Annotated in this window: 49 protein-coding genes and 1 pseudogene (1 of these 50 running past the window's edge); 12 read left to right on the top strand and 38 right to left on the bottom strand. The window is 44.5% G+C overall.

The window, feature by feature from the left end; genetic code table 11:
* Together AC1DE7_RS28280 and AC1DE7_RS28285 are read right to left on the bottom strand one after the other, a co-directional pair.
* Positions 1–1961: DUF8202 domain-containing protein (locus AC1DE7_RS28280; RefSeq protein ID WP_477535657.1), on the bottom strand; the 1961-nt coding region annotated here is incomplete at its 3' end.
* A 154-nt stretch (positions 1962–2115) separates the two neighbouring features.
* Positions 2116–3252, bottom strand: a complete 1137-nt coding sequence (locus tag AC1DE7_RS28285; RefSeq protein ID WP_076320146.1) for a response regulator — start codon at positions 3250–3252, stop codon at positions 2116–2118.
* 177 nt (positions 3253–3429) lie between these two features.
* Here AC1DE7_RS28285 and AC1DE7_RS28290 point away from each other — a divergent pair, with 177 nt between their 5' ends.
* Entirely contained in the window at positions 3430–6510 is a 3081-nt protein-coding gene (locus tag AC1DE7_RS28290; protein WP_340983861.1) for a hybrid sensor histidine kinase/response regulator, read from the top strand.
* 241 nt (positions 6511–6751) lie between these two features.
* Here AC1DE7_RS28290 and AC1DE7_RS28295 read toward each other — a convergent pair whose 3' ends face one another.
* From AC1DE7_RS28295 to AC1DE7_RS28335, 9 genes are all read right to left on the bottom strand, one after another.
* Positions 6752–8257 (bottom strand): malate:quinone oxidoreductase, encoded by a 1506-nt coding sequence (locus AC1DE7_RS28295; protein ID WP_076252082.1) that lies wholly within the window; start codon positions 8255–8257, stop codon positions 6752–6754.
* Between the two features lie 379 nt (positions 8258–8636).
* Positions 8637–9608, bottom strand: a complete 972-nt coding sequence (locus AC1DE7_RS28300) for an ABC transporter ATP-binding protein (RefSeq protein WP_477535658.1) — start codon at positions 9606–9608, stop codon at positions 8637–8639.
* Positions 9605–10405: an ABC transporter ATP-binding protein gene (locus tag AC1DE7_RS28305; RefSeq protein ID WP_477535659.1), complete on the bottom strand. Its 801-nt coding sequence runs from the start codon at positions 10403–10405 to the stop codon at positions 9605–9607. The genes AC1DE7_RS28300 and AC1DE7_RS28305 overlap by 4 nt, the downstream gene beginning before the upstream one ends.
* Entirely contained in the window at positions 10402–11256 is an 855-nt protein-coding gene (gene nikC, locus AC1DE7_RS28310; RefSeq protein ID WP_477535660.1) for a nickel transporter permease, read from the bottom strand. Before nikC ends, AC1DE7_RS28305 begins: the two co-directional genes overlap by 4 nt.
* Complete coding sequence (nikB, locus tag AC1DE7_RS28315) at positions 11253–12200, bottom strand: nickel ABC transporter permease (protein WP_282319823.1); 948 nt, start codon at positions 12198–12200, stop codon at positions 11253–11255. The genes nikC and nikB overlap by 4 nt, the downstream gene beginning before the upstream one ends.
* Positions 12200–13750 (bottom strand): nickel ABC transporter substrate-binding protein, encoded by a 1551-nt coding sequence (gene nikA / locus AC1DE7_RS28320; RefSeq protein ID WP_405158205.1) that lies wholly within the window; start codon positions 13748–13750, stop codon positions 12200–12202. The genes nikB and nikA overlap by 1 nt, the downstream gene beginning before the upstream one ends.
* A gap of 235 nt (positions 13751–13985) precedes the next feature.
* The gene (locus AC1DE7_RS28325; protein ID WP_405158206.1) at positions 13986–14507 is read right to left on the bottom strand and encodes an SUKH-4 family immunity protein; all 522 of its coding nucleotides are present in this window, start codon (positions 14505–14507) and stop codon (positions 13986–13988) included.
* A 60-nt stretch (positions 14508–14567) separates the two neighbouring features.
* Positions 14568–15065 carry a hypothetical protein gene (locus AC1DE7_RS28330; RefSeq protein WP_405158207.1) on the bottom strand — a complete coding sequence of 166 codons (498 nt, stop codon included), beginning with the start codon at positions 15063–15065 and terminating at the stop codon, positions 14568–14570.
* Between the two features lie 37 nt (positions 15066–15102).
* Entirely contained in the window at positions 15103–15921 is an 819-nt protein-coding gene (locus AC1DE7_RS28335) for a hypothetical protein (RefSeq protein WP_477535661.1), read from the bottom strand.
* A 304-nt stretch (positions 15922–16225) separates the two neighbouring features.
* Between AC1DE7_RS28335 and AC1DE7_RS28340 the strand changes: the two genes are divergently transcribed.
* The 3 genes from AC1DE7_RS28340 (at position 16226) to AC1DE7_RS28350 (ending at position 18618) form a co-directional block, all read left to right on the top strand.
* Positions 16226–17329 (top strand): colicin E5-related ribonuclease, encoded by a 1104-nt coding sequence (locus AC1DE7_RS28340; RefSeq protein WP_477535662.1) that lies wholly within the window; start codon positions 16226–16228, stop codon positions 17327–17329.
* 40 nt (positions 17330–17369) lie between these two features.
* Positions 17370–17801, top strand: a complete 432-nt coding sequence (locus AC1DE7_RS28345; RefSeq protein WP_133386374.1) for an SMI1/KNR4 family protein — start codon at positions 17370–17372, stop codon at positions 17799–17801.
* Positions 17802–17961: 160 nt separating this feature from the next.
* A complete protein-coding gene (locus AC1DE7_RS28350) occupies positions 17962–18618 on the top strand; it encodes a DUF1871 family protein (RefSeq protein WP_405158210.1) in 657 nt (218 codons plus the stop codon).
* Positions 18619–18717: 99 nt separating this feature from the next.
* Here the strand turns inward: AC1DE7_RS28350 and AC1DE7_RS28355 are convergent, their stop codons facing one another.
* Positions 18718–19533, bottom strand: a complete 816-nt coding sequence (locus AC1DE7_RS28355) for a DNA-binding protein (RefSeq protein WP_477535663.1) — start codon at positions 19531–19533, stop codon at positions 18718–18720.
* A gap of 164 nt (positions 19534–19697) precedes the next feature.
* Between AC1DE7_RS28355 and AC1DE7_RS28360 the strand changes: the two genes are divergently transcribed.
* Complete coding sequence (locus tag AC1DE7_RS28360) at positions 19698–20045, top strand: helix-turn-helix domain-containing protein (protein ID WP_339284885.1); 348 nt, start codon at positions 19698–19700, stop codon at positions 20043–20045.
* A 77-nt stretch (positions 20046–20122) separates the two neighbouring features.
* Here AC1DE7_RS28360 and AC1DE7_RS28365 read toward each other — a convergent pair whose 3' ends face one another.
* From AC1DE7_RS28365 to AC1DE7_RS28385, 5 genes are all read right to left on the bottom strand, one after another.
* Complete coding sequence (locus tag AC1DE7_RS28365; RefSeq protein WP_477535664.1) at positions 20123–21817, bottom strand: histidine kinase N-terminal 7TM domain-containing diguanylate cyclase; 1695 nt, start codon at positions 21815–21817, stop codon at positions 20123–20125.
* A gap of 335 nt (positions 21818–22152) precedes the next feature.
* Positions 22153–22923 (bottom strand): AAC(3) family N-acetyltransferase, encoded by a 771-nt coding sequence (locus tag AC1DE7_RS28370; protein WP_477535665.1) that lies wholly within the window; start codon positions 22921–22923, stop codon positions 22153–22155.
* A 159-nt stretch (positions 22924–23082) separates the two neighbouring features.
* Positions 23083–24501 carry an L-arabinose isomerase gene (araA, locus tag AC1DE7_RS28375; RefSeq protein WP_477535666.1) on the bottom strand — a complete coding sequence of 473 codons (1419 nt, stop codon included), beginning with the start codon at positions 24499–24501 and terminating at the stop codon, positions 23083–23085.
* A 273-nt stretch (positions 24502–24774) separates the two neighbouring features.
* Complete coding sequence (locus AC1DE7_RS28380) at positions 24775–25470, bottom strand: L-ribulose-5-phosphate 4-epimerase (protein ID WP_036611813.1); 696 nt, start codon at positions 25468–25470, stop codon at positions 24775–24777.
* 175 nt (positions 25471–25645) lie between these two features.
* Positions 25646–27271, bottom strand: coding sequence for a xylulokinase (locus AC1DE7_RS28385; RefSeq protein ID WP_477535667.1), 1626 nt, complete (start codon positions 27269–27271; stop codon positions 25646–25648).
* Positions 27272–27705: 434 nt separating this feature from the next.
* On the opposite strand from AC1DE7_RS28385, the gene AC1DE7_RS28390 reads away from it, so the two are divergent.
* Positions 27706–28797: a GntR family transcriptional regulator gene (locus AC1DE7_RS28390; protein ID WP_282322252.1), complete on the top strand. Its 1092-nt coding sequence runs from the start codon at positions 27706–27708 to the stop codon at positions 28795–28797.
* A 151-nt stretch (positions 28798–28948) separates the two neighbouring features.
* Here AC1DE7_RS28390 and AC1DE7_RS28395 read toward each other — a convergent pair whose 3' ends face one another.
* From AC1DE7_RS28395 to AC1DE7_RS28420, 6 genes are all read right to left on the bottom strand, one after another.
* Positions 28949–29713: a leucine-rich repeat domain-containing protein gene (locus tag AC1DE7_RS28395; protein ID WP_477535668.1), complete on the bottom strand. Its 765-nt coding sequence runs from the start codon at positions 29711–29713 to the stop codon at positions 28949–28951.
* Between the two features lie 568 nt (positions 29714–30281).
* Entirely contained in the window at positions 30282–31421 is a 1140-nt protein-coding gene (locus AC1DE7_RS28400; protein WP_477535669.1) for a 5-methyltetrahydropteroyltriglutamate--homocysteine S-methyltransferase, read from the bottom strand.
* A gap of 192 nt (positions 31422–31613) precedes the next feature.
* Positions 31614–33467, bottom strand: a complete 1854-nt coding sequence (locus AC1DE7_RS28405; RefSeq protein ID WP_477535670.1) for a hypothetical protein — start codon at positions 33465–33467, stop codon at positions 31614–31616.
* An 11-nt stretch (positions 33468–33478) separates the two neighbouring features.
* On the bottom strand, positions 33479–35770 hold the full coding sequence (locus AC1DE7_RS28410; RefSeq protein ID WP_339284893.1) for a glycosyltransferase family 2 protein: 2292 nt from the start codon (positions 35768–35770) through the stop codon (positions 33479–33481).
* Positions 35770–36864 carry a GtrA family protein gene (locus AC1DE7_RS28415; RefSeq protein ID WP_477535671.1) on the bottom strand — a complete coding sequence of 365 codons (1095 nt, stop codon included), beginning with the start codon at positions 36862–36864 and terminating at the stop codon, positions 35770–35772. The genes AC1DE7_RS28410 and AC1DE7_RS28415 overlap by 1 nt, the downstream gene beginning before the upstream one ends.
* A gap of 232 nt (positions 36865–37096) precedes the next feature.
* Positions 37097–37225, bottom strand: coding sequence for a hypothetical protein (locus tag AC1DE7_RS28420; RefSeq protein ID WP_477535672.1), 129 nt, complete (start codon positions 37223–37225; stop codon positions 37097–37099).
* Between the two features lie 94 nt (positions 37226–37319).
* Between AC1DE7_RS28420 and AC1DE7_RS28425 the strand changes: the two genes are divergently transcribed.
* A complete protein-coding gene (locus AC1DE7_RS28425; protein WP_477535673.1) occupies positions 37320–38042 on the top strand; it encodes a YheC/YheD family protein in 723 nt (240 codons plus the stop codon).
* Between the two features lie 83 nt (positions 38043–38125).
* Here the strand turns inward: AC1DE7_RS28425 and AC1DE7_RS28430 are convergent, their stop codons facing one another.
* From AC1DE7_RS28430 to AC1DE7_RS28455, 6 genes are all read right to left on the bottom strand, one after another.
* On the bottom strand, positions 38126–38467 hold the full coding sequence (locus tag AC1DE7_RS28430; protein WP_047841001.1) for a hypothetical protein: 342 nt from the start codon (positions 38465–38467) through the stop codon (positions 38126–38128).
* 274 nt (positions 38468–38741) lie between these two features.
* Positions 38742–39302: a DUF4303 domain-containing protein gene (locus AC1DE7_RS28435; protein WP_340983831.1), complete on the bottom strand. Its 561-nt coding sequence runs from the start codon at positions 39300–39302 to the stop codon at positions 38742–38744.
* Positions 39303–39330: 28 nt separating this feature from the next.
* Complete coding sequence (locus tag AC1DE7_RS28440) at positions 39331–39609, bottom strand: hypothetical protein (protein WP_315370665.1); 279 nt, start codon at positions 39607–39609, stop codon at positions 39331–39333.
* Between the two features lie 12 nt (positions 39610–39621).
* A complete protein-coding gene (locus AC1DE7_RS28445) occupies positions 39622–40239 on the bottom strand; it encodes a hypothetical protein (protein ID WP_282319790.1) in 618 nt (205 codons plus the stop codon).
* A 336-nt stretch (positions 40240–40575) separates the two neighbouring features.
* Entirely contained in the window at positions 40576–41121 is a 546-nt protein-coding gene (locus AC1DE7_RS28450; RefSeq protein WP_477535674.1) for a 50S ribosomal protein L25, read from the bottom strand.
* A gap of 351 nt (positions 41122–41472) precedes the next feature.
* A complete protein-coding gene (locus AC1DE7_RS28455; protein ID WP_477535675.1) occupies positions 41473–43578 on the bottom strand; it encodes a 5'-nucleotidase C-terminal domain-containing protein in 2106 nt (701 codons plus the stop codon).
* A gap of 609 nt (positions 43579–44187) precedes the next feature.
* Here AC1DE7_RS28455 and AC1DE7_RS28460 point away from each other — a divergent pair.
* Positions 44188–44814 (top strand): hypothetical protein, encoded by a 627-nt coding sequence (locus AC1DE7_RS28460; RefSeq protein WP_477535676.1) that lies wholly within the window; start codon positions 44188–44190, stop codon positions 44812–44814.
* A gap of 156 nt (positions 44815–44970) precedes the next feature.
* Positions 44971–45516, top strand: a complete 546-nt coding sequence (locus tag AC1DE7_RS28465) for a DUF6199 family natural product biosynthesis protein (protein ID WP_477535677.1) — start codon at positions 44971–44973, stop codon at positions 45514–45516.
* An 86-nt stretch (positions 45517–45602) separates the two neighbouring features.
* Here AC1DE7_RS28465 and AC1DE7_RS28470 read toward each other — a convergent pair whose 3' ends face one another.
* A complete protein-coding gene (locus tag AC1DE7_RS28470) occupies positions 45603–46271 on the bottom strand; it encodes a DNA alkylation repair protein (protein ID WP_477535678.1) in 669 nt (222 codons plus the stop codon).
* 214 nt (positions 46272–46485) lie between these two features.
* On the opposite strand from AC1DE7_RS28470, the gene AC1DE7_RS28475 reads away from it, so the two are divergent.
* Both AC1DE7_RS28475 and AC1DE7_RS28480 read left to right on the top strand, forming a co-directional pair.
* Positions 46486–47457 (top strand): YndJ family transporter, encoded by a 972-nt coding sequence (locus AC1DE7_RS28475; protein ID WP_477535679.1) that lies wholly within the window; start codon positions 46486–46488, stop codon positions 47455–47457.
* Between the two features lie 91 nt (positions 47458–47548).
* On the top strand, positions 47549–48001 hold the full coding sequence (locus AC1DE7_RS28480; protein ID WP_253504582.1) for a HEAT repeat domain-containing protein: 453 nt from the start codon (positions 47549–47551) through the stop codon (positions 47999–48001).
* 221 nt (positions 48002–48222) lie between these two features.
* Here AC1DE7_RS28480 and AC1DE7_RS28485 read toward each other — a convergent pair whose 3' ends face one another.
* A complete protein-coding gene (locus tag AC1DE7_RS28485) occupies positions 48223–49713 on the bottom strand; it encodes an aldehyde dehydrogenase family protein (RefSeq protein WP_477535680.1) in 1491 nt (496 codons plus the stop codon).
* Between the two features lie 27 nt (positions 49714–49740).
* Complete coding sequence (locus tag AC1DE7_RS28490; protein ID WP_477535681.1) at positions 49741–50826, bottom strand: 5-methyltetrahydropteroyltriglutamate--homocysteine S-methyltransferase; 1086 nt, start codon at positions 50824–50826, stop codon at positions 49741–49743.
* 275 nt (positions 50827–51101) lie between these two features.
* Here AC1DE7_RS28490 and AC1DE7_RS28495 point away from each other — a divergent pair, with 275 nt between their 5' ends.
* Entirely contained in the window at positions 51102–53126 is a 2025-nt protein-coding gene (locus AC1DE7_RS28495) for a right-handed parallel beta-helix repeat-containing protein (RefSeq protein ID WP_477535682.1), read from the top strand.
* Between the two features lie 580 nt (positions 53127–53706).
* On the opposite strand, the gene AC1DE7_RS28500 is transcribed toward AC1DE7_RS28495, so the two are convergent.
* The 6 genes and pseudogenes from AC1DE7_RS28500 to AC1DE7_RS28525 form a co-directional block, all read right to left on the bottom strand.
* Positions 53707–54072: a cupin domain-containing protein gene (locus tag AC1DE7_RS28500; RefSeq protein ID WP_026010820.1), complete on the bottom strand. Its 366-nt coding sequence runs from the start codon at positions 54070–54072 to the stop codon at positions 53707–53709.
* A gap of 66 nt (positions 54073–54138) precedes the next feature.
* Positions 54139–55119, bottom strand: a complete 981-nt coding sequence (locus tag AC1DE7_RS28505) for an ABC transporter substrate-binding protein (RefSeq protein ID WP_340983816.1) — start codon at positions 55117–55119, stop codon at positions 54139–54141.
* A gap of 86 nt (positions 55120–55205) precedes the next feature.
* Positions 55206–55617: pseudogene (locus AC1DE7_RS28510) on the bottom strand (helix-turn-helix transcriptional regulator); the annotation flags it as partial.
* A 387-nt stretch (positions 55618–56004) separates the two neighbouring features.
* Positions 56005–56484, bottom strand: a complete 480-nt coding sequence (gene rlmH, locus AC1DE7_RS28515) for a 23S rRNA (pseudouridine(1915)-N(3))-methyltransferase RlmH (RefSeq protein ID WP_339298685.1) — start codon at positions 56482–56484, stop codon at positions 56005–56007.
* 679 nt (positions 56485–57163) lie between these two features.
* Positions 57164–57331 carry a CxxH/CxxC protein gene (locus AC1DE7_RS28520; protein WP_017691462.1) on the bottom strand — a complete coding sequence of 56 codons (168 nt, stop codon included), beginning with the start codon at positions 57329–57331 and terminating at the stop codon, positions 57164–57166.
* A 206-nt stretch (positions 57332–57537) separates the two neighbouring features.
* Positions 57538–57671, bottom strand: the 3' portion of a protein-coding gene (locus tag AC1DE7_RS28525) for an MBL fold metallo-hydrolase (protein WP_339284914.1). 838 nt of this gene lie beyond the right edge of the window; 134 of the gene's 972 nt are visible here — the last part of the coding sequence; its start codon lies beyond the right edge, outside the window — the gene reads right to left on this strand; the stop codon is at positions 57538–57540.

Raw genomic sequence — 57671 nt, forward strand, 5'->3', positions numbered from 1 at the left:
AGTGCTTCCCAGCTCGCTGGTGTGTACGCTGACTCTTCCAGGCTTTCACCTGTAATTTCAGTTACTTTCGCTTGCAAAGCTGATTTATCTACAACAGGTACAGATGTTGTAGGGATTAAGCCCGTTCTTGCATCAGTCAGATCCAAAAGTGCCTTGTCTACCTGCGCTTGGGTCGCTGTCGGTTCATTCAACACTCGCTCTGCTTCATTCATCGCATTATCGAGAGTTTCCCAGCTTGCTGGCGTATACTCAGATTCCTCTAGATCCTCGCCTGTAACTTCAGTTACTTTGGCTTGTAGCAAGGACTTGTCTACCTTTGTCACAGCATTTTCGCTAAAACTTTGAGCTGGGGCGCCGTTAGTCCCTTTTAGATTACCATCTTCAATATCGTAAGAAACGATCACTGATGCATTGGATGGGATAATCTGACTCGTTTTTAACTTCAATGTCTTGCTGTTCGCCCCTTTTTCGAAACTGTCAATCGTGATTGGTTGCCCATTGATCTCCAGCTTGAAGCCAGTTAAATTTGCTACATTCGAAAAATCCAGTTCCTCATCGAACGTTACAATAACCTCATCTTCTGTCACAGACACATTACTTACATTGGCGCTTGTGTATTTTGGTGCCCACGCACTGAACGTGAAATACTCGCCATCTTTTAATGCCGCCTTGGCTGTATAATGTGGAATTCCATTTACATTCTTGAGGCTCAATTCATATCCAGATGCATCTGTAAAATCTTCACTGTCACTTACCAGTAATTGATAACCTGCTGGAACTGACACTGCCGGGATACCAATCTCCACTTCACCCACGTTATTCGTATTCTGCACTTTCCAAACTCTTTGTGCATGATATTGTCCCGGTTTATTTATAGGCTGATCATAGGTTAATGGCAGACCGTTATCCGCCCATACCAGATATTGTTGATCCGTCAAAACGCTGGGATTGTCCGCATTTGTACTTGCCAACGTGTTAACACCTACGGCGACTTGTGGCACTCCAGCATTGATGCTTAGGCTTTGTTTTTGATTCAAGCCCTGTGCTTCATCTTTGCCGATTCCTGCAATATTGTGCTTATACTTGGAATCGACAGTCCACACTTCACTTTCGTTAGTTGAAAGATAAGGACTTGCTCCGTTGTTGAGCGTAATGCCATATTTAATGGCCAGATAAGACTCAATTTTTGAAGCGTCGTTAGCTGTCTGAGCATCGTACAAAATGATCTCGGCAACATCGGCTACGAGACCACTCCAGTTATAGTTTCTTCCGCTAGTCGCACCAATTACAGGAGTAAAGGTAAACTTATCAAAGTTCATCCTATTTGTGAATTTAGCTCCAGCACCATCTATTCGAGCCGTATGATCGGTATTGCTAACGATATCGAAGTTCACAATCTGAGCTCGACTTCTATCCACTGGATTGTAGTAGTCAAAGATACTATGCACGCCATTACCTGTAGTAAAATTGTCTCCATATCCGCCCATAATAATGACACCATTAGTTCCTGTAGGCTCAGTCGCTCCCACAAGTGCTCCGCCGCTCTTAAACACATAAACGGCATAGCCTGATTGGAACGTAATCGGTTTGTCACCTACAAACTTTACTGAGCTATTATAGTGGCCTCCACCTGCCGGATTATTGAAAGCTACACTAGGATTGAAATTAATTCCTCCTGGATTATAACTTGGTGCTTTCTTCCGATCAGGAATGTCTAGTTGGAACCCCACTGGGCTAGCTGATTGATCTTTCCATTCTGTCAATAAACCGTCTTCCGTGGTAGCATCCGAGTCTGCTTTCAGCCATAACACAGGTTCAAGACCCGTTCCCCCTGGAACAGGGCTGCTAGCCGCGCTTACTCTCTCTGAACCAATTGAAGAGATGAATGTGCTTAATAACAACATGCTTACTACGGATACTTTAAATCCTTTTTTCCACTTCTTACTGTACAAAAACGACATACTTATCCTCCCTCTTTTACATTTCGCGTAATATCGACCCTCATCGTGCTTATTCTACACATAGCCTCTTACCAAACTCTTACCAAACCTTTCACTAACAAATACAACAAAAAAACAGCCTTGCAAATGAAGCTGCAAGGCTGTATATTTCCAATTAACTATTCGAATTTTTCCATTGTTGGTACCATAACTCAACTTCTAGGCCAGGACGTATACCTGCCTCTTGTTCTAAAGCGATAACCAACTGATTATATTGAGCGACCACAGGATCTTTATTGCCTAATCGATCGTAGGTCTTCATTAAGGCCAGTCCGACTTCCTCCAATGATGGTTCGAATTGCTGTACCCGGTAATATAGCGTTAGTGCTTCCGTATTCTGCCCTAGATCAATGTAATATTGTGCGAGTTGCATGGCATGGTTACGCCAGAGTGCATGCAATCGCTGGCGCTCCAACTCAGCCCATACATAATCGTCCTCGCCATAATATTTGCCTTCATATTGATCTGAGGTCTGCCGATGTTCAGTTATTGTAGACGAAGATAATAGAGGCAATCGGTTAAGACGGCTCTCCCATTCTTCCGCATCAATCCTGAATTCACCCGTTTCCAATAGATAACCAAACTGTTGATAACGAATGACCATCTTGTCCTCACCCATGAATTCGTTCATCATGCTGCGTAAGCGATGGATCCCACTGTGCAGATTGGATATACCTCTCCGCTCATCCAACTCTGGCCACAACAGTTCAAGTAGCGTATCCCGTTTAATCGGTTTGTTCCGATGGTGGAGCAAATAGGCGAATAACTCTCTAATCTTGGTTGTTCTGAACTTCATATGTTTTGGTGGCTCATTTGGGTGCACTTGGACTTGGAGCATCCCCAGACAACGGATCAACATGGATGGCCCTTCTGTTATATTCAGACTTGCTGACACCGTTCGGCGTTGATACATCTTCATCGTTTTTTCCAAACGGTCACGCGTTACAGGCTTCATAATATAGTCCAGCACTTCAAGCCCATAGGCTGTCAGTGCATGTTCGTTATATGCGGTTGTGAAAATAACTTCTGTTCCAGGAGAAACCTCATGGATACGTTCGGTCGCCTCGATCCCGTTCATCCCCGGCATTTGAACGTCCATGAAGACGATTTCCGGCAGATGAATTTCGATCTGATCTATGGCTTCCTGTGCCGTCAGAAAAGAGCCGATAACTTCGCAATCCTCTCTCTCTTGCAACAGTTTGTTCAACCTGCTCAGAGCGAGATATTCATCATCTACCAAAATCACTCTCATATGCACAACTCCTCTGGCTCACTGATCACCCTTTAATCTATAATTTTACCATAAATCCTGACGTGGGACCGCTATCATTTAAATATAGAATCTATGTTCCGGTATTCAAAAAAATGTTCATCTTTGGCAGAGGGCATGCAGGAATTTGAAGTAAACTGTCGAAAACTAAAGTCTGCCATGAAACCAATAACCTATAAAAAGATACCCCGATATGTAGTGCTGTCGATTCTATTCCTGACTATTTTGCTTGGCTTTCGCTGGATATGGTCCGAGACTTTCACTATACCCGCACATCCTGAACCCATTGAAGGCTTGTTAGACCTTCGAGGCTGGGACCTCGCCAACACTTCACCCATATCCCTGGATGGAGAATGGGAGTTTTATCCCCAGACGTTAATCTCTAATCGTGACGCGAAAATAGCGGATAACCCCTCCACACCGATTCAAGTTCCCGGTGACTGGCGTGATGCATTACCACAATCCTCATCGTCGTTTGGATATGGGACATACCATCTTCGCATACTTTTAGATCCATCTGTGGAGGAAGTCTCTCTCTGGGCTCAGAAAATCCAGACATCATCGATTATCGAGATGAACGGGACCATTGTTGCCGAATTCGGCCAACCTGCCACTCATGCCGAAGCCTATCGACCAGAAAGGACTGCATTTACAACTTCCTATGTGCTTGACGGTTCTACCGAACTCAATCTTTCGGTGCAGACAGCCAATTTTGACGATCCTTATAGCGGAGGGATCACACGCTCTCTCTATTTTGGTTCTCCAGAAGCCATTGGAAGTGAACGAGGACTATCCATTGACTTGCAAAAGATTACATTCGCTATACTGCTTTTGCACAGCCTATACGCTTTTGTCATGTTTCTATTTATCCGAAAGGAACGAGCTCTTCTGACGTTCTCGATGCTAACACTGGTAGCTGCCCTAACGGTCGCTTCCGACCATGACAATCTGTTATTAAGTTGGATTCCACTCAACTTCACTTGGATCGTTAAGGCCAAAGCGTTGTCCTATCCGTTGTTCGCATTCTTTCTTTTACAAATGGCTAAAAGCTTCTCCCATAGTCTACAATGGCGTAAACTGTTCCGCATCTATGCCAGCGTGCTTGGCGTTTACTGTTTATTTTTGCTCGTCGCACCAGTGACCCTGATCTATCATGTACTTGAGATTGGGCTCTCTGATTTCCTTTATCTGTTTGCCATCGGCTGGTCTGTGTACCTATTCTTCCGAATGGCAGCCGAGAAACGAAGGGACGCAAGCTTTTTGCTCTTTGCGGCTACTAGCAGCCTATCAAGCGTGTTATGGGGAATTGTGAACTCACATAGCGAAATTACCAACGTGTATTATCCGATCGATGTGATTGCGGCCATGTTTGGCTTCTCCGCCTATTGGTTCAGAAAATACTTCCGCAATTCAAGTGAGATCGAGAAGTTGTACGAACAGCTCAAAGAAGAGGATCGCCAGAAGGATCAGTTTCTTGTGAATACGGCTCATGAATTGCGTACACCACTGCACGGGATCATCAATATCGCCGAGAGCATCGCGGTTCGTGAACGTCGTAAATCAGGTGGGCAGCAGGCAGAAGACATGAAGCTGTTAGTTACCATCGGCCGACGCATGTCCCAACTGGTGGATGACCTCCTTGATGTCATTCGTTTGAAGGAAAAACGTATTACGCTTCAGAAGAAACCTTTATCTCTTGCATCTGTCATTCCAGGCGTGATCGGTATGTTCCGATTCATGGCAGAGGGGAAGCCCATCCATATGCAGGTGGATATTCCAGAATCACTGCCGTTGATTCAAGCCGATGAGAGAAGACTTGTTCAGGTGCTCTACAACCTGTTGCATAATGCGCTCAAATTTACCGATGAGGGTACCATTACCGTGTCCGTTCGGGAACATGGAGAGTACGTCTTGATTCAAGTTTCAGATACAGGTGTTGGTATGAGTGAGGAGATACAACAGCGAATATTCGAGGCGTATGAACAAGGGACCCCAGAGGCCCGTTTAAGCGGAGGAATCGGCCTCGGTCTCAATATCAGCAGGCAGCTCACCGAACTCCATGGCGGCCAACTCACCGTGCAATCCGTACCTGGGCAAGGATCGACCTTCCAGATCTCGCTTCCACGGGAAGACACCGCATCGTTATCGGACCAGACTGAGCAGCAATGGGACGCTCACAGCTTCGATGAAATTGCGATTGCAGAGCCGCAGCAGCAGACCGTCTCTCAAGATAAGACTGCCGCAAGAATTCTTGCCGTCGATGATGATCCTGTAAACCTGCGAGTACTGATCTCCATGCTTGCGAATGAACCGTATCATATTCAACCCGCGGCCTCGGCGCTTGAGGCACTTGAATTATTGGATAAGGAGCCTTGGGACTTACTGATTGCTGATGTCATGATGCCTCATATGTCCGGTTATGAACTGACCGAGAACGTACGCAAGCGTTATTCGGTATCCGAGCTTCCCATCCTGTTGCTGACGGCCCGTAACGAGCCAGCGGATGTATACGCCGGATTCATGGCCGGTGCTACGGACTATGTCACCAAGCCCGTGGATGCCGTTGAATTAAGGCATCGCATCGGGTCTCTGATCGTACTGAAACAATCCATTGATGAGCGACTGCGCATGGAGGCTGCTTACTTACAAGCACAGATTCAGCCCCATTTTCTTTTTAATACGCTCAATTCAATCATGGTTCTTAGTGAGATGGACACGGAGCGAATGCAGAAACTGGGCGATGCTTTTATCGAGTACCTTCAGACCAGTTTTCATTTTGTTAATTCGGAGAAAATGGTTGAGGTCACTCATGAGTTGGATCTCTCCCGCGCCTATCTCTACATTGAGAAAGAACGATTCATGCATCGGTTGAACGTCATCTGGGATATTCCCGATGATCTTGATCTATCCCTGCCGCCACTCACCATTCAACCGCTCATTGAGAATGCTGTTCGACATGGTATTCTCAGCAAAGTGGAGGGTGGAACCGTGCATATCCGAATCATCAACCAAACAGCGTCCACCTTGATTGAGATCGAGGATGACGGTGTGGGGATGCAGCCCGAGCAGATCGAACGGGCACTAGCGTGGCCCAAGAAAGGTCCCGGTGGAACTGGAGGAATTGGATTAACCAATACACATCGCCGGTTGACCCAGATGTACGGACAAGGTTTGACCATCGTCAGCTCGCCGGGCCAAGGTACGAAAGTTTCCTTTGTCATCCCTTTGGACCGCAGTTGAGAGCCTGAGCATTAAGATCGTACTATAACTCTACAGCGGCATATTATTCGATCCATATCCGTTTGCTCTGTGTAAGGTCTACGGGGAGCGCTGTGATAGCGGATATGTTCAAGTTCAATTTCAAGCTCAAGTTCAGGTTCTGACATACCAAATAAACCAAAAGAGAGCTAAGCACGGGTTTCGACCCGGCTTAGCTCTCTTTTCTATGACTTCATTATGATCTAACACAATAAGCTAAACGTTATACGTGCAGGACATGTTTTTCATCCGATAATCCCAGTGCCTTGGCTGTTGAGGAATGAACCTCTTTGAGAAGATCCAAGTTCTCCACAAGGGATATGCCGTAGGAAGGAATCATTTCCTTGATCTTTGGCTCCCATGCCTCCATATGCTGCGGGAAGCACCGCTGAAGAATCTCAAGCATGACCTGAACGGCAGTGGATGCACCCGGTGATGCACCTAACAGAGCCGCAATCGTTCCATCTGCAGACGTGACCACTTCCGTACCAAATTGGAGCGTACCCTTGCCACCCTGAACGGTATCCTTGATCACCTGCACACGCTGCCCCGCCAGAACCATATCCCAATCCTCGCTCTTCGCACCCGGAACAAAGTCACGCAATTCTGCCATACGTTGTTCTTTGGATAACATCAGTTGTTGGATCAGGTACTTGGTCAAAGAGATTTCTTTGACACCTGCTGCGAGCATCGTAAGCAGATTATGCATCTTAACAGACGTGATTAAGTCGGCATTGGAACCCGTCTTCAGGAACTTCGGCGAGAACCCGGCAAACGGTCCGAATAACAGCGACTTTTTATTGTCGATAAATCGAGTATCCAGATGCGGAACCGACATCGGCGGAGCTCCTACCGAAGCTTTGCCATATACTTTGGCGTGATGCTGTTCCACGACTTTTTGATTTTTGCACACCATAAAGATCCCACTGACCGGGAATCCGCCGATATGTTTACCTTCCGGAATGCCCGTCTTCTGGAGCAAATGCAGACTTCCGCCGCCCGCGCCGATGAAGACAAATTTCGCCTTATGGCGTTCGACTGCACCACTCTTCAGATTTTTCACGGATAATTCCCATTGTCCATCGCTGGTGCGTTTCATATTCTTCACGCTATGTTGGTAGTGGACGCCCACTTGTTGTTCCTTCAAATGTTTGATCAGCATACGCGTTAAAGCACCAAAGTTAACGTCCGTACCGGAGTCAATTTTGGTCGCTGCAACAGGTTCATTACTGGTACGATCTTTCATCATCAGCGGCATCCATTTCGCCAGCTCTTTCTTGTCATCCGAGAATTCCATGCCTGCGAACAACGGGTGATTCGACAAGGAGTCATAACGTCTTTTCAAAAACTGGACATTGCTCTCTCCGTGTACATAACTCAAATGAGGAATCGGCATAATGAAGTCCCGCGGATTACGAATCAGACGGCTATTGACGAGATAGGACCAAAATTGCTTTGAGATCTGAAATTGTTCATTCACTTTAATCGCTTTGCTAATATCTACGGTTCCGTCTGGTCGTTCAACGGTATAGTTAAGTTCGCACAATGCAGCATGCCCGGTTCCGGCATTATTCCATTCGTTGGAGCTTTCCTCTCCTGCAGTGGCTAGCTTTTCGAAAACCTTAATATTCCAGTCTGGTGCTAATTCTTTTAGCAAAGTTCCCAAAGTTGCACTCATAATTCCGGCACCAATCAAGATAACATCTGTACTCGTTTGTCCCTGGCTCATGTCTACCGTCCTTATATCCTATATTTGCCAAAAGGATGTAAGCGTTATCGATTTGGCATTTGCAGCAAGCCCATTCTTGAACGGGATCGCACCTTCTCTGAATGATTATAACCTTGATCTAGTGTATCAATAATATAGAGCAATTTAAATATGCAATTTCAAGATATTTGCTATTCCATCAGTATACGCTAGTTTACATCGGAACGTTAGCCCGGTTATAGGCCTGAAAGATATATTTGTTCAAAACAAAGAAAGGAACCCGGTTTTAGGGGGACTTTGGATGATCAAATGGATGCACTAAAAGCCGCTCTCGAATCTCTTCGTAAGGCGGCTTCATATATAAATTAACGATTACCACCCCCGGCGTCTCCGGGAGTACTCAGAAGATTGAAATCAATTCCTTTGTATAGGGATGGCGTTCTTCAGCGAACAACGCATCTGCACCAAAGCGGTCAACGATCTGACCTTCCCGCATAACGATGATACGCTGGCTCATGCGATGTACAGCAGCCAGATCATGGGAGATGAACACGTATGAAAGACCAAGCGATGTCCGCAGATCGGTGAGCAACTGCAAAACTGCTCCTTGCGAGATCACGTCCAGGCTGGCCGTCGGTTCATCCAGAACGACAACGTCCGGTTCAATGCCAATAGCACGTGCAATCGTGACGCGCTGACGCTGTCCACCACTTAGCTCATGGGGGTAACGTCCAGCCAAATCGCTTGGAAGCTCGACCGCTTCAAGCAACTTTTGGACGTAAGCCTCCTTCGACGTGTAGGTAAAGTGGGACAGCTCGACGTTCCGTCCAAGTTGTTCGTACGGATCAATCAACGAATCAGCAATCTTGAGCTTCGGGTTTAGTGCAGCCATTGGATTCTGGAAAACAATCTGAATCTTCCGGCGATGAGGTCGCAACCGTCGGCCGCTCAGCCGTGCAATATCCTGTCCACCCAGTGTAATCGAGCCTGTATCTGCATCTTCAATCCGTAGCAGACAGCGGGCGAGTGTACTCTTGCCGCACCCGCTCTCGCCAACCAGGCCAAGGCATTCGCCGTGGTTCAGGGTGAAGGAAATATCGTTCACAGCCGGTCGGTCTGCACCTGCATACGTTCGGCTGAGATGTTCCACGTGAAGCACAGGATTGCCAGGGATGCTGAGCGATGAAGATTTGTCTGAACCGGCAATATCTATATCCGCATCTATATCTGTATGATCTGAATTTGTAGTATTTATGACTGCATTGTCTGTGTCTGCATGGTTTACGTCTTTTGCAAAATCGTGGCTTCGCACACCAGATTCTTCTTCGGACTGCACAAGTCCACGGCGTTCAGCATCTGTGGTTTTCTTCATTCGGTTCCTGCCTCCTTCAATCCCGACTTCAGCGAACGACTCAGAACGGGAGCCGCATCAATCAGCTGGCGCGTATATTCATGTTGGGGATGATCGAGAATGCTATGTTTCCCGCCAGATTCGACGATCTGCCCTTCCTTCATCACAGCCAAGCGGTTGGCATAGCGACGTACATGGCGCCAATCATGCGTGATAAACAGAATGGCACATCCCGTCTCCGCTTGTTTGCGTGCCAGCAGTTCCAACACGCGATGTCCGGATACACTATCGAGTGCCGTCGTTGCCTCGTCTGCAACTAGCAGACGAGGAGACAGCATCAGCGAGGTGGCAATCGAGGCCCGCTGAAGCTGTCCACCGCTCAACTGGAACGGATAGCGGCGCAGCAATTCAGCGCCAAGGCCAACCGATTCCAGCGCTTCCTCCGCTCGTTTCTTGCGGATGGCAGAAGACTTTTCTCCATGTACCTTCTGGTATTCATCAAAGTGCCCACCAATGCTTCGAAAGGGCGTAAATGCTCCCTGATAGTCTTGAAAAATATATGAGATGCGGCTTCCCCGTAGGGCTCGCATCTCCTTTGGCTTCCGTTCGAGCAGGTTGCTGCCTTCGAACATGACTCGCCCCGACGCATGCAGGTTGGGCGGCAGCAGACGACCAATTGCTTGCGAGAGTAAGCTTTTGCCACTACCACTCTGACCAACCAATGCCATGAACTCGCCTTCGCGAACAGCCAGAGAGACTTGATCTACAATCGTACGATCCCGACTGGAGATACTCAGTTCCTCAATGGAGAGAATCATGGCTGCACCTCTTTCTTCACGTCAAACCGGTCTCTTAGATAGTCACCCAGCATGTTGGCGAGCAGCACTACCGAGACAATGGCAAGACCCGGATAGATCATCAGCTCCGGCCGAGACTGGAAGTACGGCCGTGAGTCGTTCAGCATCGCACCCCATTCAGGTGTTGGCGGCTGTGCGCCAAGGCCAATGTAAGACAATGATGAGATGAGTAGAATGATTTTACCCAGATCAAGACTGGCCAGCACAAGCACATGGCCTGCGATATGCGGAAGCAGATGTTTTCTCATGATACGACCGTCCGATAGTCCGTTGGTCCGGGCGATACGAATGTAATCCTTTTGTGACTCCGATAAAACCGTACTTCGAACGAGACGCGCATAGCTGACCCACTTTACGATTACAATCGCCAATACCAAATTGCCGATTCCCGCGCCAAGCAAGCCACTTAGCACAATCGCCACGATCGTATCAGGGAAAGCGAGAAAAGCATCAGCGATGCGCATGAACAGCTTATCGACCCAGCCACGTTTGTATCCCGCAATCAATCCAAACGGAATACCAATCAGCAGGGCAGCACCGAGTGCCAGCAGGCTATAACCCAGTGTTTGGCCGCCGCCAAGTAGCAGACGTGTCAGTACATCGCGGCCCAGGTGGTCGGTGCCGAACGGATGGAGAGCACTTGCGCCCTGCAATCGTCCGCGCAGATCGGTTAAGGTATGATCATGCTTCAGAAATAAAAAGGCATACAAGGAGGCCGCGATGACCAGCAGTGCAAACAGCAGACCAATGATTGCCTGCCAGCTATGTTTTTTAGATTTTGTAGGTGGAATGGGCAGGGGTATGGTTTTCATCGGTGGGCCTCCTTTTCCTTGAGTTTCATTTCGGGATTCAAATAACGGTACGACAGATCAACCGCCGTATTCACGAGGAATACCACGATAGCCATGATCAGAATGTAACCCTGAATCAGTGGATAATCACGCTGGCGGATGGCGTCGACGACAAGCTTGCCAATACCCGGATAAGCGAACAACACCTCAATCACAACAACTCCGCCAATCAGGCTACCGAGACTGACGCCGAATACTGTAATGACAGGCGGCAGACTGTGCCGGAAGGCGTGAAGCATGAAGATCCGGCCTTCGGATAACCCTCTTGCCCTGGCGGACCGAACGAACTCCTGGCTAAGAGAATCCAATAGGCTGGAACGCAAAAGACGCACATAAACGCTGGAGATGGCAAGTCCCAGCGTCAGAGATGGCAGAATAAGTGATGTGAATCCATCCCGGCCCATGGTCGGCAGATTGCCGAAGCGTACGCCGAACATGTCGATCAGGATTAGACCCAGCCAGAAGCTTGGCACCGCCGCACCCACAATGGAGAGCATCCGGCTGCCGCGGTCAATCCAACTGCCACGATGGAGTGCTGATAGCGAGCCGAGCGGGATAGCTATAACGAGCATGACCAGCAGTGCGCCAATCGTCAGTTCAGCCGTAGCAGGCAGCGCACGCATCAAGGTCTGCATGACGGGCTGGCCTGTTGAATACGATACGCCGAAGTCGAGACGAACAAAATCGAGCAACCAGTTGCCGAACTGGACAGGAAGCGAATCATTGAATCCCATCTCCTCGCGTACAGCTTCGACCTGCTCCTGACTAACAGACAGTTTGTCCACATTCAGGATCGTCAGCACGGGATCACCCGGAGCCAGACGAATGAACAGGAAACTCACAAACATAATGAACAACAGAAAGATAAATACCTCAAGGAACTTCCGAAGCAAAATGCGAAACATTACATCACATCCAGCTTATTGGTAATCATGTAATATTCACTGCGAGTGGTAACCCAATTCTTGATCTTCTTGCCATTATAGGCAACGATCGTACCTGGATGCAGCACGAATGAATTCAGCACGTTGTCATGCACATAGTTGGCTGCCTTCTCGGCAAGCTCTGCGCGCTTCTCCGGTGCAACTGTGAGATTCAGTTCATCGATGATCTTGGTCAGTTCCGGATCTTCCGATCCACTGAAGTTAAGAGCACCCTTAGGGTGATACGTCGCATTAAGGTAATAGCCTGCATCCCCACGAGGAGCCGTCAAATTACTGTACGTTGCAATATCCCAGTCACGGTTAGATGCCATATAATCTTCTGGCGTGTCAATCTGGCGAATCTGCACGTCGATACCGATCTTCTTCGCATCAGATTGGAATACTTGAGCAATCAGTGGCAGATCGGCACGAGCCGAATACGTCAGTAGGGTCAATTGCAATGGTTTTCCGTCCTTGGTCATCACGCCGTTTTGCTGCGTGTACCCTGCTTCGTTGAGATATTTTACAGCGACATCAGCTCCGGATTCCGTTGCTGTATCCGTATAGGTTGGTGCAAATGGCAGCGATGGCAGGAACGGTCCGATGGCCGCTTCGCCATAGCCGAGCAGGATCGTGTCGACGATACCCTGACGGTCAATCAGCGCGTCCAGCGCACGACGAACATTAAGGTCCTTCATACTCTCCCGCTGCATGTTCATCGTTAGTTGATGCACGCGGAACGTCGATGTAGATTCAACGGTCATGCCGTCCATCGCTTTGAGCGATTCGAGGCTTTCGACTTCCGGACGGTATACAATATCTACCTGCCCAGATTTGAGCGCTAGTGTGCGGGCATTGGCATCTTCATTGAATGAGAACGTGATGGAATCCAGAGGCGATGCTCCGTCCCAATATTCATCATAGCGATCCAGTTGCAGCTTGCTGCCTGGGGTAAAAGAGGTCAGTTTGAACGGGCCCGTACCAATGGGCTTGTTCACAATGTCCGGCTCACTCACGTCGATAATCGCCGTGTTGGGGTTCACCAGTTCCGAAGCGAACTCCGGGAACGGCTGAGTTGTAGTGATTTCCAATTTGTCGCCCTTGGCTTCAATCGTATCAATCTTCAGCGCGTTCTGGATGGCTACATTCTCTTCCAGTGCCCGCTCAAGGGATGCCTTAACGGATTCACCCGTCATCGGCTTGCCGTTCTGGAAGGTCACATCATCTCGCAGGTCGATCGTCCAACGCTGCCCGTCTTCGCTCTCCCAGCTCTCGGCGAGCCATGGAGCCACCGTCAGGTTCTCTTCATCGAGACGAACCAGCGTTTCCGTAATGCCCGCGCGCAGCGGCACATAGCTAGAATCCACATGTGGATCTAGCGAACTGGTGGAGAAGTTATATAGGAAATGAACATTTTTATTATCGGTGGATGGTTGCGCAGCGGGACTGGACTCAGATGATCCGCAGGCGCTCAACAGTCCAGCGCTCAAGGCCAAGGAGACCAGCGCTAGCAGTGGCGTCTTTTTATTCAAGGTAATGCCCCTTTCTCTTAATCGTAATCATTATGATCTACACAATGAGTATTATCATATCGTAATGATTACGTTTTGACAAGAGTTATGTTGGTGTTAGAACGAGAAAAAATCCGACTCTCGGATGAGAGCGGATTCTTCATGTTTTTTGTTACATATGAGTGCTCTATTAGCGGGCATTCCTTTAAGATCCGGGATTATTTAGATGTAGAACCATGCAAGATTTCTCGAAGAGTTACAATCCAGTTTCGTAGTCTTCTAGCAAATGTGACCAGTAACCTTCAACATTCTTCATTGCTATCGGATCAATCTTCTCAAAATAACCACGAAGTGCTCTAGCATACTCATCTGAGGTATATGTACCTTCCAGTCTCATTTTAGCTGCCCGTTCACTTCTAATTAGATGAAACAAAAAGAAGGTTCCCAAATTCTTATTGAGCATATATACGTTGGACTTATCCAATGATGATGTTGTGAAAAACATATCGCTCCCTTGTTTTAGATAGAGGCCGTACGAGTCACGCATACCATAACTTGCGAAGTGACCAATCTGAATATATTTCTCTCCTTCAATAACTTTCACTTGGAAAGCTTCAGATTCATAAAAGGAAAAATCATCATATTGTTCTGGAACTCCTATGTCGATTAAAAAATGAGCATTCTCTTCAGTTACTCCCCAAGCTTTTAGTTTAGTATAGTCATAATTGATTATTTCCGTGTCATAGTAGTCCTTTATCTCTACGATATCAAAATCCATGCTCTCACTCCTCTAACTTTTAAAATGCTTGAGCTAGAGCCATACGACTGATCTAAAAAATCACTGGTGCGTCCAGGCGTCCAGTCCCTCATCGCTTATATCAATTGGTGCCTGATTAGACATGTATTCGGCATGGGCTAGAGGAAAAGCATAGCCACCTGTAATAATCTCACCATGTTTTCTTCTAATGCGTCCTCCTCTTTCGATTAAAAGAACCAAAGGTTCATACAAATCATGAAACTCCGACGCAATTTCATTTCCGGAATCAAATAATAACAACCATTCCAAATATGCTTCACACGTTCCTTTTAGGAAACCGTTTTTCAATTCCTTTAATTGAGGACATTTTTCAGTAATATCCAGATCAACGTCATATCCGAACGCACGAGAAGCGTTGAAAAAGGGATACGATGTTTTCAAACTGTATGTAGTGGTCAATATTGCTGCTCTTCTAATATACTCCTGTAATAATGCCATGTTTGAGGGCTCATTTGTTCTACCGAAAGTACTCCAATTGATGCTGTTTATTCTTTCTATACCTTTACATAATTGATTCATTAATACCTCCTCCTCTAGAGTCAACTACCCGGCGATACTAAGGGTTTTTCAAAGATTTTTTTCTAAAATATCCAATGTAAAAAGTAAACAATAAAAATATTACTAAACCCACATACCAATCTCTATTAAAGAGGAATACTATCGGAATGAATAAAAATATAATTAAAAATGTCCAATTATATATCTTGTGAATAAATCTCTTTTTTATAAATCCTTCACTGATAATTGCAAATAAGATAATAACATAACTGTAGAGATCAAATGATAGTAAAAATATAGAAATACCTTCTATAGCTGTTGATGCTGAAATAAGAGATAAAATAAAGTACAAAACTAAAATTAATAATATAAAATTTAGATATGCATGAAATAAAGGAATAGCAAACGGTGCGATCTTAGACTTAAAAAAGCTCTCAATAGTTACCATAAGATCACCACTGCTATCACTTGTAATTAACGGGTTAACTTGTTCACTTTTCAAAAAAGAAATTTCTTTTTGAAGTTCTTTTCTAAAACTTATCATTCCGGCCCTTTGATCTATCTGATTATCTTCTTCTCTAAGCCTATTAAACGTTTCAACCAATCGGTTGGGGAACAATACTGTGGCTTTTGAAATTTTCTCCACGGCATCATAAAAATCTGTTTTCCTTTGTACATATTTGTATACTTCTATTTCAGCTTCTGTATAAATCTCTAATGCTTTCTCAAAGCGTTGTTGGTCTAATTTAATACTTTCTAGATAATTCGCTCTCAATTCTTTGTACATCCAAAATAAAAGAACTATAATAACGGTTATCACTAGATATGTTCCATTATTCGGAACCACACCCTTAATAAAGTCTAAAAAATAATTCATATATACCTCCTATAGTATATGGTAAATAGTATTTACCTAATATATGTCGGAAGTATTCTATTTACTTTTTAGTAGCCACCTTGGTCCCCTCTCATAAAACGATAGAACCACATCCAACATACCGCAACAACTCCTCACAACGTCTTGCCCCTCCTGACATTTAACTTATTTTTGGTACAAACAATACACCTTCATTTGAGAATTTCAGGAGAATGGGTACAAACAAATAGAACTATAGGTCCTCACAAACGGCATCTAACATGGATTAAAATATAGTATAGATCAAGAACTGAGGATTGAGACGATGACAAAGATACAGATCCCTGTGGATCAAATGACACACACGATTGGCGTGTTTAAGATAGGACACGGGCACTTGCAACAAACACTGACTAGATTAAACGGCCAACTCACTCCCCTACTCGGCGGTTTTGAAGGCGAGACAGCCGAACGCTTTGCCCACTTATACCGTTATGCAGAGAAAAACCTGAATACCACCTTGGATTTGCTGCATACAATATCTCTTCGTTTGGAACAGATTCGGGAACGTTTTGTCGATACCGATTCCAATATGGTTAACATCTCTGCGTTACTACAGTATCAGGCCCATCCGGGCACACCTCGTACTAATGATCTTGTTTGCGGCCCAAATGATCCCCCTCCTAAACGAAGCGTTGAGGAACATGTGGATGCCTTTTTCAATCAGGCCGGAGAAAATATATTAGCGATTGGTGACTCTGCCCTGCAATTAGGTAAAGACCTTATCGAACATCCATTAGATACTGCGGGTAACTTCTTGTATGATAATACCATTGGTACAGTTACCGACATAGGGAGCGGAATCGCCTTTAGTTGGAACTATGCTTGGGATAACGGAGATACCCGAGAACAGGCAGAAAAGCATATTGCAGCTGAGTTCGATAAAATGAAGCAAGAAGGCGGAGCAGAGTACGCCGCAAATATCACAACTTCTATGCTCCTCGGAATCTTCGGTAGAAAAGTCGGGATCAAGTCCATTGATGGCAAACAGCATCACTCTCCCCATACCGATTCTGGAGGGGGAAAGGGAAAAGAAGCAGATACGAATTTAAATAGTTATTCTGGAGCTCCCTTTCACTACAGCCAAGAGCCTACAAAAAGAGGTGGCAAAAGTATTGCAGATCAAATTGCTGAACGTGGTTGGAATGATCAACGATTGGGTGAAGCTATGCATGAGCCGGCAGGCACAGTGGATTGGATTGACCAAAGAAAAGGACAGAATAATGCGCCCGTCACTGTATACTATCATGAAGATGGCGGTTACGCCGTTAGAAGAAACGACACGGGAGAAATCATCCAAGTTAGTCAGGTAGATGATCCTAATTGGAGCACATACTGGTCAGATGATGATATAAATTGGATTAAATAGCTCCAGGTTTAAATTCAATTATTAATAGGGAGTAGATCAAATGGTCGATAATAATAATGCATGGAGCACGGAGTATCCTCCTGTTGATATTCATACCGTAAAGACAGTGGAAAAGACTTGGGGTATACAATTTCCCTCTGAGTACATTCATTTCATAGAAAAATATCACGGTGCAGAACCTGCCCAACGGACGTTGAACATTAGTGGAAAAAAAGTGATGTTTTCTTCCTTCTTAACCTTCATCGCATTTGATGAGCTTGATATATTGGATGTATATAATGAGCAAAAGAACAACCTTCCTCCTAATCATTTTCCTTTTGCTATAGATGTAGAGGGTAACCTGTTTTGTTTTAATTACAGCCACAATTCTCAGCCTAATATTATCTATATTGAAACGATAAATTCTTACAACACCTTGGGTGGTCATCTGGCCGCCACAGACTTTACAGCATTTATCCAACAATTTAATTAAACAATCTGACTTCATCCAGTAAGGATGGAGTCTATACTAGAATCAGAATCTTGAAAGGATGCTCTCATGATAACCGATAAAAGCTTCTGATTCGGGAAAATATTTGTGTAATGACCGCCCCCGCAGGATCTATAAAGGGATTTTAAAAGAGGTGTTACATATGTTAGTTAAAAAAATAATAAACGATTGGGACCCCATTAATCTATTCCCCTACGCTCCTGAGGATGAATATGAGGAAGAGGTAACACAAATTGAAGAATATATTCGCACCGCCAGCTTGGACAAACATAACTTAGCTAAAGAAATATACACGATGTTCAGGAGAAGATTTGGGAGCGATTTATTCACTGAGAGTTTAGAGTCATGTACAAATATGGCGAACAAAATTCTGGAACTGCCGCACTTCATAGGCTATACATTATCTAAGCTTCGTACTTACGAATGGGCCAGATATAATATGTTTGCAAGAGAGGACATTTACCATCACACCCCTGGATTTTATTTCAGATTTCGCAATGCAGGGAATGTGTACAACGAATTAGCTATATGTATAGATGCTTTCCAGGGCGAGTTACAATGGAAGTTGTATCTTGGTCTTGAGACTCGCAACCAGAATTATAGCTTGGAACCATATGAAGTATATCAGGCAAGATTAACGGACGAATATAAGAAAAATTATAATCTAAAAGGAATTTTAGGCGATAAGTATAACGAAATATGTGAAAAAGGGATCAACGACATTCCATCTTTAAGTGATCATATTGAAGATTGGTTTAATTTAGTAAATAAAAAGCCGATCTTTCCTGACCGTGACTAAGTATACGACTGTGACTCAGGTAAAATATAAACAGCGTATGATCAATTAAATTGTAGGCAGTCTTTTCAACGCTCAGAGTGTTTGTCTATTTTACCCAACTTAGATACGCTCCTGTCCTATCCCTTTCATAAATGCCCGATACCGCCCAAGCTGCTCCGCCGTCGCCTCTCCCCGTAATGACTCCAACAATGCTATGCACCTTATAACATACCGATCCATCCCTAGCTTATGCGCTAACCTGATTGCCTTCAAAATGAACTCCACGGCCCCCTGTGGTCTTCCCATCCACTGTTCGTACAGAGCTCGCTGATAACAGTAATGGTACATATCATCGTTGTTTGAAGAATTTATTTCTGTGCCATCGCCCAGCATCTGATCCTCACTCATATGTAAAACCCGATCAATCTGCCATCTATGCCGCACTGCTGCTTCCGTAATCACTTTCAGACCCGCTAACCATTCCTCCAGATGCTCAAGCAAAAAGTTCACAAACTCCTCCAGCAGTTCGACCTGCCCGGCTTCAATCTCAAGAGCATACCGATTCACCTGTGCCTTATGCCTGAACTCCTGCACCACCTGCATACCTACATCATCCAGATTCTCAATCCACCCTATTTCTGCATATTGATCGATACATGCTCGCGCCTGATCTACCTGTCCCATCTTCTGGTGAGCCATACCTCGCATTAGGTGACTGAACCCGTAATAGTAGACCAAGGGCCGCTCGATGTGTATATGTGGTGCAGGCACTCCCTTTGACCGGTACTCCTGCCGCTCTTCATGGATCGACTGAACACATAGATATAACATGTCCGCCCTCTCCATCACCTTGTTCCAATTTTCAAAAGCCACAGCCATGTCCAACATTTCAACAATGATGTCCGGTTTGAGTGATTTTAGGATAGATTTCCACAAAGATAATCCTCCTTAATTATCGATTTTCTTATAATTGTATAGATAAACCAAAAGAAGATCAATATAAATTGTACTTATAAGTACTTTTTAATAATTATTTCCTTTGCACATATTAGTCTGTAAGGATTCTATAACCTCTTCTAACCTTAAGTGGAGGTGATCAAATGAGTTTACCAGAGGACGTAGGAAATCGAATACGTGAGTTAAGGAAGGCAAAAGGCTGGACTCAGGAACAACTGGCGGAAGCAGCAGGTCTTCATTACAGCTATATTGGTGGGGTTGAACGGGGAGATCGTAACATTTCTTTGGAGACTCTTGAGAAAATAATCAATGGATTGCAGGTCACTGCTGAAGAAATCTTTAAATTCAAAGAAGACTCTGAGTACAAAAAAGCCTTGGATGAACATATAACTTTAATAAGCGGCAAAAGTACAGATACAATCGTATCATTGACCAAAATTAGCAAAGAATTTTTAAATGCTATCGAAAAATCATATAAAAATTCCGAATAAATATATCTGTATCTACATCATTACTTTAATACCAAAAAAGAGTGGAGTACGTCTCCACTCTTCTCTTATTTCTCTTTTCAAATAACTTCCCGCTCAAACTCCGCAAACTCCACTCTGTTACGCCCGTTCTGCTTCGCCTGATACAGCGCCTTATCCACCGCAGCGAACAGTTGCGTCAAATACCCCTCCGGATTGTCCGGCACATGCACAACTTCAAAATCCTCAAAGGCCAGAATTCCAATACTAATCGTAATCGACACCTGCGTACTCTCGTGATCCACCATGATGTGGTTGGACTCCACAGCTGTCCTCACGCGCTCTGCGATTTGGTTCGCCAGATCATGCTCCGTATGCGGAAGGTAGATCATGAACTCTTCCCCGCCATAACGCGTCAGGATATCGGTACTGCGAATCGATTGTTTGACCGCCTCCGCCGTGCGAACAAGCACTTCATCCCCGATGACGTGTCCGTAGCGATCATTGATCGCTTTGAAGTAGTCGATATCGAGCAGCAGGAGAGAGAATGGTGTTTTGTATTGAATATTGGTAATAACCTCGTGATTCAGATGTTGGGTCAGATATCGACGGTTGTAACAGTTGGTTAAACTGTCCGTCAGCGCCAGTTCCTCCAGTTTGCGATTGGCCTCGGATAACTCCTGACGGATCAGGTCTAGCGCCTGATTTCGCTCTTGAAGCGTTACGTTCTGGCGATTCATCTCTTTCACGTAGAAACGCTCCTGCGAGACATCCTGGAACGTGAGAATATGACCGATCGGCACAAGAGCCGAATCCACAATCGGAGAAGATTGCAGGATATAGTGCCGGATATTGTTGTCCCGCTCCACGATCACTTCAATGTGAGAGAGGGTATTTTCTTTTTTCTTATAGTGATTCACGAACTCCCGACAGCTACCCACGACATGAACAGACTCCAGAAAGGCTTCCATATCAAAAGAATCCCCCACATGCAGATCCATAAAGGATCGAGAGGCTTTGTTCGCTTCAACAATGACTTCATTCTCATCCAGTACCAGGATGCCATATGGAATGGTATTGATTACGTCCTCATGGGCGATGGAGACCAGATCGAACACATTGTATCTTTTGATCACATAGACAAAGAACAGGTCCGATAGAAAGATCCCCAGCGAAGTCATGCCAGGAATGATCGGCAACCACCGGGCTAGAACGACATTCAGAATCGCATCAATCGTTGCAAAGACAGCCAAGACCAGGATGCCCCACAGGGTGATTCTCACCTGTTTTTTGATCATGGCAGACGTGTGCGAAGAATACACCGCCCGGAATAGAACCACGAGAGAAGTCAAGAAATAGCTCACCAGAATAGTCATCACAACCCAGAACCAAAGGCCGTAATCCCGCTCGATGTACCCGCCCTCCAGTGGAATGACGAATTCGTTCCATGGATTTGCGACCACACCTATAGCCCCGATCACCGCAGGGACAAATAGCAAGAAGGTTCCTTTTGCACTCAGACGCTCTGAATAACCGGTAATAAAGATCGTCAGTAGAAGCCACCCGCTCCCAAGCAAGGAGACCGCAACGAAAGATAAGGTAACGTAGAACAATTGCAGACCTGAATCATCCGTGAGCGTACTCGCAAATTGACAGAAAGGCCAGAGCATCATCAACCCGTGAAATAAAAAGTACACCTTATGTAAGTTCGTAATTCTAACCGTAGCAAATACATATACACCTACACCAAACAATAGGACAAATAAAAAGAGATCATACCATACTAAAGGGTTCACGAATCTTCTCCTTCTTAGATGCTACAATGACAACGTGGTTGTTCATGATTCTATGTGATACTTATATATAACTTCAATAAACACCTATACAATTCTGCTACGCCAAACTTATTGGTTAATTTAACCATATCTTATCACACCACCATAAGGGTGAGTAGCCCATACACTGGAAGTCCGACCAACCTCTGATCGAAATGCTGATCTATTTCTGATTATTTATGAATGCCTTTGAAGGTTTAGAGTACAAACAGGAGAGGAGATCATCTGCTCGGGAGTTATTCAGATATCATCAAGTGATCGATATTGAGCCATCCGGCTATCGGACGGCCCTTGTATCATTCGGTTACTGCATGTAGAGGGAGATTATCCGTGAATAGATCGGGGTTATCCTTCAGCATCTCCGTAATTACCTCTGCTGTCTTAGCCGCATCACACACTCTTACGACCGCATCACCGAGCTTTCCTGTACGCATCGCACCTTCGCGAACCAATACCTCATCTACTTTCCAGAAATGCTCCGACCATGGCAACCCACAATGTCTACGGGATGGTACTGAAATCTGGCTTCCATCTGGTAAAACCGTATACAGCATCTCATGCTCTTCCGTCATTCTGCCAGGGATGTCCACCCACTCTTCGACCCCATGGATAAATGTATTCCGCTTCAAGTCAACGCCTACTAACAAGATCGTCGCTTTCCGATCGAGCAGTTTCCCCCATGCTGAACCTCTCGCGCACGGTGTGTCGAAGAGATGATCATCCTTCGTAAATGCCTCTGCGTCCCGTCCCAGTGCTGCTACCGAATGCGTTGGGTGCCACGAACGAACTACGCCCGGACGTTTACGAAAAAGTTCAGGCAGAATGCCCACGCAACAGGTAGAATTTTCCACGTGGAACACTGGGTTATCCGCATTAATGGTAGACCACGTATGAGTGTTAAGCACCAACAATCCCTCTTTCATATAGTCGCTAAAGGCATCCAACACTGTGTCTGCTCCACCTTCAACCTCGCCTATACTTTTCATGGAAGAGTGAATGAGCACCGTGCCTTGCCTATCCACACCAAGCTGTTCTAGTTGCTGCATCAAGCTATCTTTTGTATACATGTCCTTCCTCCTTCATTTCTTATCCCTTTTCAATGAAAAGCAAATCCTTGCTCAGCTTCACATCATGCTTCTCAGCATAACAAACAAAGGGCCGAGGGTTAACCCCCGGCCACAGAGAAAAAAATTGGTTGAGTTCAGGCAGTAGCTGCCACTCAACTTTTACTTAATAATAACGTACTCCAGATTCACCAGCTTCGCATACGTCACGATCTGATCTGTGGTCAGGTTCAAGGATACAACCGTATGGTGACCACCACCATTTTCGATCCATGCTTTCACTCCATCTTGGAAGTTAGGCTTCACGCTCCACAGAACACGTGCTACTGGCAGATTAGGTGCTGGAACGGTTGGTTCAAAAGCAGATACTTCGTTGATCAGAAGTTTGTAATGAGTACCGAAGTCTGCCATGGATACCACGACACCTTCGCCTGCTTTACCATCGAATACAAGACGTGCCGGATCTTCACGATCGCCAATGCCCAGTGGGGACACGATAATTCTCGGTTTCGTGCTGGCAAGTGTCGGATCTACTTCAAGCATGTGAGATTGCAGGATAGCTTCCTGTCCGGTAGCCATCTCGTATGTGTAATCTTCCATGAAGCCTGTGTTCTCGTTATGGGCCATGATTTTCAGCAAGCGATCCAGCGCAGCCGTTTTCCAGTCACCCTCACCGGCAAATCCGTACCCTTGAGCCATCAGGCGTTGCACTGCCAAGCCCGGAAGTTGTTTCATGCCATGCAGATCCTCGAAGTTCGTAGTGAAGGCACTATATCCACCTTCGTCCAGGAAACGTTTGATCGCAATCTCATAGCTCGCTTGCACACGTACGCTGGCTTCCCAAGCTTCCTTGCTGTTCGTGCCGTAATCGAATTCGTAGAGGTCTCCATACTGAGCGATCAAATCATCGATTTCCTGCTCTGTTACAGCGTTCACGTATTGCACAAGGTCGCCAATGCCAAAGTAATCAACGGTCCATCCGAATTGGATCTGTGCTTCTACTTTATCACCTTCGGTTACGCCCACGTTGCGCATGTTATCACCGAAGCGAGCTACTTTGATGTTAAAGCTTTCATTATAAGCTACCGCTACGTCCATCCAGTCTGCAACCTGCTGTTGCACTTCTGGGCGCTCCCAGTAGCCAACAACGATTTTATTTTGTTTTCTCAGACGGGCATTAATGAAGCCATATTCACGGTCACCATGTGCCGCTTGGTTCAAGTTCATGAAGTCCATGTCGATCGTCGACCAAGGAATGCTTTCATTGAATTGGGTTGCCAAGTGTAGCAAAGGTTTTTGTAGCAATTTTGTACCACGAATCCACATTTTCGCAGGGGAGAATGTATGCATCCATGTGATAACACCTGCTACTTCGTCGCGATAGTTGACTTCCTTCATCGTGCTCGTGATTTTATCTGCGCTTACCGCCAGATCCTGCAATACGAGCGGGTACGGCAGCACGCCACTTGCATTAAGGGCATCCGTGATTTTCTGTGCGTTGGCTTTTACTTCGCCCAGTGCTTCTTCTCCGTACAAGTGCTGTGAACCGACCACAAACCAGAATTCTTTTGCTGTTGACATATAATCATCCTCATTTCATTATTTTATATTTGAACAAATGGGTTACACTGGACCACTGCGCAGCCAGAATAATCTTCCGATCACTGTTATCCCCAGATTTTTTTGATTCCCTTTTCTAAAGGGAAAATCCGGGGATAGAGGTGAACGCTCCGCTTCTCCAGCTTTCTTCTGTCTTCTCCGTTATCGTGTAAAAGTTTTATACAACTTCGTTGGCAGTAGTAGCACAAGACCTATTCGATTGGATTAGTGTCATCCGATCGATACACAAACTAATTACTTCTGTCCGTAATACGCGTCTTTTCCGTGTTTTCGCAGATAGTGTTTATCCAAAATGCCTTGTGGCAGTTCCTTCGCAAAGTTATTCAATTGCCGCGCGTACAGGTTCATTTTGCATACCTCTTCCAGCACGACACTGTTCACCACCGCAGACTTGGCATCTTTCCCCCACGTAAACGGTGCGTGACCATGGAGCAACACTGCCGGAACAGCCATAACATCAATCCCACGCTGTTCAAACGTTTCAATAATGACGCGTCCTGTCTCTGCTTCGTATCCGCGATCAACCTCGTCCTGGTTCAGGAAACGTGCGCAAGGCACCGCCCCATAGAACGTGTCCGCATGTGTTGTTCCCATAACGGGTACGTCCAGTCCGGCTTGCGCCCAGATGGTCGCCCACGTGGAGTGTGTATGCACGATGCCACCAATCTCCGAGTAATGCTTATATAGTACGGCATGTGTTGCAGTGTCCGAGGAAGGTCTCATTTCACCCTCCACCACGTTACCGTCCAGATCAACCACAACCATGTCGCTTGCTTTCATCGTATCGTAGCTAACGCCACTTGGTTTGATTACGAACAGACCGCTTTCCCGATCGATTGCACTGACGTTACCCCATGTGAATTTTACAAGTCCGTGCTTTGGCAGTTCCAGATTCGCCTGGAATACCTCTTCTTTCAGTTGTTCTAACATGTTATTCCCTCCCGTTCTCTAATAGTGCGTGTTCAAAAAGTCGGTTTTCAGTACCGAGAAGATGGGATGAAGCTAGAAATGGAGTAGCGGAGCGTAGATAGAGCTACGTGAGCCACGGACATTTCGGCTGAATTCCATATTCGATGTTGATGATGCCACTAGGCATCCTTCGTAATCAAAAGCGGTCTTTTTGAACAACCTCTACCAGATGATCTACAGCTGCCTGCTCAATTGTGAGCCCCTTCCGGTAGCGTTCGATAAATGCTTCAAAGCCTTTCACATCCGATGCATCCGGCGCCACTTCGACACCCTCCACATCGTTAAAGACTTTCTGCTCCAGGAACACATCCAGGCTCTCCTCTTGATCCTTGTTGATCATGTAGGAAGCCAGAAGCGCCATGCCCCATGCGCCGCCTTCACCAGCGGTAGACATTACCGACACCGGTACGTTCATCGCAGCAGCTACAATCCGTTGCCCGACGACAGGCGTTTTGAACAGGCCACCGTGAGCCAAAATGCTGTCAATCGCCACATCCTCTTCCTCCGTCAAAATGTCCATACCCAACTTGAGTGCACCGAAGGCACTGAACAGATGTGTCCGCATGAAGTTTGCCAGATTGAAGTTGCTTTCCGGGGAGCGGACGAACAATGGACGGCCTTTCTCAAGTCCCGTAATGTTCTCACCTGAGTAGTAACCGTAGCTGAGCAAGCCACCACCATCAGGGTCTGCCTCCAAAGCCTTGTTAAACAACACGCTAAACAACTTGGCGTTATCCACTTCATATCCCATTGCTTGAGAGAATTCACGGAACAGTCCAACCCATGCATTGATATCACTGGAACAGTTGTTGGCATGCACCATCCCTACTGGACTGCCATCCGGCGTGGTGACCATATCGATCTCGGGATACACTTTGGACAATTCCTTCTCCAGTACGATCATCGCAAATACGGATGTGCCAACGGAGATGTTCCCCGTACGTTTTCTCACGCTATTTGTTGCCACCATACCCGTTCCGGCATCGCCTTCTGGCGGGCAGAGCGGAATGCCTGCTTGCAGATCTTGCGAAGGGTCGAGCAACTTGGCTCCCGCTTCCGTCAATACACCTGCATTCTCACCAGCGAGATATACCTTGGGCAGAAGGTCCTCGACTTTCCACGGATAACCTTTGCCTGCGATCTGTTCGTCGAACTGTTGGATCATGGATGGGTGATAGTTATGTGTAGACTCGTCAATTGGGAAAATGCCTGATGCATCGCCGATCCCAATCGCCTTATTGCCCGTCAGCAACCAGTGGATGTATCCAGCCAAAGTTGTCAGGTGATCGATCTGTGGCACATGCACCTCTTCGTTCAAAATCGCTTGATACAAGTGGGCAATGCTCCAGCGTTCCGGAATATTGAATTGCAGAAGTTCCGTTAGCTCTCTTGCAGCTGCTCCCGTCGTAGCGTTACGCCACGTGCGGAAAGGTACCAACAGTTCACCAGCGCTATCCAAAGCGATATATCCGTGCATCATGGCCGAGAATCCGATAGACCCGACCGTGCGCAGCGTGATTCCGTATTTCTGTTCCACATCTTGCTTCATCTCACGATAAGCCGTTTGCAGACCTGTGATGATATCCTCCTGGTTGTACGTCCAATATCCATCTTTCAGGAGGTTCTCCCATTCATAACTGCCTGACGCGATGGTCTCAAAACGATCATCAATCAATACCGCCTTAATCCGCGTTGATCCAAATTCAATTCCGAGCGAAGTAGCGCCCTTGGTAATGGCTTCTTTCAAGTCCAATTGACTCATAATCACGTGTATCCCCTCTCCGGTCGCGATTTCACATCCCAAAGGATGCATATATAAGGTGAAGCTTTTACTTATGGCAGTAGCTAATAATGAATTTTGTATAAATGCTTCCTGTTGTGTTTTCAAAGAATGCGCTTTCCTTTTCTGACAGCCTTAGTATATTTTTTGTACGTACATTTGTCAATAATATATAATAGTTATACTTACAAAGGACAAATATTGTAGTCTATTTAACCATTCAAAGCTCTTATATGGCTATAAATCGGCTATGCTGTAAGGTACACCTCTCTCTAAAAAGACCTGATGTGTACGGTTTACTTCAAAAATTGTGCTGTTTTATATGCATTCAAACTGAATCATGCTAAAATATGTACGTACAACTATTTGAACAACAACGTTGATATAGATGAGTAACGATGAAAGAAGTGGACTACATGAAGCCAAAATATCAGGTCATCATTGATGATATAAAGAGTCATATCCTTTCGGGGACATATAGCATAGGCGAACAGATCCCAACCGAGTTGGCATTACAGGAAAGCTACACCGTAAGTCGCCAGACCGTGCGGAAGGCTATTTTGGAGTTATCAAACGAAGGATTTTTACGAAGCGAAAAAGGTTCAGGGACCTACGTTAGCAATCAGTATCGCTCTCGATCAGGCGGCAACACATCGAAGAAAACAATTGGTGTGATCACGACATACATCTCGGATTATATCTTTCCGTCCATTATCCGCGGTATTGAGAGTCGTCTAAATGAGGACAACTACTCGTTACTGCTGGCCAGTACTAATAATGATGTAGCGCAGGAGAAAAAAGCCCTCGAAATGATGCTCTCCTACGGCGTGGATGGCCTGATTGTCGAACCGACCAAAAGTAATCTATACAACCCAAACATTGCATACTACCTGTCCTTCAAGGAGCAGGATGTGCCGTTTACGATGATTAATGCATTTTATGAGGAGCTGGAAGTTCCGTTCTTCTGTCTGGATGACGTGCAATCCAGTTATCTTGCCACACGTGAATTGATCGCCAAAGGCCATACCCAGATCGGCATTATTGCCAAAATGGATGATCTACAAGGCAAGTACCGAATGAAGGGGTACATCAAGGCGCTGGGTGAAGCGAAGTTACGGTTCCATCCTGAGCAAGTGCTTTCCTTTGATACCGCATCGAAACCGGATTTATCCTCTAATGTAGCAACGTATCTGGACGAAAACAGGGATTCGCTCACCGCGATTGTCTGTTACAACGATGAGGTGGGACTGGAGGTCGTGCACGCCTGCAGGCAACTGGGCATCTCGATCCCGGATGAGTTATCCATCATTGGGCAGGACAATTCGTACATCGCCAAGAACGCGAACATCAGGCTAACAACGCTAACCCATCCCCAAGAACAAATGGGCCGCGATGCTGCCGACTGGGTGATCAAGAAGCTGCAAGGCAAAAAGGATCTGCCCACCAACACCTACTATCAGCCGGTGCTGGTTGAGGGGGAGACGGTGAAGGAGATCGTAGTGGAATAATATTGTTGTGGGACGGGCGTTAAGTTGTTACCGAGCGTTTCTGTTCAGCATACTTAAAGAAGGCCGTCAGAATATCTGCGGCCTTCTTTGTTTTTGTTCAATATAATGAGGGATTAACTTCTTCTTACATATACATCTTCTCTAATCAAAACTACTTCGCCTGATCCGCTTCTTCGCTTACCAGACTTACAAGGACACCTTTCTTCTCCAGCTTTTTCACAACCTGCTCTGCTCGATCATTCAACGGATTGTTAGCCAAATATACCTCTGTTAGATGTGGGATGGTATCGAGCACTGCAATATCCTCAATGAGGTTATTTTCTACATATAGATACTCCAAGGTCGGATGATTTTTTAAAGGAGTCAGATCCTGAATTTTATTATCGTTCATAATGACCCATTCTAACTTTAACTTCTGAAGAGGACTTAGATCAGTCACCTGATTCCCACTGGCGAGTAAACTGGTCAGCTTACGCATATTTTTTAATGGAGCCAGGCTTTTGATTTTGTTATTGTCCATAACCAGATTTTGCAGATTAGTCAGACCTAAAAGCGGTGAGATATCTGCAATCTGATTGCCTTCAACAGCTAAGAACGTCAATTTCTTTAACTTGTTGAGTGGCTTAATATTTTTTATATTTTGACCAGGCAAGAATAAATCCGTCATATTAACGGCATGTTCAAGACCTTGCAGGTTAGAAATCTTACTTTTTAATTCCATAGCATATAGAGATTTTAATTTTTTCAAATCGGCAGCCTTTATTTCCTTCTTAGCCGACATCTTCAGATCTGCTCGAATAACTTTGGCCAAGACCGGGTCCTTAATAAGCGACGACGCAGCCAAAACGCTCGTTGCCGGTAATAATACAAAAACCAAACAAAGTACGATCAACTTTTTGATGATTTGATTGTGCATGTAGAATCTCCTTACATTATTTAATAATACAAATATACCATGATCTGGAATGTAATACATGGATATTATTTTCATCCTAATTTAATAAAAAGAACGGATAATGGACTACTTCATCAAGGAATGTAACCCTCTGTGCTTCATACCGGAAAACTTGTGGCTGAGGGTAAGCCCGCAGAGGTAATAACCGCTCCACAGGTTAAAGACATTTTCGGATTGGAATGTACGGTCATAGAAGACCCCGTTTCAGGATCACCGATGGTGGTGCCTAAAGGGCGATATCATGCGAGATAGACAAATAGCGGCAGTCGCGACAAAGATCCCTTTGTCCTAACTGTCGCTATTTTATTTCGTCCACCACACCTCTTCCTCAGTCATGCCGCTTCCCTGTTCCGTTATTCTTATCTCTATCCATTGCTTCACTCTCTTGGCTGTTGTGAGCTCTGATCAATCATCCACTCAAAAGTGAGGATACACGAAAAAGCCATACGGATGATGATCCATACGGCTAATTTAACGATTTTTTTCTTATACATAACACATGCGTGAATAATGAATGACGCTACAAATGTTACTTCCAAATCTCTTCAGCAATTTCCTTAATGAAGGAAAGCTTGCGCCATTGTTGTTCCTCGGTCAGATGGTTGCCTTCTTCCGTGGAAGCGAAGCCGCATTGCGGGCTCAGGCAGATCCGATCCAGATCAACATATTGTGTAGCTTCCTCAATCCGTTTCAGGATATCTTCCTTGTTCTCCAACTCTCCGAATTTGGAAGAGAAGAGGCCAAGTACAACCTGCTGATTGTCCTTCAGGAATCGAAGTGGCTTGAAGTCTCCAGCCCGTTCCGTATCAAACTCCAGATAGAATCCAGAGTAGTTATCGATGCTCAGAAGTGTCTGCGCAATCGGCTCATAACCGCCACCGACTCCTGCAAATGTCGAAACATAATTACCGCGGCAGACATGAGTGGTTACCACGAGGTCTTCCGGCAGGCCAGATACCACATCTTCGTTCAGTTTTGCGAGTTCATTGGCGTACTCTTCCACATTAACACCAATCTGCTCCATCACTGTGATGAACTGTTGGTCACACAATGCACCCCATGTGCAATCATCAATCTGGATGCTACGGCAGCCGGCTTCATAAAAAGCTAGGATGGATGCTTTGTACGCTCCGACAATGTCCGAGAGAAGCTCTTGGCGGTTCGGATAGATGGCCTGTGTGCTTTCCTTATTATCTGCCCGGTCCAATTCGAATAGGAACTGGGCTGCTGCTGGAATGGACTGACGGGCAACAACGTCCTCCCCAGCCGCTTCTTTCAAGAAGGCATAATGCGCTACAAATGGATGACTGCTATAGCTGATTTTGCCGCTCAGACGAGCTGTTTCCGGTCTGGAGGTCGCACCGTTGAATCGGTAGCCTTCCTCAATGATCGTCCGCTCTACACCATCCAGTCCCCAGAAAAAGTCCAGATGCCACCAAGAGCGGCGGAATTCGCCGTCCGTTACAGCCTGAAGGCCAACCTCTTTTTGCTTCTGTACAAGTTTCACAATCTCGGCATTCTCCACTTCATTCAACTGTTCCGTGGTAATTTCGCCGTTCTGGTATTTTAATCGGGCATCCTTCAACGCACTTGGGCGCAGGAAACTGCCAACAATATCATATCGAAATGGAGTGACTGTTCGTTGTTTAGGTTCTGTTTGTAGGCTCATAGTTTAATCTCCCCGTTTATCATTATAGAATTAAATATAACATATCCGATCGGAATAGCTGTTCTACGAAAGAGTTATAGCCCGCTATAGGTATTAGCTATAGCGGGCTATATTTAAGGAGACTCTATATACAATCATGTATTCAATCTTACCTGACCGGATGTCCGGAACAGGATCTCAACATCTATGATTTCAAGTCAACGTAAGAACGATTTGATCCCCCGAACGGGTAATTTTATAAATCCCCTCTTGCATGTCGATACCATAATGCTTTTTCAGCAACCACTTGGCGTTGAGATCCGTCTCGACGACCACCAGATAATCGTAACCGCTCAGAAGGTTATCCATATTATCCTCATAGAACAACACGATCCCGTCCACATGTGGAGCATACAAGAAATACTTTCCTACATATTGCATGTAATAATTCGTGACCTGCTGGTCCCTGTCTGAGGCGTAGAAGAGATATCTATTATTATCCACCTGACCACCTGGGTACCACCGATCACCGGTAACCGCATGAATCTTGTAAGGGAGCGTTGTATCGTAGGTTTTGGCAATCGAGACGATCCCGTTGTATTCCGATAAAAGGATGGTCGCCGCAACAGCCATACAGCCGATAATGCCTTTTTGATAATGACCTTTCGTCTTGACCGTCTTAAAGGATTGATAATCAGGCACCTCACCGATCCGATAATGGAATGATCGCTCTAGGTCGATTGCAGCGCACAACACCAGCCCACCGGCGAACAGCACCACGATACTGGACGCATAACGCTCAAAGCCTGCCAGGACAATGGCTTCATCCAATGGCATGGAGAAGAGATACAGCGCCAGAATACCCGCATAGTACAGTAACAGAACAACGTCCAGTGCAATTAATGCTTTCCACAAGTTCCACTTCTTCTTGAGCACGACAATCGCAAATACAGATGCTGCGATTGCGATAAGTTGAAAAAGTACAATGCCGAGCACAGGCCTGGACGTAATATCTATGCTTGATTTCAAGAAGAGCGTCAGAATCTCCCATTTCTGTTCTCCCGTCTTGCCCGCTTTGATCACCGAGGCTGTTCCCTCGAACTTGTTATTAATGCCTTGGAACACCGTCGCCATTCGCCAGCTCCAGCCGAAATACGGAAGTAGTGAACCACCAATGGTACCAAGCACAGCCAGTCCGACTTTCCAGTTCGAGCGTTGCCCATTTCTCAACCATGTATACACCAGGAAGATCAGGCCGATCGCGGCGAAAATAATACCCGTGCTTTTGATGATGGTCAGCAATCCGGCAAGCGGAAGAACAACAATACATGCCTTCATGATCTCATTCCGATATTGGTAAATAACCGCCAGGATCGCGAGTGCGTAGATCGGAAGCAAGAAATCCACAAGTAGATTGGTGATCCGAATCGTCAGATTGAAAAAAGAAAGCGTCGATAACCCGAGTCCGAGAAAAGCGTACAGAAGAAAACGTTTCTTCTCCGAAATAATGCCAAACATGGCATAAAAACAGGAAAAGATAAGCAGACCCTGTGCCAAAAGCATCACGGACTGGGAATGCCCCATGAAGCGACAGACATAATAAATAAATGACGAAGTTCCGAGCGGATAGTTTTTAAAATCAATCAGATTGGAGTCTGGCGTCGGAAAGGTATTTGTACTCAACATCTGCTTCAATACAATAGCCCAGTGCGAGAAATTATCGTAGTGTGTCAATTGATTTTGGAACAGAATCAGCAAAAAGATGAACGTTCCGCCCAGAAAAGAAAACTGAAATAACGAGAACAATACATTCGGCTTGGTCCCTCGTCGGACAGCTCGAACCAGCGTATCTCTAAAAAGAAACAAGCCGAGTATCATCACGATAATACTTCCTATAAAGAGCTGACCTGCCAAGCCAGCGAAATATACGATGCAGGCAATCGAGGAAAACACAAATACAGGGATAAACTCCCACCGTAGTGCAAATGTCTTCCGAACAAACTGCATATAACCAACAAAGGAGATTATCAATAAAACTCCCATCACAAAATGAAGCACAATGAGCATCTTTATCTCTCCTAACCCTCTCTGGTGGAACGATCGGAATGTGGCTCAATCAAATCAGTCAACAATTGGTCGATCAGGCCCTTCTCCACAATATCATCGATATTCTCCACCGAGAGAAGCACTTCGCGCTCACGAGCTGTCGTTTTTCCCGTATGTTGCAAAATGACTTCAATATTACTCTTCGTATAAAAAGTAACGACCGCTCCTGCCGCAATATCACCATGGAAACCCGTCGCGGAGAAGAAACGATAATTGAAGCTGCGCAGCGTACAGCTAGCATCATTGGTGAAATGAACTGGAAGCTGAAGGGAAAGCCGCGGCATTTTTCGCTGATCCGATCTGGGTTGAACAATCCGTTTTTTCACGTTACGTAACATATCGTCATAAGCCGTATCCCACAGATTCATCTGCTCTGGCAACGAGTGTTTACGGTCGTAGATGATTTGCATGTATTGGCGGTTATCATTCTCATCAATCGGCTGAACCGTTGCGGAGTAACGCCAGCCCTCTCCATCCTGTTTCACATAAACGATGACTGCATCGAGATTGGCCTCATACCGGTCGGTTTTGACAACCAGAGAGATGATTTTCTGCTCGGCCAAATAAATGGGATATGGGACATAGAAGGCAATACCTTGCTCAGATACATCCACCGTCTTGGCCTGATAACGCAGATTGTTGGCTTGGTCGTGAATCGTGACATCTTCCTGCGCCCGAATCCGTTCTGTCTCCCGATACGCACGGCGGCCGATCATGAAGAACAGGGCGTAACACAATGCAATCATGTTATGAATCAGCCAGAAAATAATGATACTGCTGAAGAACAGCGCAATGCCGTACTTGCCATTCACATACCGAATGACAGCTGCAATGGAAAGCAACAGCAAGAAGATATGCGGAAGTGCATATAACAGAGCAGACATCCATTGTCGACCGCTTGCTCTGCTTTTGTTGGTAACTTTGAACTCTTTCTCACGAATACCCAGTGTCTCCAGGAGAACCGGCCAGATCAGATAAGGCATAAATATGGTATCGATAACCTGACTCCATCGCTGATTCCGAATATTGCTGGACAGATATCGCATGGATAGACTATAGAAGAAATAAGATGGAAGCCAGAATATTAAGATTTGCCAGAAGGTTGTATTTACAATCTGGAAGTCGAATAACGCAAACAAAATAGGCGCCAAAATGAAAATCAAGCGGTTAAAGAAGGACCACCAGTATAAGAAACTACTCAAGTAGGTTACCCTCGTCCAGAAAGGAAGCTTCCCCGATATAGGTGCACGCGTATTCTGCAGGCTCTGAATGATACCCCGTGCCCAACGAATCCGTTGTTTAATCATGCTCTTCACTGTTGTTGTTGTCTGCCCGGCAGCTTGAACCTCTTGAGTCGCATAGGTAATATAACCTTCCTGCTGCAAGCGGATGCTTGTCTCAAAGTCCTCGGTGATTGTATTGAGTGGAAAACCTCCGATGTCTTCCATGCCCTGCCGGGAAATGATCGTATTACTTCCTGTATAGGCTACCGCATTGGAGGCATTACGCAGGATGTTCACTTCTCTGGAGAAGAAATCCTGTTCATTCGGAATACCTTGCTCTGCATACAGGTTAAACTGGAATAGATCCGGATTGTAGAAGCTTTGCGGGGTCTGTACCAGACCAAGCTTGAACTTAGGGTCCATCTCGTCCTCTCGGCGAGGACGCCATACCTCATTCTCCTTAATAAACGTGGAGAGCATGAAATAGGGTACCGTTTTCATCAAAAAGGTGTGCTGCGGAATCATATCCGCATCAAACGTTGCAATGAGCGGCGAAGAGCTTTTGCTCAGTGCATTGTTCAGATTACCAGACTTGGCATCCTTGTTTCCGGGGAACCCCAGATATCCCACGCCAAACTGTCTGGCAAGCTCCTCCACCTCAGGTCTTGCTCCATCGTCACAGAGATAGATATGAACCTTCTGCTTGTCCGGGTAATCCATGAACGTACAGGCATTAACGGTTTTATATAACAGATCAACGGGCTCATTATGCGTAGCAATAAACACATCCACATCCGGATAATACTCCGGCGGAACGATTGGAAAATCGAGCTGTGTACGTTCTTTTTGCATCTTTTGAAAGAATAATTCAAAGGTTGTCAGTACGGTGACCGTCTCAGCCACAATCAGCAGCATACCAAAAATGACGTTCAGAACGCCTTCACCCCATGGCAACGTAAAGAACGTACGCCATACCAAATAAATCGACATCAGGATCATCGTGATGACAAAAAAGATATTCTGCCTTTTTTCGTTTTGCACTACAACTGCTTCCTCCTTGCTGCAAATACCCATCTTCGCTGCAATTGGAAACTGAGCAGGAACAGCAAGGCATCACAGACGAATTTCGCCAATTTCTCATCTACGAAGAGAACGGTATGGAATATATATACACCGGTACTGGACAGCAAGATCACTACTCCGCATAACGTTAGATAGCGCCATAGACTGCCCTGGCTATCCTCCTTGCGGAATACAAAGTGTCTGTTCAGTACATAGTTGACCACAATGGAAATAACTCTCGCAATCACGGTTGCAAGCAGAATTCTTAAATAGTGCTGCTCACCCAATACGGGCCGTAACGCGTCGATCAAAAACCAGGCGATGCCCAAATCAACAACCGAACTGGCCACCGATGATGAAATGAACCGCAGGAAATTGGAGAACAACACCCCCATGACCCGAGCACTATCCTGGATCGCTTTAAAATGAGTGCCTGCATTGCCATTCTCATAAATGACTTGGATTGGCATCGTATGAATCGGTATGCCAGACTGAATGCACGAGATGAGCATCTGCAGCTCATATTCAAATCGAGTGCCGCGAACATCCTGCATAAACGCAAGTAACCCTGGACCGAAGGCACGAAGCCCAGTCTGGGTATCTGACAGTTTTTTACCATACAGCATGGCAAAAATAAAGGAGGTCATTCGATTGCCTAACAGGGACTTTGGAGGTATATTCCCCTCGCTGAAGTTCCTTACCCCGAGCACCAACGAATCCGGATGAAACCTTGCTTCTTGGGCTATGCGGTATACATCTTCAGCTGCGTGTTGTCCGTCTGAATCAGCGGTTACGACGAAGGAAGATGCGTCGAATTGCTTCCCAATATACTCAAATCCGGTCTTGAGTGCTGCACCCTTCCCCTGATTTTCCGTATGTGTCAGCAAAGCACAACCGTTCTCGCGAAGCTCCTCGAAAATCGACTGGTACGCATCACCAGATCCGTCGTCCACAATAACAATATTAGTAAATCCATACTCTCGCAATTGCCGTACATAGGCTGGAAGTCTCTCATCCGGTTCAAGCGATGGAATGAGGATGATCGTTTCGCCGTTTTGTCTACCTATAATCATCCTGATAAGCCTCAATTCGACATATTTTCACAGATTCTTTTTGAATATTGTGAGTATAACATCGAAAAGGCATACAGTAAACGAATAATTTGTATATATATTGGTAAAAAAGTCGCACTCTTTTATAAGCTAATTCATAGGCTAAAAATACTAGTTGAGGGTTACTCTAGCACTACTCAAACAATTGTACATTCGGCTCTCGTTTCAGCACATGTACCAGCATGGCATGCCGTTATCCACGGTGGTGATAGAGATGCGCCTGCGTATCCAGAAGCCACTCGATGCGTGAATGAACTCCTCCCCAGAATGCAGTCGTTTCTCGCAAAAGTTCATCTTCGGTCTCCATCGACCGATTGGACATGCATCGACTTACAAATCTGGACGAATGGCCACTTATGCGGATCACGAATTTGAATTAAAATTACCGTAGACGATTGAAAAAGGCTGTGATTCCAATGTTATTTGAAAGAGACAAATGGTTGCAGTATGGCATTCTGCGCGATGAGCCCTCTCTCGCTGAACGTTTGCCAGAAACACAGTTGCTTGAGAAGGATACGCTAACGAAGATGCTTCTTCAGTATCCCAGCGTTGTACTGAAACCTCGTAATGGCAGTTACGGAAGGGGTATCCTGTTCATTAAACGAAGCGGTGCAAATGCTTATCGTATTCAAAATGAAAATAACACAGTCACCATGAGAGACAACGAGCAGTTACTCGAATGGTTCGAACAAACAATCAAAAGTGATGAATACATTGTCCAAAAGCGTCTGCAGCTTGCTCAAATTAAACACAGGCCGTTCGACATTCGGATCATGGTTCAGCGCAAAAAGGGTTCCTCGTCCACTTGGAACGTGACCGGTTCCTATGCTAAAGTCGCAGCACAAGGATACCAAGTCACCAATGTGAATAACCGCCCCATTCCCGTTATTAAAGCACTGAGACTGGCTCGAATTGGAGATCGGCGCTTACTTGTCAGAGCGGAACAAGTTTCACGATTAGCTGCCAAACGATTGGGAGAGCATTACCCTATGCTTAGACAAGTCGGGTTCGATATAGCCATCGACAAGAAACGGCGAATTTGGATTATCGAAGGCAATTATCAACCAGCCTTACGGCCTTTCCGACTTTTGAAAGATTCCTCGATGCACCGCAGAATATTATGGTACAAAGAACATTAAAACGAAAAAAGACGACCTGCCTGCTAGCCCGGCAAGTCGTCTCTTCATGTTTCGTGCGTAATCTCGATATTAACCCTCTTCGGTTATTTCCGGCATTTTCTAATCGCACTTGTAACACGTGTCACTCGGAACTGATTTACCCCTACCTGTATAATGGCGAACTGGCTGTACGAAGTACCAGAAGAGGTATACGGTTCAGCCTCAATATTTCCACTCGGTGTTCTAACCGTCGCGGTGATTCTAGTTACCAGGCACACACCACGGTCGGAAGATCTCCAAGTCTCGTCACGCTGAACACTATATCTATCGTTGCTACAAAAAATGGATGCATACTCCACTACTCCACTCGCATTAAACGAAGTCGAGTTATAGATCTGAACAGGGTCATAACCACCTCTAGGTGCTCCAGGTCTTCTATTTCCCATTCTCAAAACCTCCTTTTGTATTGATAATCTATTAAATGCAATTAAATAGTTTTGGTGAGGTATAAATGTGGACAAGGCAGAAAAAGTGTGTTTGTACAGTGGTAGAGGGGGAAATGTTAGCTTCTGATGTCGTAGCTCAAACACGAAAAAGAACCACCCTTTACTATGCAAAGGTGGTTCGCGAATTATAGATCTGCTGTTAGTATCATCTTATTGGCCAATTGAGTCGAAACGGTACATCATAGACGGTCAAAACTCCCCCATTGCAGATGCCCTATTCTGCCGCCTCCGCCAACCATGCTTGCATAGCCGGAGATTCCGCCCGATTCAAACGTAAGGCAATTTCGGTATTAATCTTATCCGGTGGCATGACTTCAACAAGGACACATACGGACTCTCGCGGTTGATTTAAGGCAAATACGCCTTCATCATCGAGCATTTTCATCGCCAGCTCCATGGCGTTCAGCCTCACATCCAACTCGCGATTCCAATCATCATTCTCCAGTTCCGCAATGAAAGGACGCTCGTTATATCGTTGTTTGACACCGTCAAAGTGATCATCCCCAAAACAACAATAGGGGGAATCCGCATACGACCATTTGATGAGATTCGCAATCGTGGATACCGGCGTATCACTTTCCTCTGCTTGCCTAGCCGATTCCAACGCCAAAGCTTCCCACGACCAGGCAGAGATGCTTGGCGCATGTCCCTCGCCAGTAGTGTATAACGTACAATAATAGTAACGTTCACCATTTTCAAAAAGAGTGCAAAAAGACGTTTTGGCGGCAGCGGCAATCTCTATGGCCAGTGTCTCTATTTCTTGCATTGGCTTCATGATTAGAGTTCCCCTTTCCATTCGTTGATCATTTGCCCCTTCGATATGAATTGGCTATTTGGACTAGATACCAGACACCCGCACCCACAAGGCCAGCAAACAACAGATTGATGCAGCCAAACACGATGAGTGACTTTGCTTGGCCTGGACCAATCCGGAAAGCCGTAACAAGCTGGAAGACAGCCGGTAGCAGAAACGCCAGCCAAGAGATGGTTATAAGCTTTTCTGTTCTGAAACTCCACCACACTGCGGAACATGAGGCAACTAGCAGTACCCAGGTACAGATAAGCTTTAGGGCGAACATCATTTCGTCCCCCTCCTATTTGCCATGAATCACAAGTCCATATTTACTGATTATCCACGATTGGCTCAAGTCGTGCATTGCATCATGGCTTATACGCACAGAGGGCTTTTGCTCCTTCATCGCATCTGCATCATGGGCTGAGAAGCGAAGGGGTTTGGTCATTTTTTTGATAGAGTCTCTTATTTCATCGAAAAGCGCATAGGTTAGCGGCTTATGGTCCCGGATATCCTCATATATATAGTACTTTCCTTTTTCATCTTCCAAATTAACTTGGAAACCTTTCGGAAATGAAAGCAAGATACACGGCAGTTCATCCTCTGCCCATTGTCCGTGGTATGGAAAAGAAACTCCTTCATTTCTTACAAAAAATCCTGAACTTTCTTGATCTGATGCAATAGAAATAGAGTAAACAAAGAAGGGATGGATGTCATCTCTCTTTTCTCCTGCCACAAAATACTGATAGAACGTCTGATACTCCTCGTACACCTGATTATAATCATGCTCTGTTCGGGCAGCATTGGTACGATAGAATTGCGCTTGCCGATGCTCCAAAAGCTGCAAAAGGCTTTTAAACTCTTCAGGAGTGATGAAGAATCTCAGTTTATAGAATCCGCTATTCTTTAATTTGTCCATTTCTTTTCGCTCACCGCCCTGTTTAGAAATGTTATGCCAATGACCTTAGCAGTTCGGATTCAACTATATATGTATCTTATTTCCATTATAGTGATTACCTTTCCTGAGTCTACCTACTTTACACCTGAATTTTGCGAGTGAACTTTGAAAGGGTAGCGAAATATCAGGATCATTGCGCCTGTACGCGAGCAAAAGACATACGTGAGGTGAATTCCAGACTACCCGCCTTGTGAGGATGGGAGCACGCCAACATCTCGTAATCAGCACAAATTAGCCGTACGGATGATCACCCGTACGGCTAATTTTGAATTATTCAGCTTTGCGAATTTGGAATTGTTAAGGTTTAACTACAGAGAGAAGAGACTCATTTCCCTCAGAGATCACCGTCACATCTGGTGCAAACTTAGCATCACTTACATGTATCGTTTCTCCAAGTTCCATAGTACTAATGTCAAATTCAATCGACGTTGGCAAGTGTCTCGGCAATGCCTCCACTTCAATAGAAGATAATTGAACTTGCACGACTCCGCCCTGTTTTGTGCCAATCGGTGTTCCGTTGAACTTGACAGGAATTTTAGTACGCAGGATCTCATTGGTCTGGACCTGCTGAAAATCCACATGAAGTAAATCCCGTGTAACTGGATCACGCTGGAGATCTTCCAACAATACCGTCAATGAGTCTTTCTCTTCAAACTGCAGTTCGATAAAACCAGACGTACCCTGCTTCAACCATTTTTGAAATTGTATTGTTGGAATATGAATCATTTCATTCTCCGTATTTTTGCCAAACACAATACCTGGCAAACGCCCGGATTTACGTAAATCCCTAAGTCGGGATGTATTTAATGGAATGCGGTTCTCCGCTTGAAAACTAGTAGTCATGCTATGTTCGCTCCTCTTTATTAAATGATATTTTCACATTTTTCATACTCATCCAACCATCCCCTGTTGGGGCTAAAGAGAGAAACATAGCATCACCACCTCCATATACGATCCAATTGATTTTAAAATACATTTAATGTAAGCACCCATAATATACATGAAGGCACTCTACTCCGAAGAGTAGAATGCCTATGGGATGCTTCAACCCTATCATAGAAACATAGATTTGTCGATTTAACCCGAAGTAAATGACAGAACATCGTCTATCACGTCTACACTCCATATGGCAGACAGGGCCCTTCCTTTGTCAGGAAGAGCCCCTATTAATATAAAGTTTGAATAAGTTCTACATTATGAAGCTTTTGCTGCAACAGCTTTTTCAATTAATGCTTTTGCATCGATAGTAGTCAGACCTAGTTTAGGTTGAAGTGATTTTTTATCTGTTCCAGCAAAAATACCTTTGTCAATCAGTTTTGCCATAGGTTTAATTGCATAGGCAGACACGGATTTACCATCTTCGAAACTAGCAATAATTGTAGCAGCTTCTTTATCAGTCGCTTGATCTTTTACCAATTTAGCAAGAATGGTAGCAGCTTCTTCACGTGTGATATCCCGATCAGGATAGAAGTTTCCACCAAAACCTTGAATGAATCCAGCGTGCATAGCTTCAGAAATCGCATCTGCATATGCAGCATTAGCCGCAACATCCTTGAATGCAGGTGCTGTAGCTACTTCGTTAAGTTTCAACATGTCGACCAGAGCACTTACAAATTCAGCACGAGAAATGACTTCTGTTGTTACAGGTGTTTCTGTTGGCTCGGTAGATGCAGCCAGGTTTGTGATACGTCCTTCATTTTTAGCTTCGATGCTACCGCCTTTATACGTGTCTACGATGTATTGGTAGAATACATCCAGATCGATAGGACCTGCCAGGGATGATTTAACATCCAGCAGCACTTTATAGTTATCTCCACCTGCAGCCATAAAGTTGTTAACTACAGCCGTATATGTTTTTGCAGGATCAATCGTTGTTCCATCTTCCAGACTAAGACCCGTAACACGTTCTGCGACCGGCTTATTGAAATCTGCAGTGTATTTCAAACCAGAGATTTGGAGTGTTTTGGTATTAGGTGTACCGTCAGCATTGGTACCCCATTGCTGCTGCAACAAGGTTTTAACCTGTTCGCCAGTCAGCTCAAGTTTTACTAGAGTATTACCAAACGGTTGGATTTTGGCAAGATCAGCAAAGGTCACATCGCCTTGTGGCAGATCCGCACGAATACCGCCTGGATTCATAAATGCAAAGTCAGTAGCACTGGCCTTATCCCCAAAGTCTGCTTCACGCATTGAATCTGCAATGAGGTTGCCTAGAGGGGCTTCGTTATTATAAGCATCTGTACGGGTAACAGAACCGTCCGTTGTACCTACTGGCTTCGTCAGCTCAGGATGCTTGTCTAATGATTTTTTAATAATAGCTAAAGATTGAGGGTCTTCTTTTACACCCTCTTGGAAAGTCGTTGTAACAGTCGCTGATTTTTCAGTTACATCCCCGGTAGCAGGGTCAATCATCAGTTTGATATCTTCAAACGCCGTACCATAGGAATAAGCTTGAACGATCAACTTTCCATTCACTTCACCGTTAGCCAAAGCATGATTGTCACCTGCAACGATAACGTCAACAGGAGAATCCGCTGGTAAAGCTTTTGCCAGATCAGCTGCTTCTCCAGTGGTTACGCCTTCTTTGGTTGTTGCTGGATCATGTGCCAAAACAATGATCGTTTCTACACCTTGGTCTTGCAATTCTTTAGCATATTTATTAACGGCTTCCACTTCTTCTTCTGCGCTTAAGAAACGTACGCCAGCTGTCCCAGATGGAGATACTTTGGCTGGTGTTGATTTCGTCACTAGTCCGATAAATCCAATTTTGACTCCGCCCACTTCTTTAATCACATACGGCTTAATCAATGTTTTTCCTGTGGCAGTTTCAATCACGTTTGCATTGACGTAATCAAATTTTGCACCGGCATGCGTTACCTTACCTTCTTTTGGATCAAGGCCACCAAAGATCTGTGCCTTTAAAGCAGCGACACCTTGGTCGAATTCGTGATTCCCTAAGGACCCTACATCGAAGCCCATCATATTCATCCATTCCATGGTAGGCTCGTCACGATCCAAAGATGAGGCTGGAGCAGATGCACCAACAGAGTCTCCATTATGGAAAAGTAGGGAGTGTTCATATTTGGCTTGAGCTTCTTTGAGATAGGTTGCTAGAATTGGAGCCGTTCCTGCCTTCTTATCACCCACGATTGATGTGGTATCTAACTGACCGTGGAAATCATTGATTCCAATCAAGTGTACTTCTACATCGTTACCTGCGGCAGAGACAGAACCTGCTGCGCCCAATAGTTGCGTGAGTAATAGTGCAGCGGTAGCTACACGCAGTGTGCTTTTACCCAAAACTTTTTTCCAAAACATGAATGAAAAAACCCCTCTCCAATTTTAGATCCTGAGATATTTTACCATAGTTCAATTCATAAAAATCATTAAATATATAAAATGGGTGTAAAAAGTTGAGAGATTGATAGAGGAGATGAATACCTATGTCTCGATCTGCACCAAAATTAGTGTTTAGCTTCAATTTATTCAAGCGAATAATAGGTTTTTTTCTAGCTCAGGAGACGAGAAGTTATAACGCATTGGTTGTAAGTAATAGATTCAAAATTTCATATAGAAAAATATGGCTTTTATATTTTTTGTTGCTATAATGGAAAATAAAGTATGTATTTTCGCTTGATGATATAACTCCTCTACTAAAAAACACTTAGCTTCCATCTCCTAAAACACACACATACCATTACATAATATGTATCAAAGATTTTCACACTTCTATTAAAGGAGGTGACCGTTGGGAGCATTTTAGATCTTAGTTCCCGTTTTACACCAGATGGGGACGTGTTACCTCACCGCTCCTGACTGAATACAACGCAGAAACATGCAATAGCTGTAAGGATTTGTTGTTCTATGCATTTAACTTTAACCATTATAAGAAAAATAGGAGCGTGTCCAATGAACAAACGACTTTTTCCCAGATCTTTTCGAGTTCTTATGGCTTGCTTGTTGATTCTTGCATTTGCCGTACCAGCAACAGCTTCTGCTGGCTATCTTGGAGATAAACTCACGATCGGCCAAAGCATGGCGAAGGGTGACTATCTCACCTCCCAAGATGGCAGGTTCTCAGCCATCTGGCAAAATGACGGGAACTTTGTTATCTATCAAAACGGTTCTTCTCTCTGGAGTAGCGGAACTAGTAACAGTGGGGCTCTTTCGTTCAATTTTGAATCACAGTACGGGAAACCTGTCATGTATAAATATGGCATGAAATATCAAGACGTTTACCAATATGGTTATCGTTATGGTTTCAACCCGGCTACAGGTAAATTCGAATATTACACCGGTTGGGGATGGGATAAAGTTTTGATGATTGATACTTCTGTACAGGTAGCTGCATGGTCTCCCAATACCACCTCATGGATTCCAGGTCATCACGGGGGCAGCTTACCTGCTAACACAACAGGTGATACACTGGTCATGCAAAGTGATGGGAATTTAGTTCTCTATAACACAACCCTGACCAATGACTATTATCCTAACAGTTGGATTCCTGTCTGGGCTTCCAATACGGGCGGGCGTTAAAATCAGTTAGAGAGCCGCATGGTGCGTGGCTCTTTTTTGTTTTCCAAGGAAGTTGATAGATTGCTGATGTGTAGCGATAGATATCTACATACAAGAAACTTTAACAAGTATTTATCGTAGTAAATAGAATAATTAACATATACAGGATGTGATTGTTTGACAGGAATTATAGGTGTTGTAGTCTTAATCATAGGAATAATTATGGCAATTTGGCCTTACTTTGCTTGGTATATACGACTGGGATGGAAGTTTAAAGATGCGGAGCCAAGTGATTTAGCACTAAGTGCCGGACGGATCTCAGGCATTGTCTTGGTGATTGTCGGTTTTATACTGATCGTTTCAAGTTGCTCCACAGGAAGCGGAGCGGACAGCAAATGGGCAGAACAATTTAAAGAGAAACTTGATGCAGGGCAAGTAAAAGAAATCAGTATCGGCATGATTAATCCCACCATATTAAGCGAGGAAGAAAAAAATACGGTTATCCAAATGATACAAGATGCAGAACTTAGACCTTTTGATGCAGGTGATGTGTTTGGATCGAACAATGCTGGAAAAATTACATTTACAGACGAAACGAGCCTAGACATCATTATTTTCGGACCTTCTGGAGGAATCGAATTGCATCCGAAGGCTACTGAGAAGGAGTATGAGATACTGAGCGAAGAGTTAAAAAATTGGTTTCACACAAATTATAGTGATTAGTAGTGTCATAAAACTTTTGATATTGCCCTCCAAGCAAAAAGGATCTGGAAGCTTACTTCCAGATCCTTTTTTCCATATTAAGGCTTCTAATTCTTATTTCGTTTGTTAACTTCAATTGCAATGAACTCTGGCAAATAATTAGGAGTACAACCCTTTGATACCATTTCATCTTTATAAAGACCTGTATTCTCACCAAGTTTAATACAACGTGCACGATACTTTTGATCATAAATGCCTATCCAGCCTGCAATGAAATTCATAGCCCACTGAACTTCCGGCTCTTCCTGCGTAATACTAGCTTCAATTGCAGATAGTAAGTCCTCGGTGTTATCAGGAGGCGTTTGTCCGGTCCATCTCAATCGCGCTTGATAATACCAAAAAGCTCGCCTTTGAAGAGCAGAAGGACTTTTTTCCCATGACTCCATCAATGCAATGGTCTTCTTGTCTTTGGTGAGCTGATTAGCCATTAACCAATCCATTAAGTTATTTCGCTCATCAAAAGTGTGAGTCTGCATATCCTTATCAAACTTATTGAGCAATTCTTGTGAGAGAAGTTTTTTATCCATAATTAAAATAGCTAATAGTCTGGGCAAAAACGCTTCGGTCGACCAAAGTTCCATAGCTAGTTCGTGATCTTTTTTAATATCCTTTGCGATTTTTCGTAATTCGCCTAGCTTAGTTTTACTATTGATCTGCTGTAGAATGTCCCCTGCTTTTGAAGAGTATTTCATTTCTATACTTTTATCCTTATTCATTTGATACCACAGCTCCTTTATCGCGAAAGTCTTTGAAAAGCGGAAGGGCTATTTCCCATGACTCCATCAACCCCAGTAAGATAAGCTTATTTTCATATATTGACAAATAAATGTGTTAGACTACTAAAAGAAGAATTGCCAATCTATACTAAAGAATGCAACACAACTGGATAAAGGCAGTTATTACGATAAACGTAGTTAGAAAGGAAACCCCATGAAAAGTTCCTTGAAGCAACGAATGAAATCATTATTAGCACCAGTGCCCGGTGGAATCATAACCATTCTGATATTTTCCCTTGATTACTTCCAATTCGAACTTGTTGAAAAATTTCTACTTTTTGCGGCTTTTGTCATTGTACCTCTTGTGATTTTACTTTTGAACCATGACGAAAAGAATAAACATCAACGAATGATTTATGTTGCTATGAAATGGCTTCAATTTCCCGCTGCGCTTCTTACCCTGGCGTCGGTAATGAGTAATAAGATGTGGGGGTTAGAAAGTACGGAAATCCCAGGAATTCTGTCTCTTGGATGGCTACTGTTCACACTGCTGCTTGGCATCTATGGCTTGACCACGATTGTAATCTCTAAAGGAAAAGCAGCTAAAATAGCGATTGGTGCGGGGCTCGTTTATTTTTTTATCGGGGGCATTTGGTTTACCTTATATCAATATCAATTGAACCTCTTCCAAGCTAATCCTTCAACGCACGCGTTAAGCTCGCTCCATTTTCATTTCTCATCTGCGATCGTTCCGATTTTTATTGGTGCACTGGGACGCATCATGACGAAGAAAAGCTGGTATCCTTGGGTCGTTGCCATCGATATCATCGGACCAATCTTGATTGCTATTGGTATGATTTTCTCCAAGCCAATTGAATACATTGGTGTCACTTTGTTCGCCTGTAATATTGTGGTTTACACCGCTTATCTCCTTACTTACTTGAGGAAAAATGCTTTGGATATTAAGGCAGCCTTTTTCTTAGGCCTTTCTTGTCTAGCCTTTTACACAGTTGTTGTCATTTCCATCTTCTATCCGTTACTGAAAAATATGTACTCCTTAACCATACTCGATTTTATTCCCATTTATGGATCTTTGCATGCGTTTGGTTTTGTCTTATGTGGACTGATTGGTTGGGTGTATATGGTGGACTTCATTAAGGAAAAGGCTAACCAATCGGCTTCATAGGAGTAGTTTAGTCAGGTTCGTGCTATAATAGTGATCACATAAATAACATTCATCATTCTGCCGAGATGGCGATGATTAAGGAGATTGAATTTTGACGAACAACCATGATATTGGAGCAGTTAACGAACTACCGGAGAACTTTGAAGAGCTCAAACGAGCGGCTAACCGGACGTCAAGCTGGAGAGAAAGACTAAATGCGGTGAACGAATTAGGGAACTGGAATACAGCCCCTACCATTAAATTGCTGCAGCATGTTTTGAAAAATGATCAAGTGTTTCAAGTGCGCGAAGCCGCATACCAAAAGCTCAAGCAGTTGGATGAAGATGTACAAATGCCTGCCAAAAACAAAGGTGAGCTGTTTAAAGGTACTAACAAAATTTTGCTGCGGATTAAAAAAAGCCTTCCTGAAGGTCACACATTTGAGCAATTCAAGGAAAAACTGCAAAAGACACGTCTGGATATTTATGATACTTACGAGGGCGACAAAGATGCTGAATTCGACTCCTGGCTCCATGGCATTTGGGAGACACTAGGTAGAAGATAACCGCCGTTCACCGTATAATAACTGAGTATCAAGCCACTCCATCAATGGAGTGGCTTCTTTATTTTTTCAGCGTCACCTCCATCAGATGTGGGGGTATTTTCTCTCTAAAAAAGTCACCACTGTCAAACTGATCTGACAAAAAAAACGCCCTGTCTACTGATTCTTAAAAATCAGTAAACAAAGCGCAAAGTTAGAGCCTTTTTGAACAACCTCTATACCATTTACTCTGGTATATAAGGAAGATCCAGTGTCTTTGGAACGTTGATGACATGTTTTTCTGTATACGTGCGGATGCCTTCGGCGCCGTATTCACGGCCAATACCAGATTGCTTAACCCCACCGAAAGGGAACCGAACGTCGAGCCCCTGCACAGCAGCTGTATTGATCATTGTCGTTCCAGCTTCGAGTTGACGTGCGACGGAGATGGCATCCTCTTCTTTCCCCCACACAGAACTCGTCAATCCATATATGCTTTCATTGTGTAGATGAATAACCTGCTCTTCATCGTCAAATGGCAGAATCGGAACCGTAGGGCCAAACTGTTCCTCCACTACAATCGGATCATGAACATCGCAACCTAAGACAAGCGTAGGTTGTAGGTAGTAACCTTGTTCAAACAGCTTCTGATCAAGAATTTGACCGAGAGGGATGACCTTAGCCCCACGCTTTTGCGCATCTTCAACCAAACCAAGCACATAATTTTTCTGCTTCAGGTTATTAACCGGACCTACTGTCGTATTTGAATCAAATGGGTCACCAATTCGAATCCAGCGATTAGCCGCCTCTATATATTTTTCCACAAACTCATCATAAATAGAACGGTGTACATACACACGTTTGGCGATCATACAGATCTGGCCTGCTGTCAAGAAATTAGAAATGACAATCCGACGCATTGCTCGCTCATCATGAACATCAAAACTTTCCAAGAAGATAGCCGCATCATTACCACCAAGCTCAAGCGTCATATCCTTAATCGTTTCCGAAGCCGCTTTAATAATATGCTTAGCTGTTGCGGTTCCACCTGTAAAGGCGATTTTCGTAACAAGAGGATTACTAGTCAGTTCAACGCCCACATCCGCATCACCATGAACGACATTGATTACACCAGCCGGGAACTCACTCGCAATAATCTCTGCCACTTTCGCTGCCGCCAGTGGAGCATATGGACTTGGTTTAAGCACAATCGTGTTACCCGCAAGTAAGGCAGGAGCGATCTTAATCGTAGATAAAGCAATGGGATAGTTCCATGGACTAATTGCTGCCACCACACCAATGGGATCATAGGAAAGAATCGTTTTACCATTCTCATGCTCTTTGATCTCTTCCTGTAGAGCCGATTTAGCTTCATTACAAGCAAACTCCATCCACATTAAGGAAACATAAATTTCACCGTGTGCATCATACAGGGGCTTGCCATGCTCTCTAGACAGCAAATGTACAATTTCATTCTCAGCTGCTCTAATCTTCTCGATCGCCTTGCGCATCATCATAATGCGTTCATCAATGGGGGTCTGCTTCCATGTTTTAAAAGCCCCTGCGGCCGCTTCAATCGCTTCAACCGCTTGTTCTTTCGTAGTGACAGGGAAATAACCTACGATCTCAGTTGGGTTTGTCGGATTCTCTTTTGTTACCTGCGAAAGGGATTTTACATTTTGACCATTAATGAACGCTTCAACTATAATTGTCTCTTGGTCTGCTTGGATCGTCATTTTGAATCCCTCCGTTATTTAGATGGATTAATTCCAAACTTCTTCTGCAATTTCCTTAACATAACGAAGTTTACGCCATTGTTGTTCTTCCGTTAAAATATTGCCTTCTTCTGTAGACGAAAAACCACATTGTGGACTCAAACATAGTTGCTCAAGTGGAACATAGGTTGCCGCCTCTGCAATCCGAGCTTTAATGTGTTCTTTATCCTCTAACTCGCCTGTTTTTGATGTGAGTAAACCAAGCACGATTTTCAAATCTTTTCGATTCACATATTTTAATGGCTCGAAACCACCTGAGCGCTCATCATCAAACTCTAAAAATAATCCATCTACGTTTAAGCCTCCAAAGATAACTTCAGAAGCGTAATCATAACCACCCGTTGAGAAATAGTTCGATTTATAGTTACCACGACAAATATGCATCGTCACCACTAAATCTGCTGGTTTATGAGACAAGGATTCATTAATCATGCGCTGCATCGTTTTCAACTCTTCCGCCGGTTCCAGACCTTTAGCACGTAACTTATCGTGACCAGCTTCTGAGAACAGGTCTGCCCAAGCTGTATCATCTAATTGCAGGTATCGACAACCCGCATCATAGAAGGCTTGAATTGCTTTTTGATACGCCGCAATCGTATCCTGAAGGAATTGCTCTCGGTCCGTATAGATATTAGCGTCATTCTCCAATCGATATAGAAGCATGTTGGGACTTGGAATGGTCTGTTTCGCCACAGCGTCACCTGCATGCTTTTTCAAAAACTCAAAATCCTGAACAAAGGGATGACTCGAGAAATCAACTTTACCAACAACACGAATCCCACCCTTGCGCGTTTGCATATTATGGAATTTTGGTCCGTCTATTTGCTCATACAACTCTACGCCATCCAAGCCACCCAGAAAATCAAAATGCCACCAGCTTCTACGGAATTCACCATCCGTAACTGCCAATACGCCATTTTCCTTTTGCTTTTCAATAATTCGAATAATCTCTTTATCTTCCACAGCTCTTAATTCCTCATATGTGATGTTGCCTGATTTATATTGTTCACGTGCCTGACTTAAATCTGCAGGACGTAGAAAGCTACCTACATGATCATTACGAAAAGGTATCATATTTATTTCTCCTTCTAACTTTTTAGTCTAATGAGTATAGCATGATGAAAAGGAATGCTTGTTATATGAAAAAAGCATGGCTAGTCATAGCTTTTAACAATAACTAGAAGACCTCAAAAAGCAAAAAACCACAACCTCATAGGGTAGTGGATGTGGTTTACCTTATATCAGTATCAATTTAACCTAACAACTGCCTTCCTATCTCTGCCATTATAATTATTTTCTAGTATAATAACGGGATACAACAAACATTTTAAAATAGAAGGAGAGTTGTTATGGAATATCATGTATCCAACCATGGGAATGATCAAGGAAAAGGAACAGCGGATCAACCCCTTCGTACCATATCACGCGCTGCGGCTCATGCCATGGCCGGTGATACAGTTATTGTTCATGCGGGAGTATACAGGGAATGGGTTAACCCGGCTAATGGAGGAACAGCGGAGCATAGAATCGTATATCGATCCGCAGGAGACGGGGAAGTCGTGATTACAGGAGCTGAGCGGATTACCAACTGGAAGTCTGAAGGAGACCATGTTTGGAGCACAGAAGTGCTCAATTCCCTCTTTTCCGTTCGCAATCCCTATGAGGTAGAGCTCAGTGGAGACTGGTTGTTTGACGGGCCCTTCCCAATTCATCTCGGCGATGTCTATTTGGATGGCAAATCATTGTATGAATGCGATAGTATTGAAAGCGTTCACAATCCTGAAGTTTGGTCCGGAGCCAAGTATCCCAAGGATTCATTGTTAAAATGGTATGCCGAGGTTGGTTCTACAACAACAAAAATCTGGGCCAACTTTGGTGGAAAAGACCCTTGTAAGGAAAATGTAGAAATTAATGTACGTCCTTATTGCTTCTGGCCTGTGAAACCGGGAATTAACTACATTACCGTAAGCGGTTTTACTCTTCGTCAAGCCTCCCCCCAATGGGCGCCACCTACAGACTACCAGGAAGGTTTGATTGGACCTCACTGGAGCAAGGGCTGGATTATTGAAAACAATATAATCAGTGAATCCAAATGCGTTGGTATTAGCCTGGGTACCGAAATCGGTACAGGGCACACCAAGTCTTTGGAGAAGCATAGTAAAGGTGGTACTCAACGCGAGCAGGAGGTTATTTTACAAGCATTACGCTCCGGCTGGCATAAAGATAACATCGGCAGTCACACAGTTCGAGGTAATGTGATTCATGATTGTGAACAGGCAGGTATTGTGGGTCATATGGGAGCAGCCTTCAGCCACATTTATCAGAACCGTATTTATAATATTCACCACAAACGACTCAGACATGGTGCCGAAGTAGCGGGAATTAAGCTTCATGCTTCACTGGATACTCAAATTAGCGAAAATATAATGTATAGCTGTTACCGTGCGCTTTGGCTGGACTGGCAGGCACAGGGCACTCGCATCAGCCGTAATGTATTTTTTGACAATCTTTCAGAAGACCTCTTCGTTGAGGTGTGCCATGGTCCGTATATGGTCGATCATAACCTATTTCTCTCTCCGATAAATTTCAGAAATATGGCTCAGGGCGGGGCATTTGCTCATAATTTGTTTGCAGGCCGATTTGTAGTTCGTTCCGAAATTACTCGTATTACGCCATATCATTTCCCCCACGAGACGGCCATGGCCGGATACTCCAATATCACTGGAGGCGATGACAGGTACTACAACAATATCTTTATAGGTGACAACGATCCTAATAAGGAGCCTGTGCCCATCACCTTTTTTGAACATCTTCCACTTAAACCAAGGGATGAAGTTGGAGAGGACGGGAAGACCGTCATGGATGGTGTTCCGGACAATTCCATATGTTATCTGCATGCTGTAGGACTTGGCGGCTACGATCAACATCCTGATGTGAAAGATAAAAAATGGTGGGAATACACCAAAGAGGAGCTTCTTGAGCTTGGCGATGCGGCGAAGGATATCTTTATAGGCAATGCCGTTCTTCCGGTGGCTATGGGTGGCAATGTATTTCTTAACGATGCGGTTCCAAGTCGTCACGAATCCCAAGCGAAGATAGTTGCACAGATGGGTGTAAATATTGAGATAAATCCTGCACTAGGCAAAGTGCACATTCAGATCCATGATCCCGAATTGCTTCGGGGAACCACTGCAATGTTAGTTACCACGGATATGCTTGGAAAGACTTATCACGCCAACATGAAGTTTGAGGAGCCGGACAGTAGTCCATATCATTTTGACTCCGATTTCTTCGGATCAAAGAGAACCGATGCAGTTGTCACACCTGGTCCCTTTGAAATAACCCAAAAGGGTAAGATTGATTTTGAAATTTAAGTTTATGATTGAGGGTCCAGTCATTTCAGGTGATTGGATCTTTTTGTGTGTAAAGCCTCTATTCCGCTAATCGGGATAAAGGTTTTTAATTGGCGAACGATGCTCTTTTTTCTTTAGGGTGAGCTTTGTTTTCATCAAAAAATTTTCGCTCTATAAATGTTACGGTTCACCGTAACATTTATAGAGCGAAATGAAGGACACCCTGATTGGGTGCCCTTCATTGTAGAGACAAGGGCTAAAAATGGAATTTCCACTGAGCAAGATCGACCAATCTGACAGTCTTAGGATCGTAAACTACATTAGTAATCGAGCCATCCCAAATATGTTTTACCGCTTCATCAATCACATGAATTGGCACAAGGAACCATTCTTGTGACCGTACAGGGTGGCCGAAGTGTCATGGATAGTGAGGTCGTGCTAGCCCAGACTCGGTACACTCCGTATCACAAAACATTCAGGTAAGTGGATAGCCCAATTTTCTGCCAAGAATCCCAGTCACGTTAGTGACCTTGCGGCTTTAGCCGTGGGAATGTCAAGTGAACCATTTTCTCATACATTGAGTTCGTACTAGTAACAAACACTAGATCCAAGTATCATTGGCTGCAGTTAATTCTGACTCAGTACCGTCATTGTTTACTATGCTTCTAGGCTCCACCAACATGATATGGCATTCCTTTTCGGCGGAAGGCTTCATCTCGATCCCCTTCGGGAGAACAATCATCTCACCCTTGGAGATTTTAACCTGACCGTCACGAAAATCAATGATCATCTCCCCTTCGATCACCATAAATACCTTATCGGTCTCTTCATGACTATGCCATTCAAACTCCCCGGCAATCTTAATGAGTTTAAATTGATAGTCATTCATTTCACCAATGACTTTCAGAGACCAAAGATCGTTAAGTTCAGATAGTTTCTCATTTAGATTAATCGCTTGGTAATGGATAGTAATCACTCCTTATTTTTTGACCTTCAAGTTACTTACAGTGAATAGGCAAGAGCTAACCATTATCTACTTACGCAAGGCAGTTAATATATTTTGCATAGCATATTCAGTAGCTAATGGCCCACCAGTAATAGCAGAATTATCCATTAAATAGACATTGCCTTTCTTTACGGCATTCATAGCATTCCATACATTACTTTGTTTTAAGCCATTCATTAATTGTTCCTCTTTTGTAATGTCACCTATAAGGAAAATATGGTCTGCTTGAATAGTTGACATTCCTTCAAACGTAGTAAATTCATTATTAGCACCTGTATATGTATCATCTGGTGTAAGCCCCAGTCCCTTTTCTTTATCAAACGCAATTTTATAGACCGGATTTCCTTCACCTAGAACATTAAAAGTTTTTCCATCCCAAGACAATATAAGTGCTACTGTCTCTCCTTCCATCGACTTTAATACTTCACGCCCAGTTGTGATTTCTTTCATCATTTTATCAATTACTTTCTCTGCTTCGTCTTCTTTACCAATAATCTCGGCTACTGTACGGAGTCCATATTGCCAATCTTCATAGATGTCCTTGTATTTTAACGTAATGACTGGCGCAATTTTATCTAGTGAATCATACACTGCTTCATGATGCTCTGTTGCTAAAATAAAATCAGGGTTAATAGATAAAACTTTTTCAATACTAGGAGACACTTTATCGCCTAATTCTTCAGCTGAATCCAGCTTTCCTTTTAAATAAGATAAAGAAGATAGATACTCTTTTTCAGTCGAAGCAGCAGGTGGTTCACCTAATGCAACTAATATTTCAGGATAAAAATACCATAGTGAGGCTATCTTTTCTGGTTTTTTCTTGATAACAATTTCTTTACCTAAGGCATCCTTAAATGTTCTCGGCCAATCAGTTGCATCTAAATTAACTGCTGATGTAGATACGCCTTTTTTAGTTGATCCTTTATTTTCAGCAGGTGCTTCATTACAACCTGCTAGTATGCCTGCTAATAATAGCATTGAGACTAGCAGTCCTTTAATCTTCTGCATACGAAATTCCTCCAACATAATGGTTTCTTTAGTTAACCATTATTATAGTAAAGTAATTTTTAGATTAGAATGGATGCATGTTGAAATTAGCATGGATTATTGATGAACTTCTCTCGATATTCAGTAGGAGAAATGCCACATTGTTTCTTGAACCACTCTACTAAAATAAAAGGGGTCAGCCATTCCAACCGTTTGCGCAATTTGTTGTACAGGCGCATCACTCGTAAATAGCATTTCTTGCGCCGCATTTATACGATATTTTAATAAATATTCTGCTGGTCCCATACCTGCATGTCTTCTAAATATGTAAGAAAGTCGATTTCGATTAACGTTATGTTGTTCTGCAAGCGATGCGATTGTAAGGCTTTGATAATAATATTCATGAATATAATTAGTTACCCGTTCGAATAAAGTATGCGATTCACAACTATTTTGCCTATTATCAACACATACTAAGGCTTCATTCAGCATGTCACGAAATAGCATAAGGTTTTGATATCGATGACTTGTAGTAATCTTGTTGGCATCAGCGAATATTTTTGGAAAAAGTGGCGGCAGGGTCAATCCAATGCCAACTACATTTTGCTTCAACCCTGCCAGAGTTGAACGGGGAGGCTAGAAACAGGGTCGATCGTGCCCCCCTGCCGCACAGAGCATGGCATATTGCAGTAGCTAAGGAATTAAGAATTCTGGTTATACTATTGATATGAATATGGTGTTATAAGTGCAATTATCTACCTGAAGCATTCCGAGAAATTAATGCTTATTCACAAAAATATTAAAAAAAGGCTACAGTCGTTATACGACTGTAGCCACTACTTAATTTTGAACCAAGACTACATAGCTTTGGCTCATTGTTTTAATGTGACCATTACCGCTTTACCACTATTTATGATACGGTTCCCCCCGATTTATCTTCACCGCGCGATAAATCTGCTCTACCAGTACCAGCCGCATAAGCTGATGCGGCAGGGTCATGCGCCCAAAGCTCAAGCGCTGCTTCGCGCGGCGCAACACCTCATCGGAGAGCCCGTGGCTTCCTCCAATGACAAACACGACATGGCTCGTCCCATACGTGCCGAGCTTGTCGATTTCCATTGCCAGCTCCTCGGAACTCCAGAGCTGGCCATCCAATGCGAGCGCGACAACATGCGCCTCGCTCTTCACATGCGCGAGGATGCGTTCACCCTCGCGCTCCTTTACCGCCCGCACCTCAGCTTCGCTCAGGGTGTCGGGCGCCTTTTCATCTGCGACCTCGATCATCTGAAACTTGATGTACGGGGCGAGACGCTTGGCATATTCCTGGATGCCCAGCGTGAGATATTTTTCCTTCAATTTGCCTACGCCAATAATCTGAATAAACATATCAACCATTCCTCCTAAATTATCTTGCGAGATATTCTATAAGTAAGATGCTTCATCGCATCGTTCGTTCCAACTGTATTATACCTATACTACACATTTCTCCAAACTCTAACGAACTCCACACACCTTAATCAGCCCCATCTCGGCTACTTTAAAATCTAACGAATCTGAAACACGCTATTCCGCACCAACCGAGCACTCCCCACCACTTTCGAGGCCTTTTCAGTAATATAACGTGTCTACGATTCGTTAGATTTCAACCAGGCGGTCTTTTCCCCGAATAAGGCTTCTCCGGTTCGTTAGAGCTACTCAGCCAGCCAAGCCTCCATCCCTACCCACGTCGCTGTTACCCAACGTCACTTTTCTCCCATGCTCGGGCTTACTTTTCTATTACCTACACACCTCGCACCGCTGCTACAACCTGAGCTCCCTCCCAACTCGGAACTCGGCATCTACCTACCTTAATCTTCTCTTACTCTCGCCTACTCCCCCGTCAGCCCCTACGAACCTCGCCCCAGTTCCACGCTACCTACTAACCACACCAATTCCCCACACAAAGACAAAAAGAGCGCTCATCACGCTCTCCTTGGCTTCTTGCTGTGATGTTCATACCGGATGGAAAGTCAGCCCGAAGCGCCACCTTAAGTCACGCCTCCGGCCGTCTAAATCCTACAGTACGCTAAACGACGAGGAATTCCGCGTGCTGTTCGCACTCGGCGCATTTCGCAGGCGGGTCCCAGTCGGCAAATTCCGTCTCCTTCAGATCAACGATATCTGGAGCGTCCTCATACTCATCGACAAACATGTCGATGGCAATGTCCACGTGTTCTTTGCATACAACGTACATCCGTTAAGCATCCTTTCTGTAACCAGCTATGTTCCCGATTCACAACCGCGTATCCCATTACAGGATAGCCACTTCTCAGTTCTATCACACCTGCCGCCGAAAAGAAACCCCTACACGCCTAATGACAGCAAAAACATCCCTCCCACTTAACAGGATAAGGATGTTTGCCTTTTACTTATACCGTTTCTAGAAGTCCATCGTTCTACTTAAGGCCAAGAAATTTCGCCTTTAATTACCTGAGCGCTCGTCTCCAGATCGCCTGTATTCGTAAAGTCCGGATATGCTTTTTCCATGGCTGCAATCAGTTCTTTAGAATCTTTGGCTGTCTCTGCCTCTGCTT

The organism is Paenibacillus sp. 10L310 (assembly GCF_056395745.1).

Excerpts from the sequence above, each read along its gene's own strand:
- AC1DE7_RS28305 (WP_477535659.1), bottom strand. The coding sequence starts at position 10,405 with ATGATTCTCTCCATTGAGGAACTGAGTATCTCCAGTCGGGATCGTACG.
- AC1DE7_RS28520 (WP_017691462.1), bottom strand. The coding sequence starts at position 57,331 with ATGTACGTTGTATGCAAAGAACACGTGGACATTGCCATCGACATGTTT.
- AC1DE7_RS28460 (WP_477535676.1), top strand. The coding sequence starts at position 44,188 with ATGAACAAACGACTTTTTCCCAGATCTTTTCGAGTTCTTATGGCTTGC.
- AC1DE7_RS28345 (WP_133386374.1), top strand. The coding sequence starts at position 17,370 with ATGGTCGATAATAATAATGCATGGAGCACGGAGTATCCTCCTGTTGAT.
- AC1DE7_RS28475 (WP_477535679.1), top strand. The coding sequence starts at position 46,486 with ATGAAAAGTTCCTTGAAGCAACGAATGAAATCATTATTAGCACCAGTG.
- AC1DE7_RS28395 (WP_477535668.1), bottom strand. The coding sequence starts at position 29,713 with ATGCACAATCAAATCATCAAAAAGTTGATCGTACTTTGTTTGGTTTTT.
- AC1DE7_RS28405 (WP_477535670.1), bottom strand. The coding sequence starts at position 33,467 with ATGCTCATTGTGCTTCATTTTGTGATGGGAGTTTTATTGATAATCTCC.
- AC1DE7_RS28350 (WP_405158210.1), top strand. The coding sequence starts at position 17,962 with ATGTTAGTTAAAAAAATAATAAACGATTGGGACCCCATTAATCTATTC.
- AC1DE7_RS28470 (WP_477535678.1), bottom strand. The coding sequence starts at position 46,271 with ATGAATAAGGATAAAAGTATAGAAATGAAATACTCTTCAAAAGCAGGG.
- AC1DE7_RS28415 (WP_477535671.1), bottom strand. The coding sequence starts at position 36,864 with ATGATTATAGGTAGACAAAACGGCGAAACGATCATCCTCATTCCATCG.
- AC1DE7_RS28390 (WP_282322252.1), top strand. The coding sequence starts at position 27,706 with ATGAAGCCAAAATATCAGGTCATCATTGATGATATAAAGAGTCATATC.
- AC1DE7_RS28445 (WP_282319790.1), bottom strand. The coding sequence starts at position 40,239 with ATGGACAAATTAAAGAATAGCGGATTCTATAAACTGAGATTCTTCATC.
- AC1DE7_RS28300 (WP_477535658.1), bottom strand. The coding sequence starts at position 9,608 with ATGAAGAAAACCACAGATGCTGAACGCCGTGGACTTGTGCAGTCCGAA.
- AC1DE7_RS28505 (WP_340983816.1), bottom strand. The coding sequence starts at position 55,119 with ATGCAGAAGATTAAAGGACTGCTAGTCTCAATGCTATTATTAGCAGGC.
- nikC (WP_477535660.1), bottom strand. The coding sequence starts at position 11,256 with ATGAAAACCATACCCCTGCCCATTCCACCTACAAAATCTAAAAAACAT.
- nikB (WP_282319823.1), bottom strand. The coding sequence starts at position 12,200 with ATGTTTCGCATTTTGCTTCGGAAGTTCCTTGAGGTATTTATCTTTCTG.
- AC1DE7_RS28340 (WP_477535662.1), top strand. The coding sequence starts at position 16,226 with ATGACAAAGATACAGATCCCTGTGGATCAAATGACACACACGATTGGC.
- AC1DE7_RS28420 (WP_477535672.1), bottom strand. The coding sequence starts at position 37,225 with ATGTCCAATCGGTCGATGGAGACCGAAGATGAACTTTTGCGAGAAACG.
- AC1DE7_RS28425 (WP_477535673.1), top strand. The coding sequence starts at position 37,320 with ATGTTATTTGAAAGAGACAAATGGTTGCAGTATGGCATTCTGCGCGAT.
- AC1DE7_RS28380 (WP_036611813.1), bottom strand. The coding sequence starts at position 25,470 with ATGTTAGAACAACTGAAAGAAGAGGTATTCCAGGCGAATCTGGAACTG.
- AC1DE7_RS28440 (WP_315370665.1), bottom strand. The coding sequence starts at position 39,609 with ATGATGTTCGCCCTAAAGCTTATCTGTACCTGGGTACTGCTAGTTGCC.
- AC1DE7_RS28285 (WP_076320146.1), bottom strand. The coding sequence starts at position 3,252 with ATGAGAGTGATTTTGGTAGATGATGAATATCTCGCTCTGAGCAGGTTG.
- AC1DE7_RS28370 (WP_477535665.1), bottom strand. The coding sequence starts at position 22,923 with ATGTATACAAAAGATAGCTTGATGCAGCAACTAGAACAGCTTGGTGTG.
- araA (WP_477535666.1), bottom strand. The coding sequence starts at position 24,501 with ATGTCAACAGCAAAAGAATTCTGGTTTGTGGTCGGTTCACAGCACTTG.
- AC1DE7_RS28430 (WP_047841001.1), bottom strand. The coding sequence starts at position 38,467 with ATGGGAAATAGAAGACCTGGAGCACCTAGAGGTGGTTATGACCCTGTT.
- AC1DE7_RS28385 (WP_477535667.1), bottom strand. The coding sequence starts at position 27,271 with ATGAGTCAATTGGACTTGAAAGAAGCCATTACCAAGGGCGCTACTTCG.
- AC1DE7_RS28290 (WP_340983861.1), top strand. The coding sequence starts at position 3,430 with ATGAAACCAATAACCTATAAAAAGATACCCCGATATGTAGTGCTGTCG.
- AC1DE7_RS28360 (WP_339284885.1), top strand. The coding sequence starts at position 19,698 with ATGAGTTTACCAGAGGACGTAGGAAATCGAATACGTGAGTTAAGGAAG.
- AC1DE7_RS28450 (WP_477535674.1), bottom strand. The coding sequence starts at position 41,121 with ATGACTACTAGTTTTCAAGCGGAGAACCGCATTCCATTAAATACATCC.
- AC1DE7_RS28400 (WP_477535669.1), bottom strand. The coding sequence starts at position 31,421 with ATGAGCCTACAAACAGAACCTAAACAACGAACAGTCACTCCATTTCGA.
- AC1DE7_RS28335 (WP_477535661.1), bottom strand. The coding sequence starts at position 15,921 with ATGAATTATTTTTTAGACTTTATTAAGGGTGTGGTTCCGAATAATGGA.
- AC1DE7_RS28330 (WP_405158207.1), bottom strand. The coding sequence starts at position 15,065 with ATGAATCAATTATGTAAAGGTATAGAAAGAATAAACAGCATCAATTGG.
- AC1DE7_RS28295 (WP_076252082.1), bottom strand. The coding sequence starts at position 8,257 with ATGAGCCAGGGACAAACGAGTACAGATGTTATCTTGATTGGTGCCGGA.
- rlmH (WP_339298685.1), bottom strand. The coding sequence starts at position 56,484 with ATGTTTATTCAGATTATTGGCGTAGGCAAATTGAAGGAAAAATATCTC.
- AC1DE7_RS28485 (WP_477535680.1), bottom strand. The coding sequence starts at position 49,713 with ATGACGATCCAAGCAGACCAAGAGACAATTATAGTTGAAGCGTTCATT.
- AC1DE7_RS28325 (WP_405158206.1), bottom strand. The coding sequence starts at position 14,507 with ATGGATTTTGATATCGTAGAGATAAAGGACTACTATGACACGGAAATA.
- AC1DE7_RS28435 (WP_340983831.1), bottom strand. The coding sequence starts at position 39,302 with ATGAAGCCAATGCAAGAAATAGAGACACTGGCCATAGAGATTGCCGCT.
- AC1DE7_RS28490 (WP_477535681.1), bottom strand. The coding sequence starts at position 50,826 with ATGATACCTTTTCGTAATGATCATGTAGGTAGCTTTCTACGTCCTGCA.
- AC1DE7_RS28495 (WP_477535682.1), top strand. The coding sequence starts at position 51,102 with ATGGAATATCATGTATCCAACCATGGGAATGATCAAGGAAAAGGAACA.